Raw genomic sequence first — 57,671 nt, 5'->3', positions numbered from 1 at the left:
ATGTTTATATATCATAATTTGATAATTTTAGTTACCACCTTATACTATTGGTTCAAATTATCGCAGATTTTTAAACAAAATATTGTTTTCTAAATGTATATGTTGAAATAAGTCTAATTCAACTTCTTTTAACTTTTCATATGTTATTTTAAAAGAACCACATGCATCTTTTGGGACACTATAATGATCTGTCACTTCCCTTAATTCCGTTATAATATCTCCTGCTCCAGTATGCTCTTGTTCCAATTCATTAATAAGATTTAATAAGCGATTTTTATCATCAGCATTACCTTCTCTTTCATATTGCCTTATTTGAGGAAATATAAACTCTTCTTCTTTAACTAAATGCTCTTCAAGTTCAATTCTTAAATTGTTAAACAACTTATGAACTTTAAACAATTCTTTATGGGATTTACCATGAACCTTCAATATTTTGAAAACATATTCACTTATTCTAGGAAGTTCCTCTCTCAAATATGCATGGTGAGTATTCACTATATAATCTATTAACTTACCAGAGCTTTCTTTTGCCCAATCTACAAACTCATTGTTTTTTTCTGTGAATTCTTGATATTTGTTATTAAGATCTTCTAACAATTGACTCCCATCAAGCTTTTGTGCAAGTATTGCATCACTTAAAGGCCTATTTCCTCCACAGCAAAAATCAATATTATACTTATAGAAAATATCACTTGCATTAGGAAATTCCGTAACAATATCACCAATTTTATCATTCTCATTAAATTTTCTATTCATCTATAGCGCCACCTGCTTTCTTATTTTCACATTTTACTGCATAATTACTCTGTTAAGTATTATGTGCTTATGATTGATATTTTATCTATTACTATAAGGAGAATTCACTTACACTTTGACATATACATGCCTCCACCTCTACTAAAATAAAGAAAATAAAAAACCATATACTTTAAGCAATTTTACTGATTTTTTTATCAGCAATTACTTTTGTACATGGTCTCATTCCTTTTACATAAAATGTTAAATTTTATTTGTAAATTTACTCACTTCAAATTTTTTCATTTAAAAGTTTTATAATGTACCTATTTACATCTCTTCTATTTTTAAATATTATTATCTGCTTATCTTTATTTTTTTCAATTATATAATTATTTCTTCTACCTAACTTTTGAGGAAAATTCCAAATATATTTCATAAATTCAAAATCAAACTTTTCATTACACCCCTCTGACATATCTGGTCTTACCCTATTTAAATTTGTAATAACTCGTTTAAAATAATTAAGTATGCACGCTACCCTACTTAATTCAAAACAAATTACCGTATCAGCCTTTTCAAGACGAATATCCATAGTTCCACCATAATTACCATCAATTATCCATTCATCACCTGCTATCAAAAACTTTTGTTTTTTTACCCATTCATCTCTTGGTGTTTCAACCCATCCACTATTCCAAAACTCTTTATCAAGATGAATAAGTGGAATACCCGTTATATGTGAAAGTTTTCTTGAAAATGTACTTTTACCACTACCTGGTGAACCTATAACCATTATTCTTTTTCCTATATTATTCATTTATATCACCTTTAATTTTCCAACTTCCATATTGACTACATTTCCAATTGATGTTCCTTTTTAACATTTTCTTTTATGTATTTTAATAATTGCTTTTGACTTAGTTAACATTTATTTTAAAAATATTCGATGTTGTATGAGTATCATCCCATATTCCTTCTATTTTATAAATATAATTTCCTTTTTCTTTTGGTAATTGAATTGTTCTGCCTCATTTTATATCATTATTTCATAAGAATATTACGTATGGAATATTGAAATTGCTATTACTATAATCCAGAAAAATAATATACAAGATAAAATTATTTTTAAACCATTATATTTTGTATATGATTGAAATTTCTTACTTGATCTATAATCAAAAATCTGCAAAACAAATAAATCAATGATAATAAATGGCATTAATTTTTCATTATCTATCTTTCCTATAAAATGACACATAGCCAATACAGTTGCTGCTATTCCACACATAAATCTAATTACTAAATATTTGTTTTTCAAAATCACACCACCTTTAATTCGTTTTTAGTACTCCATAATATATTACTAATGTATGAAGGTAATGTTATCAGCAGAAATAATGAAGTCTACTAAGTCCATTTTTTTATTTTGAAGCAAACCGTGTAATTCATATTTATTGTTTATTTTATATATTTCATCATAAAGCCACCACGAATTTTTCAATAAAGCATCTTGTTTAATTATCTTATAATTTTCAAACTTTACTCCATATATATCTGTAAAACTACCTTTGTTATCAAATAATATCAGCACATATTGCTCCGTTTGCCTTACATCTATAATACTGCAATCATGAAAGTTTATATTTTCAACTATACTTCTATCAAATGATTTTGATGCCTTTTTGTAATATTTTTCATACTCTTTAATAGTTCTGTTTACTGACTTTTCATTATTCTTACAAAATAGAATTATGGCTTGTATTACTTTATGAGATGCTCTATCCAATGCACAAACCCGAATATCTGCTATTTGTTTTAATACTTCTTCTGGCAATATAGTTTTTATATACTCTTGTCTATGTATAAATTCTTGATAAAATTGTTGAGATAATTTTTTCTTATCAAATAACTCACACGAAGTACAATTTTCTTTTATTACTCCAAGCTGATCTTTATGTAAGGCGATTTCTTCCTGTAATATCAGCCATTCTGTCAATTCTTTTTTATATAATTGCTGAAAATATTCTTCCGAAAAAAATTCTGCCTCTTTCATTTCTTTAAAAGAAAAATGAATATTGGTCTTTTGACAAAGTTCATACCATTCTTTAGTAAAATAATTCATTGTCTTAATTTTCCCTTCATATATTCTACAATAAGTTCATCTAAAGCTTGGCTCATATCTAATATTTCATTATCTTTCCCTATTTTATCTGGCATTTCACACATTTTATTTAAATTGATTCTTAATTCATCAATTTTGTTTTCTAATGCTGATATTTTATCATGACTTATTTTGATAAAGTCACCTTCCATTTCTGTTTTAATATTTTTTATCTCTGTTTCATAAAAAATATTGAATAAATCTATTATTTCATCTGTAATAATTTTTTCATCATTATTTATTTCAAATATCTTCTCTCTTTTTCCTATACTTTTTAGCAGTTCAACAACATACTTATCTTTATTAATTATTATTGGAATTGCAATTAAAATAATAGGGTTGTTGTAATTATCTTCTATCTTAGCAAATACAACATCTTCATTATATGATTTACTTGAAATGCAATTACTGCAAACCATACCTTTTTTCCAATAGTCATAACATGATCCATTGAGCTTATCAATTTGGTCACCTTTAATACTTATTATTTCTTTATTATTAGGCTCAACTATTCTGATAGCATCATACATATTTTCTATTATAGCCAACCTCTTTTTTACATCTTCATATAGCCTTGGCATAATATCTCCCCCTATACTACTTAGCTGTAATATTTTTGTTTTTCAATTCATTCATAAACAATCTATTAAAAAGGTATAATTTCAATTTTATTTTCAACATCCCTTTATTTAATAATATCACCTTTAATTACATTTTTCACCATTTTCAGTTCAATATTATTTTTCTTTTAAGTTTGTCCGACACATTAAAGCATTTTTCCTTTTTTAATGCTATGTACCTTATATCTAACTTTCTTAATGCTAATATCTATATTTATAAAAGGAAAAAAGCATGAAGGGTTACAAGATTTTCTCTTGCATTTCCTTCACGCTCTTTAATCATTCATTTATTTAATCTCTATATATTTTTCATGAAATTTTTTATAAGTTTTGGATGGTTTGTTATTATATTGGTACTTTTATTTTAACTATACACAAATGTTCCCTAATAAAAAACACCCCCACACCCCTCATCACCTCTCCCCCTTCTCCAATCTATCCTCAGCCCTTCTCCCCATTTTTTCATCATAATAAAAATCCCCACACAAAAATCCTTATATTTTTCCACTTATCCACAGGTTAGGATTAATGTTAAAACACGAAATCATAATAAAGTTTTCCAAAAATCCAGACATAAAAACCACATACAAAATGAATTGTTTTTGCAATGTTATCTTCAAATATTCTATCAATCCATCATCCAGTAATACATCCGCACCCTAACGGGTTTCCTATGTTAAGCCTGCCTTATTCCAATCTTCTTACCAATCAATCACTCTATAATCAAAACTTAGCAAGATACGAAAAAAGGGAAAAGCATGAAGAGTTACAAGATTTTCTCTTGCATTTCCTTCATGCTCTTTAATTGTTCATTTATTTAATCTCTATATATTTTTTACGGAATTTTTTATGAGTTTTGGATGGTTTTTTATTATGTTGGAGACTTTATTTTAACTATACATAGATTAGGATTAAGGTTAAAAGTTAGTTAACTAAATCACATTTTAAATACACTTATTTCTTATTAAGTATTTTAATTATGTCCATTTTTGACTTACAATAATTTAATATTGATTCAAGTTCATTTTCTATGTTAATTAGTTCATCTAAATTGCTACATTGTTCTATCTCACCAATTATGGAATACTTATAGCTACATACATTAGATTTAGATATTGATTTTTCCTTAATATTATTAGTTACATTATCTTTATAATCCCAATATGCCATATTAAATACCCTATTCTTTACCTTATCAGTTTTATTGCTTTTTATTAAACAATATTTTTCACTTTTTTTCTCCTCGCAAATCTCATTTATGATATTAACAAAAGACTCTATATTATCTGTATTAATTTCAAACGACCCACTATCATATTCAAATCCTTTGCTTTTTAATTTACTTTCCAAAATAGGATATAATGAAGAATATCTACTACCTCTTGATCCTTTTTTATATTCACTTAATTTCAATTTATCGCCATCTTGATACAAGTATCCAATTCTATCTATTCCATCAAGATATTTGGCTTCTTCGTAATACAAGTGTACATTTTTATATTTTTTATTTTCAGCAGTTCCAGTTGAACCCAAACTTATTTTGGCTCTCATTTTAGATAACGCTTTAAAATATATTGGATCAATAGTTGATGATTCAGCAATTCTATCAGAATCTCCAGCATAACCCATAAACTTTATCTTACTTGGTGACCTATATATAATTGCTTGATCTGGTTTTAATAGCTCTTCATTATCTACACCATCTTGTGCATAGATTATGTTATTTTCATTAAGTATCATTAATTATACCCCTTTCTCAAATCATCAATTGTGTTCAAATAAAACGCATTTAGGCATTCTATTTGAACACTTTTCTTTTTTTATTTACATTAATATTACCTAAATCTATTATCTATTTGGATCATAGTCAACATTATCTAAAATAATATTTTCTTTATCTACCTTATTTAAATAATTTGTAATAATAGGAATATCAGCTTTTAGAATTTTTTTAGCCTTACTCTTTCTACCATTTTCATCAATAACCCATTCTGGTTCTGATGTTAAAAGTTCGTAAATATCTGGTATGCACTTATGTCCAATTACATATTTTGAATGATTGGCTCTCTTAAACCAATATAGTTCATGTGATTCATTTTCATACAGATGTCCAAAAACTACATCACAAGTGTTCTCTTTTTCTCTATTTTTTTTACATGGAACATTAACTTTATTTGAGCCTTTGTACCTTAAATGAACCCTTGATTCATGCTTCCCTGCACTTAAATAGTAATTATGTCTTTGACCATTTAATTTTGATAATAGTAGTTCTTTACACATAAAACTTCGCCTCCAAATTTTATAAATATTTAATTTTGCTAAGTAAACAAATTTTAAATATTTATTTTATCAATTTACTACAGTTTACCATACAGAACTGATTTTGTAAACAACATTATACATTTTGTATGTGTATTTTACTTCAAAAACTTAATAATTAAAGGTAACAAAATAAATTTTGTTACCTTTGGTACAGTTTGTTCTATTCAATAAATTATGAATTTAATTTTTGCTCCGTAAATTTTCGAGTAATAACCTATTTAAATTTTCTAAAACTATTTTGCCTAAATTATTAATTTCCAAAAAATTTTCTAATTTACAATATATATTCTTTAGTTTTTTAGGATTGGCTTGTGAACCATTAATCCTTGAAAATGGTCCATCTGTTTCAACTAATAATCTGTTCATTGGAATTTCCTTAATTATTGATTTTCCTTTTTCTGTTTCAATCATGGAGGAATTTACTGAAAAATAATATCCCAATCTTACTATTTCCTTTATTAAGTTTTTATCGCCATTATACCAATGGAATACAACATATTTTACTTGGTTCTTAACTATAATGTTCAAAACATCATGTTCAGATGCCCTTGAATGAACTGAAAGTATTTTATTATGTGCTGAAGCTACCTTAGTAATAAAATCAAATGCTTTTACTTGTTCATCTTTATTTTCCTTAAATTTAGAAGAATAATCTAATCCAACTTCCCCTATATACTTGGTTTTCTTAACATTTCTTTCAAAACATCTTTTGTTTAATTTCCTTTTTCTTATCTCTTGTGGATTATATCCCAATGCAAACTTTACATATTTAGTTTCTTCAAATTTATCAACACAAGCTTCATATATTTCAGGTAAATTAGTAACACATAAAGCATATATCTTTCTATCATTTAAATAATTATACCATTCATAATAATTTTTATAATAGTCTAAATGAAAGTGAAAATCAACTAAATTATTCATTCAATTGTTCACCCACAATACCTGTATATTTTAACAAATCATTGCCATTTTTTTCTGCTTCACTCTTTATCATATTTATTAACTCTTCTATTGAAAGTTTATACAGTCTTTTATACTTTTCTAATTCATCATTGCTTAACTTTCCTGATTTCAAAATTAACTTTTCAATCGACTTATCATCTTTATTATTTATATATCTATTTATACTATACAATACTGCTTTAAGGTCACTTGCTTTTCCTTCATATCTATTATTCTCATCAATAAATTGTTTGCTTATATTATTTTTAGGATTGTATACTTCGTTTAAAAAATTTATCTTATTCATAGAAGCCTTTCTTATCAAACAAGGATAACAATATCCACAATTCATTGGAGGTGTTTCACCATCATATCTTGCTTGACATGGATGTGAGCAAGATATAGTTAAATTAGCACCATTTTTGAAAGCTTTTGTATTGCAAACCTCTTGAACTATTTCCCCTTTAGTTTTAAAAGAATAAAAATTACTTATTGTATTCTTTATTCCTATTTTACTCAATATTTTATTAAAGTTTTTTATAAAATATGGGTGAGTTGTTCTTGTACTACAGCTCCCCTTTCTACTCATTGTCAATGGAACATTTAGACCTATAAATCCATTTTCAGGTATATATACTGGCACATTATCTCCTATTATTGATGCTACAGCCAATGCCCCTGATAAAAACAAAAATGATCTACTCCTACTTGTATTTTCTACTCCAAAATTGCTTTTACTATTATTTTTATCTAACAAAGAATATGGTGTTCCATTAAAGAGTATTAGTTCTTTTTTTATCTTTTCATACTCGCTATTTAAAATACTATATATTTGATTCTGTCTTCCCGCTAAAAGCCCATATTCTCTAAAACCTATAAAACAAACTTTTTTATTTTCTTCAAGTAATTTCACAGCTCCAGAAAATGAATCTAATCCACCTGAAAATAGACTTACACAATCAAATTCTTTATCCTTTATAACATTATAATTTTTATTTATTTTATTGTTTCTATATCTTTCATTAGATTTTCTAAAGTTTAATATCCATATATCACCACTTAAATAGCCTAATAATTTTTCAATGTCAACTTTAACATTATTCCATTTATCTATATCAATCACTGGAATGGAAACTTTTAACACCCTTGTCCATGAATCACTAAATAACTTTCTTGGAACTCTTTTGTCAACTGCAAAAATGCTTAATGCTATTATCAATAAGTCTTCATTTATGCTCTTAATTTCTTTTAATCCAAATCTCCTCCATAAATCTTGTATATTATTTTTTATATTAGATTTATTATTTTTATTATTCAGATCAAATATGTAGCTTTCTACAAATTCATGTGTCATTATTTCTTTTTTACACTTATTAATCCAAATATTCATACTATTCACCTCTCAATGTAATTAATATATCAAAAGCCTCATTACATCTATCTTTTACAAAGCTTAATCCTTCTTCAGCTTTCCAATTAATTTCACTCAATTCCAATGTTTTATAGTTATCCACTATAGATACCTCAATATACTCATTTACATCGTTTATTATCTGATTCATTTCATCAATATCATCTACTAATCCTTCTATTTTCTCAGAAAAGGATACTTGAAACCCAAATTGAATATACTTTATAATAAAATCTTTTAATAATTCATCTCCATCTATCTTGTCTAAATCATCTTTTCCTTCTAAATCCATGTTTTCAAGAATATCTGCCATACAATCCCTTACTATTGATTTATCTACTGTACTATTGTCACCACTAAAATAATCTAATAATCCCAAATACACTTCTATTGAATCCTTTCCAACAAGATTAGATAAACCTACTTCATCTAATGCTTTTTCGAAACCAAAATCATTAAATAATGAAATAAAATCCATTAACCTTGCTCCTGCTGAAACTATGACGCTATTATTCAAATTTGTTTTTGTATATGCTTGTCCGTAATCTGCAACTGCCTTACTTATAAAACTCTTATCCATTCTATTTTTTACCATATTGGTAACAGATAATTTTGCTTTTCTCCAATGTTCATCTTTCGGTGGTATATATCCTTTTGATGTCCCCATTACTTTTTACCTCCTTCTTTTATTAATTTAAACACTTTATCATTTATGATTCCATTTTTCATCATATATTCCAGCACTTCAATCATAAGTCCATTATCAATATCATATAATGATTTCAATTCGTGAATAATTGGCATTGTAATTTCTTTTTTTGTCAAATTTTTTATTTCATCTAAAATCTCATATCTAAACTCTTTAAATTCTTCATATACAATTGTTAGTAGATGTAGAACCACTCTTTTATTTTTGTACATTTGTATTAGGACTTTAATAATTTTATCAGAAGAATCTTTTGGTAAACTTAATAATGTTCTTATTTCTTCTCTTTGCTTTGGTTTAGAAGCTTTAAGAATATTCTGTAGTTTATCTCTTTCTAATTTATTTAATGCTGTTACTATTGATATGTTATCTCCGAGAGATTCCCTTGATAAATAAAAATAAGGTTTTAAGTTTTCTTGATAAAAGTTTATTGGTAATGTCATTATCCATTTTCTTATTCTTGGATTATCCCATTTACCATACTTTTGTGGTAATTCTTCCTCTTTTGAAACATATTCTTGCAATTCTTTTATTTGAATTATCTCTCCTTTTGAAACTTCCTGCCACTTATATAATTCATTAAATAATTCTACATCAATGTACTCTAACACCATCAATTTTGCTAAAATATTTAAGTCTAATTTTATCTTTTGTATTTCTGCCATATTCTTTCTTACTAAAAATGTATTTAAAAATCTTTTCGCCTGTCTTGGATTTCCTTTCAATATTCCTGCTATAGTATCACCAATCTGCTCAATAATTCCAATCATCATATTATAATCATCTAACTTATTCTCATCTTCTAAAATATCTTTTGCTTTTTCCTTAGATAAATTACTTTTCCTTTGTATTAGTGTTAAATTCAACATTTCTCCCTGAATAAAGAAGTTATCATTATACAATTTTTCTAATAAACTATTTAAAGATTTTTCATTAAAATAAAGCTCAGTTACTAAAAGTATCATGTAATTCTTTATCTCAAGTTCTGATAATTCTGGTATCTTAATTGGCAATTGAATAATCTTTTCTATATAATCTTTTGAAATATCTGTTGTATCATCATCTAAAGATGGATATTTCTGCTTAACTGAATATGTTATAATCCTTTCATCTACTGCAATAATAAAAGTAGTTCTTTCTACAGATAAAAATAACTTGATTGCCTCTAATGTATCAATAATTCTATCAGGAGTACACCTATCCAAATCATCAATCATTACGATAAGGTTATTAATATCAGCTTTAACTAACATTTTGGAAAATTCTTTTCTAAATGATCTTATATTCTCTATAAAGCTCTCTTTTTTTTCATCCTTAATATAATCTTTTTTTAACTTTTTAGCACTATCAACTAATTTCTCAACCTCATTACCTTCTCCTAATTTATTCAATAAATCAGATGATATGTTAAATACAAAAGGTAATGGATTGCCACTTGCTAAACTTAATGCCAATGGCACTCCCTTCTTGATAGAATTACCTGCAAGCCTTATCCAATCAACCCTTTTTATTAGTTTAACAACTTCTTCTTCACATTTACTAATGACATCATCATTATCCTTAATGGCTCTAAGTAAAGATTCCATTAATGCGGTTTTAGCTTCATCATATCCTTCAAACATCCAAGCATTTAAATTTATGCAAATAATTTTATTTTTAACATTTAAAGGCTTTATTTTTTCTTCAATTAATTTGATTAAAGTTGACTTACCACTACCCCAACTTCCAAATAAACCTACTGTTAATGGGTTCATTCTTTTATTATTAACTATTCCATATATCAACTCTGCATACGGTTTATACGCTAACATATCAATTTTTGATGCATTATCTATCCACATTTTCACGAACCTCCCCGAAGTTTGTAGTCTTATGTATAATTATATCACATATAACAGACAATGGTAATAAGTCATATATATGTAAATAATACCGAGAGTAATTATCGTGAAAAGGTGTTAAATTTATAAAAAATACATTTTTCATTATTGGTAAAAGTAAATGAGCAAAGATTTATGATGTTAGCTTTGTAATATAATAAAGAGCATAAAGAATCACAAGAAATTTTCTTGCATTTCATCCATGCTCTTTAAGCGTTCATATATTCAATTTCTATCTATTTTTATGAGTTTATAGATTGGTTTATTATACATTTAATTTTCCTAATAATACATAAATTATAAATAATTTCAAATAGATATCCTCTTTCTATTTAAAAAGCTTACCTAATTCATAAACTATACCTGATGCAATAAGACTACCTGTAATTCCTTCTAAAATATTCTTTACTGTATTTATTGATTTCTTTATAAGCTGATTATCCTTTTTTTCCTTTTTAAGTTCATCAGAAATATTTTGTAATAAAATATCTATAGTTTTTTTCTCTTGTTCTTTAAGTTCTATATCTTTTATATTTTCAGAAATCATTTCTATTAGAGATTGTAATTTTATTTCGTCAAATTCACTTGAGTTATAAATATTTATATTATTATCACCTACATTAATCATATTAGCTTCTATTTTATTTTTATTACTTATTCTAATCCTTGACATACAAATTCTCCTTCTATCTATAATTAAATGTATTAGTATTCCCGTCTCCAATATTAATCATATCAGCTTTTATTTCTCCATTAAAATTAGCTGTAACTAATATTCGATTACTTAATGCTTCTTCTAACTGTTTTTTTAATCTATTTATTTCATTAGACATATTTAATCCTTGTATTACTCTACCACTTAATTTGGCAGTCTCTATATTGTCTGGTGATAACTTTTCAGATTTTTCTACATATTCTTTTGCCATAAAAAATTCTTTTTTTTCTAAATATGAAATTGTAATTAAATTATACAAATCAACAATCATATCAAAGCTAAAACCTAATCCATCAATAGTCATCCCATTTTTAATTTTTTCATAAATTTCATATATGTATTCAAAATCACCTATTCTATTTAAAAATTTATTAGCCCACTTAATTGTATCATCATATTTATTAAGTTTTGAATAATCTATTGCTAATCCTATATAAGCAAATTCATAAAAGCTATCCATTTTACCACTACTATTATAACCAAGGTTGTCTAAAGAAAGATCATAATAAATTATGCTTTTTTCATATTTATTTTGTAATCTATAAATATCTCCTTTATACCTGTATAATTTTGTCATTGTATCATCTAATATAATAGCCTTATTTATCCATTTTTCTCCTTCTAAGTATAAATTCAATGCCTCACAACATTGGTATATCTTTATATAAATAAGTATTTTATCTTCATTATCTATATTTCCGTTCATTAGTCCTACTGCTTTAATTAAATTCTTATATGCAATCTTATATTGACCTAATAAAATATGAGAGTCTCCTAAAATATAATAATCTAATATATTTTTATTTTCTTCTTCTTTTACTAATCTAATTTTTTTCTTAGCTAATTCTTTAAAATTCCATGAAAAAACAAGTTTATCTTTATATATAAAACTGTAACTCGCTGAGCCAAAACCAACATCTGATTTATTATCCATTTGATATTGATCATTTCTGAAACAATAATCACACTTTGAACATTCTTTAGAATATTTTTTAAGAAAATTATTGTAATTACCAGAATATCTTTTCCACCCTTTAGTAACCTGTCCAATTTGAAACTTATCACAGCACCAATTACATATATTTATATTGCAAACATTACATTTAAACACTGCAATTCTCTTCTTGCATAAATCACAAACTTCCACCATTTTACTATTCTCCCACTTTATCAAATATATATTTTACTAATCATATTACAAATAAAAGAGTGATAATATTTTACTTATTATACCATATTATCTTTTAAATAACTATAAAACTAACTTCTTATTTTATGAGTTTTAGATTTAATTATATCTAAAATATGTGATAAAAACTATTTTATTTTACTCCTGCTTCTCGCCTTACAATCCATTCATTTTCTCCATTAGTAGTTACATTTTCTTTTACCCATTTTATTCTTCTATTTTGAAATTCTTTAACTGACTCAGCTTTTTCTTGTAAGTATTCCTTAGTCTTAGGCATTTTATCTAAGTATTTCCGTAATAAATAAACTTTTCCTATCTTTCTTCCAACTGCTCCAACAGTAATTCTCTCTGGCTTTTCTTTACTATTATACATAGCTTCTACAACCCTTTTAATCTCCTGCAATATTTCTTCATCTCTTTTCTCCCAATCAATCTTTTTACTATATCCATACGTCTTTTTTATAGGCGAATTTTCTTTTATCCAATTTTTATCGTGCCTATTTAACCATGTATAAGTTGCAATATCTAAATCTATAATAAAGCTCTTACTATTATTAGGATGCTTTTTCCTCAGCTCTAACCACTTTTGCCTATAAATGGCCTTTTCTTCATCTGTTTTATTAAAATAAGTTTTACCTTTCTTTACCTCTATGTAATTAGCATTAAATAGCTCATTAATATCAATATTTAAATATTCTATCATTAATAAATGCTGAATTGGATGAAAGCTCTTCCTATGTTTCCTGGTAATAGTAGTTACCCAGTTAAATTTATTATCAATATCAAAATTACAACCTAAAAGTTCTAAGTAATCATCTCCAAAGTAACTTTTAAAATCTCTTAGTAAATCTTGTTGATAAATTTTCATTCTACTTTCAGCCATCCCTTTATCAATTAATTCTTTTAGATAATGTTCTCTAAAAAAATTCATCTTTTTAAATCCAAAACCACCATTTATAATGTTATTAACATTCTTACAAAATTTCTTTTGATATTCTATAATCTTTGTATTCAAATGAGCTACTATCGTATCTTTATTACTTATACTTAACTCTAAATTTAAATATTCTTGTCTATTTTTCATTTCAATAGATTTTGTACATATACAAAGTTCAGAAAGATGTTTTTGACACATTAAGACACCTGGTACTTGATGTTCTACATGCCAAAATGCCTCTCCAAAATTATCTCTTTCACTATCAACACACACTTTGCAATATTTTAAAGACGAATCAATTTTCATATTGTTATTACACATACCTAACCCAGTAAATATTAAAGAGCCCTTTCCTTCTGCCATTAAATCATATATATAATTAGCTCTTTCACTTGTCAAAAATGCAGTATAATATTTATATAAAGTGTGATTTTTAATAATTTTATCAACTGTCAGTGTACATTTATCTGGCAAGTTATTTATCAATAAATTAATATTAGCAGGTAGTTCTCTACCTGCTGTTACTGACGTTGTATTAAATAAATCTCTCAATGTAGCTTTAGAATTTAAATTTCCACTCCAAATGTGATAGCGTGCAATCATACTATATAATGTTTCATCTGGATATGGCATAGGAAAGAATGTAACCATATTTAAACAACCTCCATTATCAAGCTATCGAACTCTTTAATATAATTGCTATTTTTTAATCCTTCATATATAGGTTTTTCTTCTTCTTTACACTTTTTAGCTATATATCTTATGTCATTTTTATCTTTAAGTACAATTTTACTTTTCTTAGATTTATTTTTTTCTGCACTACTGTTATTTCCTGTTTTCATTAGGAAACCCAACATTGTTCTTATAATTTTATTTACATCTGTTTCTCCAATATCAATAACTTGTTCTAAATACTTATTAATTTCTTCTTCTTTAAATCCCAAATCCAACAACTTAATTGCTACCTCACCTTTTAATTCAAATTTTCCCCTACTCTTCTTATTTTCTTTTACTTTTTTAAACTGTTCTATTGTACTATTTAAATTAATTTGATTTTGTTCATTATTTATAAAATTGGACACATCTAATACCATAATATCATTGTAAAGAGATAAGCCTTTACCTCCATTTTTTAATGCTTGTAGCATAGGTCTAACTAATTTTAAATTTTCATCAGCTACTCTTCTTATTAATTCAGGTGTAATTATCTCTTTTTTTGAAGATATAGCTCTTACCTGAGACATAAAGAATAACTTAATGCAAATATCTATTATACCTTGACACTGGTCAAACAATATATTACTTATTTCTTCTGTTAATGGTTGTGGATTTCTAACCCATTGGTAATCCCACAATCCTTCAATTAATAAGTCCCATTGCTTGTCTTTTTTTAACCTATCCCATACAAAATCTCCTTGTCCCCTTCGTGCTTGCCTAAATTCACCTTGTAAAATCGGCATAGCTTTGGGAGTTCCTACCAAAACAACTGGAAGCGATAGATTTATTAGTGAACAGAAATAATTTAACATCTTTTCAGAACCACCACTTTTAGCTAAACTTAAATTTTGAATTTCATCAATAACCAATAAGCCTAATCCTATATTTCTTGAAATTTGATTTATTATTGGAAGCATTGCATTGGCTGAAAGTCTTGCCATACTATATTTTTCAAAATAATTAGTCGATAAAATCCTATCTACACATGAGAAGTATTCTAAGCAAAGTGCTTTTAGTGAACCATCAAATGGACAATCAAGTTTTAAATAAGTTAATTGGGTCATGCAAAATGGTTTACCTTTATAATTTGAGTGTAAAATTACTTGTGGCATCGTATTTAATATCTTTGATATTACGGTGGATTTTCCCATTCCGCTAACCCCTATGAGTGAAAATCCACTCGAAGTTGTTACATAATTATCTCCATTACTCAAAGTTATTCTTTCATTTAATATATCTCTGTATCCATTATTTAATTCTCTAACATATTTAGGGGTAATCGGGTTTCTCATAGTATATCCCATTCTTAAAATTCTCGATATTCTACTTTCAAGTTCTAAATATATCGGCAAAGGTTGAAAATAGGTGAATAATCTCTGGATTAGGTGCAGACGAATATGAGCTTCATATTCTCTTTCTCTTACATCAAACTTAGGGTAAAATGCAATTTTATTTATAACATCCGTTTTATTAAATATTTCAGGAAGAGCCTCGATAAATGGATTCCCTCCATATTCTTTAACTAACTGTTTTTTATAATTAGCTTCTACTGCAAAATTATTATTCACTATACTTTTCCCCCTTTTGTTTTTTCTTTAGCAACAACATATCATCATCTTCTTCAAAATCTAATATTGGATATTTTACAATTTTCTCTGAATTCGTTAGTTCATCCTCCCCAATAACAAAAGCTTCTTCTTTTCTACTTATAATTTTTTCAGCCTGTCTATTTGCCCTTATTCCTTTGACATTAGAACTATTTAATTTAACTCCTTTAGCTTCCTCTGTTGCTTCTTTTACAACCTTCTCTATTTCATCCATTAAATTTATTCTTTTTTCTACCTCATCTCTTTCAATATTTTTCACCATTAAAAGCTCCTTTTGTCTAAGGTATTCAATTTCTTCAATAGTCTTATCTAAATATCTATACTCTTTTTTTAATAAAAAACATTTCTCATATTTTGTTCCACTTTTATCTATCCAATAAATATTGTTAAGATTTCGAGGATCATATGCTACATCTACTTTAAAATTACCCTTTGAACGAGCAGTCTCAAAAATTCTATCCTTTATCGCAGTTATAGAGCTATAAAATATCCCTTTGAACCGTATACCTTTTTCTGTAACAGTTGCTTTGTCCCTTGGCATAAGGCTTAACTTAATTAGTTCTTCTGGTGCTGTTCTCAACATTCCACTTTTATTTTTTATTCCCCACTTCCATAAGTTTATTGGGATTGGTTCAATTTCATCTTCGATCATACCTTTTTCTCTTTTATATCCCTTCAAAATATGATGGTTATTATGAAATAAAATTGATAATATTATTATCTTAGTAAACTGCTTAATATTCAGTTTTGAATCTAATCTATAATCTTTTGCTCCACGCTCTCTAAAATCAGGGTTAACCGCACCTGGCATTAAAGTCTTAGTTTTTATATTTAAAAGCCTGAATTGTTGCTCTACTATTGGTTTCCATTCTGGACGAAATGGCGGAGTATTTGACACTTTAATATCAAGGCTATTAACTAAATTGTCAGCATTAAATCCTTCTAATTCTCCTCTATCCCCCAATATAGAAAATGGTACATATCTTACTGGCCATTCTGCTTCACTAATTTCTATACCATACTCTTTACAAAACTCAACCTTATCAGTCATTGCGTTTGCTAAAGCACCCATAGCCCCACTCCACGAAGGTCCTTCTAAAGTAACATTTACTCCTGTAACTAAACGTGAGTATGTGTCTACTACTATGTAAATCACACCACGTCCGATAATCCATTCTTTATTAAATCTTGAAACCAAATACACATCACCTATAGTAGCGTCTATCTGATACTCCATTCCTGGACCTACTACTAAATCATTAACCGAATGAAGTACAGCTCTATGTTTTTGATAAAATATTCTCGCTCCTTTTCTACTTGAAATTTCTTTCTTTAAATCTCTTTCTTTATTAAACCAATATCTGAACTGAGCTAAAGATGGTATATTTTCTTTATCTTTTAAAATTAATTCTGTATTCCCTTTTTCATTTGTAACTTTTTTACTAAAATATTTTTTCAACATTAGATGATATGCTGTTACTAATGAATTTTTCTTTTGATTATTGTAAAACTTATTAATAGAAGTTCTGAATATCTTTTTAATGTTTTCATCAACATTGATTCCATTATTTACGTCATTTAATCTTGGTCGTCCCCTTTTTACTTCTCCTACTATTTTAGGTTTATTTTTTCCTCCACATTTATATGTATCTGGCAATAATGAGTTAGGGTTCATTCCTCGTTTCCAGTACCTTTTAATATAATCTTCAACAGTTCTTCTGCTAATACCACATTTTTTTATTACTTTGCTAATAAACTTATTACGTTCATGTGTTATAAATATATTAGGTTCATCTATATACTTGTAAAATTCCATAACTGCTTTAAAAGCTTTATCACGCTTATTCTTATCCTTTTCACTTAACTCACTTTCAACAATTAATCTATAATGTACTTCATTTGTAATAAATTGAACCATCTTCTCATTTATAAGTACAGTTAGTTCAGATAATTTAGCTTCATGCGGCCAAGATTTATCAAAAATATTTATCAGAAAAGCTATATTAATCTCCTCTGAAATCCATAAAACTCTTTCTATTTCTTTTTCATCTTCACCAACCTTTATTAAGCTATTTACAGTTAAGCTACAGCACATTTTTTCTCACCTCTTGATAATTAACAGTAAATTTTTCTGCTGACATATCAATGTTAATAGGAACATATAAATCTATAATAATTTCATTAGAAATTATCATTCTTTTCAATATAACTAAAGCTGTGCCTATAGGTAATGACAGTTCTTTATCAACATTATCTAATATTTCTTTTATGGAACATTTATTGTATGTAATTTTATTTGCCATAACTTCCTTAATATAAGCTTCTTCTTCGTATTTAATATCTATATCTCCTAAATATAGCCACTTAATATTGTTTACTTTAGCCATTGGTATATCTTTATTAGTAATAATAGACCAGTTAATTCCCTTTTCAGTCCAATATCTCCTTTCAACTTCAAGCTTTTCTAAAAGTAAATCTCTGTATAGCTCAGTTTCATTTCTAACAGATAAAGCTAAATATTTTTCTTCACCGTCACCCTTTAATGTAATTACAAATGTAGTTGTGAATATATACTCTTCACCAGTTTTTTTATTCTTAAACTTCTGTAATTTAATATCTGATAATTCCTCTACTACCTCATGCAAGTCTAATAATGGATAATGCTCTTTTATATCTGTTATTTTTTCTTCAAAATCCAGTAAACAGAACACATTTGTTTCTAAATCGCTTAAAAGGTGATGTACTCGATTTGTTGTTTTTCCTTTTATCCGAGATACACGACCTCTTGGGGCAAAATCTTGTATTTTTATTCCTGGAACGTAATCTTTATTATCACTTTTATATAAATCATTTGAACTAATCATTTTAGTTAACTCCTTTACATAACAAAAAGGCATTGACTTTGGGCAACCATTTATCTTTTTTTTATGGTCACTTTAAGTAATGCCTATATTGAAACATTTTATTTCTCTGTATTTCTTGGTTGATTTATTCTTTCATCTATCTTAGCGAAAGCTTCTTCACATTGTTTTGTTATAAAATCTTTTTCTTTAATATTTAGTTTAAACAACTCATTTAAATCATTTAAGAAAAATAGTTCATTATTATAATCTATTTGATTTCTTATAAGTTGCTTATCTAAACCTAATTCCATCATTATTAGAACTCTTAATCCTAATAAAATATACCTTGATATGTAAAATATTTGCTTAGCACTCATTGCCTTTCCTTTGTTACTTTCATCAAAATGAGTATAATAGTTTCTTGTGTCTTTTATCATATTAGCAAGTTTTTTCTTATTCTTACTACTTATATTTATTATAAAATCTAATTCTGTAAACAAATCTTTAATTCTGCTATTTAGATTTGGCTCATTAGAATATCTTAATCTTTCCTCTAACCAATTTCTATAATCAGCATTATCAATTCTACTCATAATATAATTGATTCTGTTTTTATGTTCGTCTGAATCTATTTTACAATTATTTCTCATTCTTCTTGAAAAAGCTTCAAACGCCTGTACTATTTTTAGAAATGACATTGGTATATAAAACACTCTTTGGTAAGCTTCTACAACATAATTTGTTATAGGCTTCAATTTTTCATTTTTGTCATACCAATTTTCTAAGCATTTCTGAAACTTATCTTGAACCAATGGATATGGAATAAATACATTCTGTAATGTTTTTTTAGTATTCTCTTTTAAAATGATACCATTCCAAGTTATTGAAATACGACTCCCCTTTTCTGTTATAGCTTCAATATCATACGGACTAACTTTTTCACCAATACACAGAGTTAAGAATTCCGAAAAATCATTGACTAAATCCAAAGTTAAATTAAATGTCTTTTCTTTCAGTTCTCCAAATCCTATTGATACTTTTTGATAAATTGCACATTCTTCTAAAGAATTTCCATTCATAGTAGCACTAAAATTTATCTTAATAGTTTTATCTTGTAATCTATATATTTTCTGCTTTGGTAACTTGTACCTCAAAACAAATTCTTTTTCTTCCTCTTTTATATCTCTCTCAAATGGAGCAATACTAATCCATTTACTTAAATGTGTATATCTCGAACTAACTGAATTAATTTTAATTTCATCAATACTATTAAAATGTTCTCCAATTATCATATATTGAGGCGTATAACTTTTACTTGGTATTCCATGCATTTTAAATTTAAAATCTGCAACATTACTATTTAATAAAGTAATCTTTTCCCCTTCTTTTGTAAAACCATTTATTACTTTTAGCTTTTCATAATTAAATTGCTCTTTTAATTCACCAAATACTCCGCATAAGTTTAATTTTAATTTATTATCTTCATCTATATTTAAAGTTCCATATATTTCATTTTCTCTGTTATCGGGCAAATACCAACATCCTATATATTCTTTCGTATTTTCCAAATTTTCTTCCCCCTTAATTTATAAATTTAAAGACAAATAAACATCATCTAAATCATCCTGAGTAATTCCCAAATACTTCCTACAATTAGCGATACTACTATGATTGAGAGCCTCCATTATTAAAGCTAACGAAACGCCTGACTTGTATGCCCAATATCCCCATGACTTTCTCATAGAGTGCGTTGATGTAGGTTCTTTAATTCCTACATAGTCGGCCGCATTGCTTATTATATAGGCCGCATGACTACGTGTGATTGGTTTTTTATTTCCCTTTCTTGATTGAAATACATAATCTTCTTGTTCTAAATCACATTCCTTCATATATAAAATTATTGCACGATTTAAGTTTTTTGTTATTGGGAATCTCTTAGACTTCCCTGTTTTCTTTTCATTAAGCATTATAAATTCCTGTGGCTTTTTTCCATTCCAAATATCTTTTATTTTTAATCTTAGAATATCTGAAATTCTTAAAGCACTGGAAATTCCTACCATAAACATAAGATAATCTCTGGTATCTCTTCCTTTTAAAAAACTTTTCATTGCTTCTAATTGTTTCTTATCTCTAATTGGATTTACTGTATTCACTAATTCACCTCTTATCTTACACAATGTTAATTATTCTATAGTTATGTCAGATTCAAAGTTTGATTTTTTACTCAAAACTCTGAAAGCCTCTAAATTAGCCATTCCCAATCTAACAAAACACTTTTGTGTCAGATTGAAAAATCCTAATAAATAATGCAGATACTTTTCAAAGTTATCTGCATTATTTTGCTAATAGCCATATGTAAATTATAACATTTTAAAATTAGCACATTCAATAGCTGAAGTATTGAAGATAGGCAACATCAATAAGGAATACTAAACATAAACTGTATCACTAATATAGAAATATTTGAAAATACATAGTAAAATATACTATATACATTAATTTAAATAAATAAAAATTTTATTATAGGAGAAATTCTATGGGAACTTCACACGAAACAATTATTACCACACATAATTTTTTGCATAGACAAGGTCTTCTTGTACTGAAAAACGATATTGAAAAAAACATTATAAATTTAAGTCTCTTATCCTCTAATATTCGTAATAAATTCGATTCATTATTAAATACTTTATTAAGTAAAAATGAAATTTTTATTAATCATGCAAATGACCCAGATAAATATGAGAATTTTGGAGTTATAGAGTTTAAGCTTGGAAAGGGTAGTAATAGATATATTAAAGGAATAAAAATTCCTTTTGTTCCAATGTATTCATTACACTTTTTTGATCCTCACACAGCTTCAAACTACATAGATAAAATTAAGACAAATCAGGGAATTTGGTTTAATGCAAATGAAATGTTTATATATCACGCTATTAATGCTGTAGAACATTTTGATAAAATACAATCAATTGATGATGAAATAATTATTGAGTTATCAAGAGCGTGCCACTATATAGAAGATATGAATGAAACACATCATGCTTCAAACAAAATAGCGTTTATAGCTTATAAAAGAAATATGATGAAATATTTACCTAACAAGTTTAAATCTTTAGTTTCAAATCATAAAGGATTTGAATTTTACGCATGTGATATCAAAGAAAAATATGCTATTTCATCAGCAAAGGATTTTTGTAATATAAATATATTTGAAAATGATGAAAAAAGTTATTGGAATAAATATGATTTTTATAATAAATATCGTTATGATCTAAAAAATAATATCGGGAAAATTGGATTTAGATTATTTTGTAGTGCAATTTCTGCACATTCCTGTTGTTTCGCTAAAGGCATGGATGATTATAATATGAAAAAAAATAGAAACATAAGTAATCTCACTGGTGTTAACTTCTACGCTAATAATCCAAACGGATGGGAAAGGTGGCAGTGGGCATTATCAGATAATAAAGATGATTGGGAAAAAAACCAAGAACAGACCTTAAAAATGGCACAAATTCAAGTAGCAATATTTATATATAACTTTATACTATTTTTATCGGACCCAAATACACCAGGACTTTAAAATTTATTTTCAATAGCACAATTAATAAAAACACTGCAAATAAATTTCCACTATAATGTTTTTTATTCACCTTGATTTTATAATCTATATTAGAAAAGCACCTTAATGGTGCTGTATTTTTGGATTCAGCTCTATGCTGATTTACTTTATCACATGCTCTACCACTGAGCTAACTCCCCGCAAACGCCACATAGAGCTATAGTTGTGAATATAATATTCATAACACACCACATCCTTCCGCATTTTTCCTTGCAAGTTGCAATTAAATTACCAACAGTAACTTTAATTGTAGCTTCACAAAGTTGCTTAATTGCACAAATACTTATGATGTTAAGCGTAGGGAGTGAAGGAATCGAACCTACGACCTGGGCAAACAAATTTAATTCTTGTAAATTATATCATAAGTGGACTAAAAAAGGAATACTCACACATTTTCTATTATATATTTAATTTAATCTATAACTTAATTATGTTGTACTCATTATTAATGTTCACCTGTAGTTATGTTTCATTGAACATAGACAATATTAAGCCTTACATTTATGTATAAAAAAGCACCCTAAAGGTGCCTTTTGATTATACTCTATATTAAATTACTTTATTATATTCTCTCCAATTTAACTAACTCATTGCATACATCATATATAGTTATTTCAAGTATAATGAATATAGAAATACTACAAATAGATAAATAAAATACATACTAAGAGAATAACTCTAACGCTTTTTCTGATAATGCATTATTAAATGGCTTCTTCTTCTTTGGCTTATAATAAAATTTTATAGTTTCATTATCTACTGCTCCTAATCCAATATTAAATTTTTTAAACATATCAATATTTTTCTTTGCAATATGTGCATATTCCATATCCAATACAACATATGTTTCATATGAAAAACTTTGATACCTATATGCTTGTTTCATCGCCTGTTTCCAATTTTTAAGTTTATATTCTATTGAAACAACTTTACCATTAAATATAATAACATCAGGAATTCCAAATAAACCTTTTGGTTCTTGAATGTAATCCAGTTTATTGTTTTCATTTCTAAACTCTTCTATGATTAATGGTAATGAAAATTTCACTAATTCTGCTTCTGAAACAAACACGATTATTCCCCTTTCAAATATTTATTATACTTATTAATGGCTGTAACCCATTTGTATAAATGTTCTCCGTTACTGTTACTATCAAATAGTACTCCTTCATTTTCTATTAACTCATTTAATTTTATAGCTTCTTTTAAATTGTTCAATATAAAATTATACCTTTTTTCATAGTCAAATGGAAGTGCTTTATATTGATTATACATCGACATCATATAATGCTTATATAATTCAGGATTCTTAAAATGCCAATTCTTTTCATTTGGAACATTAAAACTTACATATTTGTTATCTTCAAATAATTCAGCAAATATATCCAGCCCTTCTATCGCACCTATATAATCAAAATCAATCCATTGAAACAACTTATTACTATAAATTCTTCTATTAGGTCCATTAGGATGACTTCCATCAGTTTTCTCTTTAAAATCTTCCAAATTAAATTTTCTCACATTTTCAAATACGCCTATTGATACAGAATCTATATCTGATAATGAAAATATTATCCCTTCTATATCTATATATGCAAGATGAACATACATATCATTTTCTTTTAAATCCTTTATAAATGTTAACAAATTAAATATATAATCCATATCTTTTATCCTCTTGCTTACACTTTTACTTGAAGGAACTAAATAAACTCCCTGTATTTCTTCATAACCAGTTATTAAATTTAATAATTCATTCTTCAATTCTTCATTTGCCAGTTGAGTGTCCTTTATAACAACAGATAACAATACCTTTTTCCCTTTGATATTTTGCTTTGTGCACTCTTGTAAAAATGGCTCTATATATAAGCTTCTTAGAAGTTCAATATAGTTTTGAGGTGTTTCGTCATAAACAATAGTTGGAACTACTATAAACTTATAGTCCTGTGATACTTGAAATTCTACACATTTATTTGCTGATTCATAGCATAATTCTTCATAATTGGTTGTGCTATATCCTCCTGTAATAACATTGGGAAAAAAATCAATCTTTGAAAACTTCTTAACTGTACTTCTTGGATAATAAAATTGAGGATCAAAGAATGATTTACTTTTTATATCAAGATTTAATTTCTCTATTTTGTCATACTTAGCCATTTTAGGAGCAAATATAAATCCATCGCCTATATTATCTTTATTAAATATATCAAAATTCCAGACATCATTATGACCACATTGATGATAAACTTCTATTTTATTCATATTGTATCTCCTCTCTGTTACCTAAAATAAAATTTCATTTATTTTTTCTCTTAATTGCTTCACAGTCCTAACCCTTTGATAAGGCTCTTTTTGTAAAAGCTTGTCTATTAGTCTCTTTGCCTTATCTGAAATAATAATATCTCCATATTTAAGTTTGTACCTATTATTTAATAAATTTTCAAAGGTACTCATTCCTTGTCCAACAACTTTTGCAGAAAATGGGTGTTCTCCAAGTATCAATTCAGCTATAATTATTGCTAATGAGTAAAAATCACTTCTTATATCTATACTATTTTTTTTATTAGATATTTGCTCTGGAGAAGCATATACGGGCGTGCAAGGTCCATTTTGCTGAATTGTTAATGTAAGTGATTTTTCTTCCAACATTCTCGCTATACCTAAATCTATAATTACTGGTCTGCCATTCGATAATATTAGTATATTATCGGGCTTTAGGTCTCTATGAACTATTCTTTTATTCCAGATTATTTCTAAACCATTTATTATATTAATAGATAGATTAAATACCTTTTTTTCATCACCTTTAAATTCTTCCTTAAACTCTGATAAAGTCTTAGATTTTATATATTCTTCAAAAATTATAAATTCACCTGAACCAAAGTAATTAGCTTGATAGTTCTTAGGAAAATAAGCTGAATCTATCTCTCTTAATATACTTACTTCTCTTTTTATCCTTTCTAATGAAGTATTAGATAAGCATTTTCCTTTTTTCATAATACATTCTCCGAACTCAGGATGTATTATTCTAAAAACTTGCCTTTGACCACTTTCTTTATATTTCTCAACAACTGGATAACTAACATAGTTATTTTCCAAGTACATCCCCCACCTTCTATATAAATAAAATTTACATTCAAGTTACTTTGTATATATTAGCCAATATTAATTACTATTTTATCATATTTTTGCATTAATTGTCATGTACGTAAAAAAGTAGAGTTTACTATAAACATTTATTATTTGAAATATATTATTACTTTTCTAATTGAACAAATTAATTTTCTTGTTTATTTAATAAACGTTAATTTCTTATTAAAATAAAAAATACTCTGGATTATTCCAGAGCATAACTCATTATTTATTTTAATCTATTTCAATACCTGATTTACCTTTGCCTAATTTAAAATAGCTTTCTATTGTCTCCAATTCATCATTTTTTCTGCAAAGCTTTAAAATGTTATTTTGTATATCAACAATCTCCTGCAAGCATTTCCTAACTTCTGCAACTGATAATTCTGTAGCCCATGCTATATCATCTATACTAAGCTTATTTGCTAAACTCTTTATCACACCATTAAGCCTTTCCATGACTATTTTCTCTGTTCTTTTCTCTACTTCGCTATTAATTAAATCAGCGATCTGTTTCATAAATTCATCCATTATTTTACCACTCCCAAGTTAGGTTTAAGGTATTTTATCTATACAACCTTATCATCAAATTATTATATCATAATAATTTATAGAAGTTTTTTCTTTAATTTTAATATAACCAATTTAATTACTTAATGCTATCTTCTTTATTCCTAATATTATCCTATAAGCACCTTAACTTATAGTAGTTATTTTTTACAATAAGATTTTCAATATACCTTAAAAATCTCCTATAGCACTCCATCATTATTTTACCTTCCAACATAAAAATAATTAATTCATACTCAACCATCATTCTATATTCACAAATCGTGCAATATACATTATCATATATACTACTGAATTTTTCATACTTTTTCTTCTCAGCAGGTTCAATTATATCATCAACTTTACTTAAACCTTTTAATTTATCAATAATCTCCTCTGATTTCTTTTCATTAAAGTTCAATAATTTATACTGTTCCATTAAAAATTGAAGTAACTCCCTATTTTCTAACACTTCATCTTTTGATGAAAAAATGTATCCACTTTGAACTTACCTAATTTCATACAAATCTAATAATGTTTCTTTTCCTAATGCCTCTTTAATTTCTTCAAAATTACTCTATTTCATTTCCCTTTTGCTTACCTTTATTCTAAAACAAATTCCTACTTGTATATATTGTCTCATTTAAAATCATACACCTTTACTTAGTTTTAAATACTTTATCAAAAAAACATCTACGATAAAAAATTATTACTTTTCTTTTTGCTCATTTTTTACTCCCGCTTTCCTGAAAGTTCTACTGATATCATAGCTTTTTGTTTTATTATAAATAGGTTGATTTTGTTCACCTAAAAAAATTTCTCGCAAATAAACATCTCTTAGATTGTCGGTTTTTATAACATTTTTTAATTTTATATATCTATTTTTCGGATTTGTAGTAGTAAAAACTATATCATTTTTATCTAAAACCTCTAAAGCTCTTAGATTATGAGAGGTAAATATTAATTGTCCTTTTGCATTTTCCTTTAATACAGTTAATAATTCACCAAGTAAAAATTCAAAAATACCTGAGTCTAATTCATCAATTACTATACATACTCTTTCATTGTTATACATTGCTATACATCCACTAATAATAGATATTATTTTTTTTATACCATCTGACTCATATTTTAATGGTATCTTAATATCACTTCTTACTGAAAGTAATTCAAATAACTTTCCTGTCATTCCATTTTCCATAAATTCATCTTTTATTGTATTTATTTCTAAAGCTAATCCAGGTATAAGTGATGTTAATACAATATTTATTTTCCCAATTACTCTATTTAATATCTCAAATACTTCTAAGTTAACTATCATTGTATCAAATAGAGCAACCCTAAATTTCCCTCTTGTTAGCCAATCTTTGCTACCTATAATAAGATTAAAAGGCATAATAGAACTTAAATCAATATGCTCTAAATAATTATTCTTTATTACAAATATTTCGGCCGCATAGTTTTGAAGGGAACAAATTATTTTAAAATTTAATTCATATTCTCCTGTAAAAATCTTGTTGAATATATCCATACTGTCTTTATTAAAAATAAAAGAATTACCGTTTCCTTTAGCCATTTTTTTAGATACTATCAGGTCTGTTTTAATATCTTTGTTTATCTTTTTTATAAGATTATAATTTCTTACTGGTCCAAAGATATTTTCTGATTTTTCATCCATGTTAAATTCAATAATACTTTTAATAGAGCATATTCCCTTGTTTTCAATATCTATATCTGCATATTTAAGTGATTCTTGAAAAGCCTCTAATCTATCCTGTTCAATATTACATCTCAATTTAAAACTATAGTAAACCATATACTTTTTATTATTTACCTGCATGGTGAATGTGTATTTAAAAGCAGAGGAGTTCGTATTGTAAGATAATAAATATTTTGTATCTTTATCAAGCTTTTCTCCCGATAAAACTATTTTTAAAATATCAATTCCTTCAACTATAGTTGTTTTTCCAGAACCATTTTGCCCATACAAGCCTAATATATCCGCACTGTATGAATTTGAAAAAATCTCTTCTTTTTTGTAACTATGAAAAGCTACTTTACCGTATAATACATTTTTAAAATCTTTAACTTCGATTTGTTGTATTCTTAGTATATTTTCCACTTCATTTATTCTCCCAGTTTAATTTTCTTCATTCACCTCATAGATATGTCGTAAATATCATCAGATCCAAATCTTTCCTTAGCTTCATCCCTTGAGAATTCATTTATAAAATAAAATCACCATTAACACTCTGTTCTGTTATTCTAATATTACTAAAAATTTATATTTTTCATTCTACTACAATAACTTTAAGTTTCCTGTAATTTTATCTATTTCTTCTGATTTTGCAGGTCCTATAGCCAAACAAGTTATAGTTTTTACCCCTTTAAACATCGTTGCTCCACCATCAACTATTAGTGCAACTGGCAGTTTGCTTTGTTCTGCCTTATTGTAAATATCTAATAACTCATTTTCAGAATTAACATATAAACATATCTTTGTAAAACCATCTTTCAGCCATTCATCTAATTCTGAACCTTCATTTACTTCTAATGATAATTCGTATTTTCCGTTATCAATTTCAGGATGAAATTCATCTATACTTTTGTTGCTTCTAAACATTTTTAATATTACAGCCAAAGAAGCATGGCTTCCTTGTGCAACCATTTTACCTTTAGTCATTTGCAAATCTTTTCTCATTACAATTACTTGTTTTACCATTATTTCTCCATCCATTTCATATTTTAATATATACTAATATCTTTAAAGTCTCATTCTATTACAATTTTTTATAATTATTTATCTATATATCCTTTATTTTTTCTATTATTACACTGTTGTACATTCACCTCTATTTTATTGCTTACTTAATAAGCTATCAATAAACATCTCTGTCTCAAATGGAATAGCTTCATACCAACCAATCAAATTATTGAAATATACCATATCTTTATCATTACTATTAGACATTGCTTCATATTCTTCTTTTGTAGCTTCCAAAATAATTTTTAGTCTTCTAATTGAATCAGCATTAAATTGTTTATATCTAATATCATATTTTATAGGTTCTCGTTTTTCTAATAAAATCTTTATAAGGTTTTGGTATTCATCAAAAAAATCTTGACAACTATTAAATTTAAGTTCATTAAAATCTTTTTTAGCCATTATTATTAGCCAATTATAAAAACTATCCATAATTTCAGAAACAATATTCTGCTGTATGTACCATTCATCACACATTCTTCTTACCATTTATTCTCATTATCATTTAGCCATAAGATTTCAATAAACTCCTCTGAGCTTTCAGCAGTATCAAATTTTTCCTTTAAGCTTTCATATTTCATATTTTCTAAAGCTTTTTTAATCTTCTCTGACAAATCTCCATACCTTTCTGTAATACTATAAATTAAAAGCTTCATTTCAGCTTTTCTCTTTCCTTCATTCTTCCCTTTTTCATATTGACCTCTTAAATATTTGATATACTCTATCCATTTTTCTTCACCTAACCCCACAATCTTATATATTTCATCATCAGTCATATCAGTATTTACAAATAGATTACCAACTATTTTTCCTTTTAGCATAAGTCGCTCGTTAGCTCTTGCCATTTTTTCACCTTCTTGAAAACCTGCTTTGAAAGAGCTTTCTACAATATCTCTAAAATCCTTATTTATCAATTCATTAAACTTTTGGAGTTGAGTTTCTAAATTTACATCATTCAATTCCTTATAATATAAAGCATTAAAAATGTCTCCAGCTTCCATATTTATTCACTTTCCCCTTATATTTATTCACTTTCCCCTTATATTTATTGAACTTTTCTCCTAATAGTAGATTTGGTAATACCCTCTCATTAGTTTCAAAACCAGTTCAGTATTCTTTTGAGCCTCAGATTTGAAAATTCCTTCAGGACAAGTTGTTTTCTTTCTTTTTCCATTAGGAGTTAAATGCTTTTTAATTTTCGCCATTTAGTATTTCCCCTTTTTTCATCACTACCTATACTAAAATTTATATACATTTTTATTTTATATTTATATTTTGCCTTTATCATTGTATTTGTTACAATAACATAATTACGTAATTCCACAACAGCTTTATCCTGTTTAAGCTTGGAAAACCTGCTATCACTTAATACTTCTTCAAGAGATTCTATTTCGCTATCAGTATTGATTTTCCATAAAGGTACGTTATTCTCTACAACTAAACTATACATTCCTTGGATATAGTGAAATACCCTAATATGGGTATATTTTAAATCCAATTTACCAGAAATCTTATAGATATAATAAGTATTTCTTTCTATCTTTTGTTTAACTGTATCACTTCTACTAATTATGTTCACCTTCTCATAACAGTTCTTGAACTGCCATCAATTTTATAAATAATAAAAAGTAAAAACTACTACCTAATATAACTATTCATTTAATCCTTAATTCTAATACCCTTAATCCTAATCTCCTTCCCCCTAATTTTCCTACTCAAATTCCCCTCCACAATTTTTACAGAGTCCACTATAATCCAATTCATATGTTTCCTCCAAACAGCAATAACATATTCCCAATTCATTTCCTATAGATTCAAGTATTTCTCCATCGTTACAATCATATTCTCTGCCTATCTTATTAATTAGCTCTAAAGCAAATTTACGACTTTTCTCCTCGCCTATAGCCTCAAAAATACCCATCTCCTTTGCAATATATAGTACATCATTTAACATGTAGCTTCCAGAATGATTAGACATTCATAACACCTCTTTCTATTTTTCTTCTTTTATTTCTTTATCCAATTTATCTAAAAATACCTTAATATCTGGTTTGGGCATTTCACCGTCTCTCATAAGTTTCATTTCTTTCAGTGATTGCCTAAACGATTGTATTGGATTAGGAATCTTATTCTTATATTTTTCCTTAATCATTTCATTTGTCTTTATCACGCAAGAATAATAAGATTTAAGTCCTTTATTACTATAATTAATTTTTACCAAATCTTCGAGCATATCTATTTCATCATCAAAATCTATTGTAAAAATTGGGTCATGACGTAAAACAATTCTATGACACCAAGATTCTATATAACTAAATACCATATCATCTGGGTATTTTTTAGCTAACAACTCTGACTCTTTAAATATATACCCAATATTTCTTTCAATTTTTTGCCTTAATGTGTCCGCTCTACTCACCTCAATCATTTCCTCTCATCTTCAATGATTTTACAGCAATCTATTTTATTTTAAGTATTTTCCGATTTCACAAATTTCATTAATATTATCCCCCCTCCATCAAATATCTTAAAGCTCCTTTATTAAATTTTATTGCTATTATATATAATGTTTACTTCTTAACTTCATAAAATCACTATGATATTTAAAGTCTAAAAACTTTTTTATCCTATATAAATTATACCAAGAATTTGCGACTACTGTTGTTGCACATAGTCAACAAGCATTAGGTAAGGCGAAGTATTCCCCCTTCTTCGCCTTACCTAATGCGAAATACTGCGAATAATTACGAACATAAGTGCTTAATATATAGTAGTTAAAAATTAAACCCAATATACGGAGGATACAAATGAAAAATATTTTAATAAGTGTTGATACAGGAAAAAGCACAACCAAAGTTGTAACTAAAATAGTAAATAATATACAAAAATTTGCCTTTAGAACTAAAGTTCAAGAGGTTTCATGTTTAGGAGCTGACTTATCACACAATTCCTACAACGTTGATTTCCAAGGTAAATCATATCTTATAGGCGATATGGTTTCAGAAAGTTCATGCAACTTCCAAATAAACAAAAACACTATAGAACATCAATTATGTATTTATATTTCAATATGTAAGATTATTGAAAAACTAAATGCTATGTCAACTGGTGTTCCAAACATATGCCTCGCAATAAATGCACCATTAAACATTTACAAGAACAATTCCTTAAAGGAAGCGTATAGAAATTTCATACAGAACAACGGAAACATAATATCTATAAAAGTAAATAACAAGGTATATCTTTTCAAAATCACTTCAATTATTGTTTTACCAGAAGCAATAGGCCCAATATTCGTTAGAAGTGGTGATTTTCGAAACAAAAAAGTTACATTAATAGATATTGGCTCTTTAAACATAAATTATTGTACTTTCAATAAGTTAGTTCCAGAGCTTGATAGTATGAATATCGCAAACTTAGGCATAAATGTTTTAAGAGGTAAAATAGCAGAAAAGTTAACTGAACGTTATGGATTGCTTATATCAGACAGTGATGTTGAACAAATTTTAAGCAACGATCAATACTTATACATTGCAGGTGTAAAGCAAGCAGATAGTAAAGAAATTATAGACAAGCTAATTAATAATCATATATCTAATATATTTAATTACGGAAGAAGCAGGGGGCTGACATTCAACAATAGCAATTTAGTTTTTTGTGGTGGGGGAGCTTTATTGTTGAAAGAAAATCTACTGTCTCAATACCAACTTGCGATAATAGAGAAGGACCCTCAATTCTCAAATTGCTTATCTTTCTTTAATATCTTAGAGGTTAAATATGAAAACTAAAAAGCTATCCATAAGTTTCTGCGAACACTACCAAGACATTTATCAATATTTGAAAACTAAACCCAACATAAGTCTCTTTATATGTCAGCTTGTACGAAGTGAAATGAATGTTAAGGATACTCCATGTCAAGAATTAGAAGCTAAAGTTGAAGAGCTTATAAAAAAAGTGCTTAAAGAAAATAACTATTCATGCAATAGCAACTTCTCGCCCCCAACAAGCCAAAATATAATAAATTCTTTAAATGAAGATGATAAATCTCTAATAAAAGATCTGTTCTAAAAGACAAAAGATGGATAAGCTTAAATTCTTGCCCATCTTTTATATTTATATAAATTGATTAATTCCTTATCTGAGCATTATAACTTTTCTCTATAAATGCTCTTTATATCCTCTATAAGCTTAACATTTATATCATCTTTACTTCTACAAGTTACTATATTTTCATCATTATTTTTATATGGTCCCACAGTAATGTATCCCTGCTTTAATCTGATTGTTGCAATATTAGCTTTTGACCTTGGATTATTCTCATACATTCCTCTAACCTTTAATACTAAAGCTTTATCATTTCTTCTTATTATTACATAATCCAAATCACCTAATTTTTGTATTAAATCTTGTAGTAATTCCTGTACCTTAAAATCTAATTTATTATAAATTGTACTTTCAAAAAATTCATCTATTTTCATTTAATAATAACCTCCAAAAACATACTTAAAGCTTATGCTTTAAAGTAATATAAAGTTGAAATTTTTACTACCTTAGCCCTAATATCTATGCCTTTATTACAATACATGATTTTCTCAACATCTCTACATCATCACTTATCCCTACTCTTAGTAGTGTGGCCGCAATTAAATTATATGGATTTTCTGCTGTTACAGCATTAGCTTGTATAATATTAGGATATTTATTAATAAATGTTTTGACTGCAACTTCTGCATCACCTGAATGAGTTGTAGATTTAGAACTCTTAGATACAAATGCTTCCCATATGAATAGATTTAAGGGCTTCTTAATAAATTCATCCCAATCAAACGTAACACTTATCTCTGTTTTCACTAATTTCTTAACTCTACCCAATATCCATGCTGTTTCAGCAAAATGAATAAAAATCAAAAAATTTATTATTACAAACAATTATCTATTATATGCTTCCAAATCTTATCCCCATTTTCTTTTCCTATCCCAAACATTGTTTGCATAAATCTATAATCCACTTGTGTAATTTCTTTCACTTCTTTTGCTGTTAATGGTTCAGATAAAACTTTAAAATCTTCTAATTCTGTGTAATATTCTTCATTTACTTCTGTAGGTTTATCTTGATAATTCTTTTTATGAATAATTCCATTACCTTTTCCCATAGCTACAATTCCAGTTCCACTCCTGTATAGAAAAACCTTATCACCTTTTTGAACCTTATTAATTTTAAATTTCCATGGGTCATAAAAGGCTGAGGCTTTTTGATTTTTTATCATGTCTTTATCATCCTTGCTATCATTATTATAATTTGTATTCAATATATAGCAACCCTCTTCAAATTCTATTACATCTTCTTCTGGACTATAAGTTTCAAATTCTATCATTTTTTCATTCTTTGAAGATTCATATACACGATATATTATAGATTCTATTAAAAGACCTGTTTTTCTCCAATAATTTACTGCTTGCCTTGTTTCAAAATCAGTACCATCCGTTATTATTACAAAATGCTGTTTTTTATTAAAATCTTCTTTTCTAATTTCTTCGTCATTTCCTAAATTAAAATAGCTTTTATGTTCTTCTATAAGTTCCTTACTATTAGGTTTGTATTTATTATGTAACTCTGATAATAAATGATAATCATATTGTCCAAAAATCTGACCATATCTTAAAACTTGCAATAAATTTTCTTTATCTGATTCCCACCGTTTTAACTCAAATATATATAAATCTCCCTTTTTATCAACTGCTAATATATCAGGTTCTTCTTTTCCTCTTCTTTCTTGAAATACTGTCATCAAACTATCAGATGATATGATTTTTTCTATGTTATGCGAAATCAGATTTTCAAGGTCTTTTTCTTTCCAGTTTATAGAGGCTAAATTAGTTCTTTTAACTGTTTCTAATGTTTTCTTGTCATCACCATTTAAATAAAATAACATCCCCATCTCTCCCTTTTAAAGTTAAATTTTTGTGACACTATCTAACTTTTAGATATAGCAGTAATAAAACTATTATTAAAATTACCTTTAGTTTCTTGTTATTTTGATACTTAACAAATTTAAATACCAATAGAATAGATAAAACCACCAAAAACTTCATATTAAACCCCTTCTAACATAAAATCACTATAATTAAACTATTAATTATTTTCCCTATATACGAATGGGTATTAATATTTTTGTCCATCAAATACAAATAATCTAACATAATTCTCTGAATAATTTAATGTTTTATCTTAATAAATTCTCCTTATTCCTTATCACTTTATACATTTTTTCTGAAAGTAGTATAAACTTCTTCCATAAGATGTTGCATTATAGAATTCCTAAAACCACCATTCTCTAATATCTTCATAAAAAATTCCTTATTTTGTCCCATTCTATTAATTACAATATCCAAAAATGCTTTATCATAGCTAAACTTAAAGTTCTCCATTGTATTACTTTTAGCCTTTTGAGCCAAGTCATCATTATTAATTATATCTTCTTTAATTTGGTCTATAGATAGTCTATCTGTCTCAGTAAAATTAGTACCAAATTTATCATTTAATCTTTCAATAATAGATGAAAGTTTTTCTTTTGCTTCTTCTTTTTTTACTGATTTACCAAAGGCTGTTGGTTTTAATTCTACCTCACCTTCTTGGATTAGTGAAATACTTCCATCAAAGGTTTTTTCATTTCTATAGTATTCTAATGCTACATCATCAGCTAATTGGAAACCTTCTGTTCCAACTTTAGGCAGTTTCTTTAATAGATAATTTAAATATACATATAGTTTATGCAATTCAATATCTGCAAACGGACCTATTTGAAGAATAAAAGAATATGTTCTTATATATTTTACAGAAGCTCCCTTAAATTCTTCCTTCGTTTCATCTGACAATTCTTTCTTAAATCTATCTACAGCTTTATCAAGAATAGCATTAAGCTTCTCCTGCAATTTAGTAGATTTTTTCTTACTACTAAATTCTAACTTATTGACCTCGTTGATTTCTTCATCTGTATATACTTGGCAAGCGTTTATTTCTCTTTGTAAATCATATAAAATATTAGGATCAGTTACACTTTCAAGCCCTGTAACTTCAAAATATGGTTGAAAGGCCGCTTGAATTACATCTGCCTCATTAATAAAATCTAATACAAAAGTATCATTCTTACCTCTACAAGTCCTATTAAGTCTTGATAATGTTTGAACAGCTTTTATACCATCCAAAGGCTTATCTACATACATAGTATGTAGCAATGGTTCATCAAATCCAGTTTGATATTTCTCTGCTACGAGTAATATCTTATATTCATCTGTGTGAAACTTTTCTGGTAATTCCTTTTCTCCAAATCCGTTCATGTCTGGTTCAGTATGTGAAACTCCATTATCTTCTACTGTTCCCGAAAATGCTACTAAAGCCTTTAAATCATCGTATCCTTTTTCAGAAATATATTTATCAAAGGATTGCTTATATCTAACTGCATGTAGTCTGCTACTTGTAACTACCATAGCTTTAGCTCTACCACCTATTTTATGTCTTGTTACCTGTCTAAAATGTTCAATTATTATTTCAGTCTTTTGAGCTATATTATGAGGATGTAAAGAAACAAATCTACCAATAGCTTTTGACGCTTTCTTACTTGCTACTTCTGGATCATCCTCAATTTGTTTAGATATTTTATAGAAAGTTGTATATGTAGTATAATTCTTTAAAACATCTAAAATAAATCCTTCTTCAATTGCTTGTCTCATGCTATATACATGAAAAGCATGTGGTTTTCCATCATTACCCAAGTTACCAAACATTTCAAGTGTCTTGGGTTTAGGTGTAGCAGTAAACGCAAAGTAGGATATATTTTCCTGTTTTCCACTCTTGGTTATTGTTTCAAGTATTTTTTCCTCTGTATCATCCAAATTTTCTTCTAATTTATCAGCTTCCATAGCTTCTTCTAATGTTTTTGCTGATAAAGCTTCTTTTACAGCTCTTGCAGATTTTCCTGTTTGTGAGCTATGAGCTTCGTCTATAATTATTGCATACTTTCCCTTACTAAGAGTGCTTACCTTTTCCAATATAAATGGAAACTTTTGTAACGTTGTAATTATAATTCTTGTTCCTCCAATTAGTGCATTTGCTAATTGAGTTGAATCTTTATCAATTTTCTCTACCATTCCTGCTTTATGTTCTAACTGATAAATAGAATCTTGTAACTGCTTATCTAATACTCTTCTATCTGTTATTACTATTACACTATCAAATACAGCATTATTTTCATCATCATGCAGTTTTGCTAATCTATGTGCTAACCAAGATATACTATTTGTCTTTCCACTGCCTGCTGAATGCTGAATTAAATAACTACTACCTGCTCCATTATTTTTTGCATGAAATTCTAATTTACGCACTACATCTAATTGATGAAAACGTGGAAAAATTACTGTTTCCCTCTTGTCTACAATCTCACCTGTACTATCTTTAATTTCATCTACTTTTATAAACACAAACCTAAATAAAATATCTATTAAACTATCCTTTTGAAGTATTTGTTCCCATAAATAAGATGTTTTATAGTTATTCTCATTAGAAGGATTTCCCTTACCTCCATTATCACCTTTATTAAAAGGTAAGAAAAATGTGCTTTGTCCACTTAATCTTGTAGTCATATATACTTCATCTGGATCAACTGCAAAATACACAATAGTTCTTTTCTTAAATTCAAATAGTAGTTCCTTTGGGTCTCTATCATTTTTAAATTGTTCTTTAGCGTCATCAACGGTTTGTCCAGTTAATGGGTTTTTTAACTCTAAAACTGATATGGGCAATCCATTTATCATTATCAACATATCAATACTATTAGTATTCTTTGAACTGTAATACACCTGCCTACTAATAGTAAATATATTTTTGCTGTATAAATCTAAAAGTGTATAATTCAAATCACTTACAGGTTTACTATAAATCAACTTCAAAGTTTCGCCTCTATCTTTTACACCATGCCTTATACAATCAATAATTCCCCTACTACTAATTTCCTTTGTTATTCTTTCTAATATCTTTTCTTTATAATTGTCCTTGTAAACTTTTTTTAATTTTTCTATAGCTTTACTTTGACTATCTTCTAAAAATTGAAATAATATTTCAACATCTATTGCATATTTCTTAAAATCTTCTGAGGCTTTTCCTTCTATTTTTCTCTTTACATAACCTGATTCAATAAAATGTTCTTCAATATTTGTTTCAAACCCCTTTTCTGTATCATCTATCCCCACAAATATCCCACCTTACTTAATTTCATTTCTGTACTTCTCTAATCTTTCTTTACACATTTCTAACTCTTCATCTGTAAAAAGTTCTCTAAATTCATCTTGTTGAACCAATGATTCTATTGACAAATCAAGTCTTCCAAACTGCCAAAGTTTCAAAAATCCTTCTGTTCCGCCATCTTTAGATATTAATTTTTTAGCTGTTTTTACTCCACCTTTTTCTCCTAACATTTGAAGAAATCTTGTAGCTCTATATCCACATTCCTTGTCTGCTTTCCTATAAACCTCAATCATAGCATTGTGAAATTTTCTTTCTAAGTCAGTCATACTCCCCATCCCCTTAAATCTATTCCTCTATAAAATAATCACTGTCAATCTTCTTAATCTCATAAACAGTTTCAACAGATACTCCAACATTAAAATCAATCATATATTCAGCTAATTGTTGACCATCAATCAAGATTATTTTCTTATTAGATAACCTGTTTACATACTCAACAGCGTCATTTGAAAATGTAGATGTTGTTATAAAAATTCCTTTATTAGCTCCTGGTGTATCTAAAGCACCTGAAAACTTTTGAATTTCTGGTCTTCCAACAACTGTATCCTTCCATCTTTTAGCCTGAATATATACCCTATCAAGCCCTAATCTATCTTCATTTATAATTCCATCTATACCTTCATCGCCTGTTTTTTTAGTTGCTTTCTTGGCTTCTGCTCTTGAACCACCATAGCCCATCTTAATAAGTAAATCCAAGACAATATCTTCAAATCTAAAGAAGTCTACTTTCTTTAACTTTTCTAATAATTCATCTGCTAATGAAGATTTAATTTTCTTAAAAGATTCGTCAATACTTTCAAAAGGAGTTTTTTCTTCTTTATTTGGCACTCCTCTTTCTTCAATTTCGCTTACTACATTTGTCTTTCTACTTCTACCTAAATATTCATTAAACTCTTCATATCTCTCTAAATATTTAGAATCTAAACTGCTTATATTTTCTTTTAATAAACTTATACCCCTTTCAGTTATGTTAAACCGACCCCTTTTAGGAAATTCAATTAACCCTGCATTTTTAAGATAAGTCTTTGCCCAATTTAATCTATCATAAAATATTTTTTTACCACTTTGAAGTTTTTGGTTTATCTCTTCATCTGATAAGTTAAATTCTTTTGCTAATGCTTCTTCACATTGCTTATTATTATATAATTTCCCATCAGAAATATATTTTAAAAGAGGAAGCATGACTTCCTCATAGGTTGGAATAGCCATACTAAGCCTCCTTATAATAATCTCTTACATCAATCTTACCTGTAACTGCTTCCGATATGAGAGATTGACGATATTCTTTTAATTTTTCTATCTGTAGTACAGTGCTTTCAACTAAATCACTAATTTCTCCAATTTGTTCATCAATATATTTTACTATTTTAATCTGTTCTTTCATATTAGGTAACAAACATTCAATTTTACCAATTTCACTTGATGTAATTGCAGGATAACTCACTCCCGTAGATCTTCTTACTATTTCATCAATATATCTTGTTGATCTCATTAAATAAAATAGATACTTGGGATATATTGTATTTTTCGGAGATAAAACCGTAAACCCAGTTGAACATATTAAATTTTCTTCTACATCTTCAAACCAAGTAATTGCTTTTAAATATGTTCTTACAGTGGATACTATTGTATCTCCTTTACTTAGTATTCTTCTTGCTCTACTTGGGGAATTTTTAAATGTATAGTTTTCTATGTTAATTATTTCTCCATTTGAATTTACGCTACTTATATCAATGTATTTAATATCATAATCTTCATCTGTATTTTCACTCAATGTCTTTATATTTATATTAGTCTGATATTTTATTTTAGATAAATTCCACTGTTCAGGTATCTCTCCTATCCACTCAACTCCTGAATCTTTCATGCTTACATTAGAATTTAATCCTTTTGTAACTGCTTCTGTTATAATTGCCTGTCTTTTTTCTTCAAGTGATGTTATAAGCTTTTCCTTATATGCTATAAGTGAATCTATTTCAGAAATTTTTTTATCAAGAAATTTGGCAATTCTTGCTTGCTCCTCTTGTTGTTTAGGCAAGATTATATCCAGATTTCCTATTTGAGAAAAATTCAATCCTTCTCTGGAACTTCCATTTTGGTTCATTAAAATTTGATTTTTTATAAATTCTGATGATATTATCTTAGCTAACATAGAAGGAATAATATTATTTAAATTTGGCCTTATAATACATACATGCTGATTAACATTTGCTTTCGGAAATCCATTTGGGACTAAACTTGTTCTACCAATAGACGCACCTGTTATATTTAAAAGAACATCATTAGATTTTACCATTGTAGATTTCATTTCATTGTTAATATCTTCATTTATATATACAACGTCATCTAATCTTAATCCATCATCATAAACATTTTGACTTCTTATAAAAATTACACCTTCATCTGAGTAAATTTCTGCTCCACCTCTTGGCGTTTTGCCACTTCCAATAAACCTTGTCATATATTTTAATTTTTTTATTTGCCAGTTATTTGGAATTTCTCCTATACATTCAATCCCACTATCTTTATACTTTTCATACTTCTTATATTTAACCACTATTCCATCACCTTCTTTAACTTCTCCATTATACGCTCTTCAAGTTCCTTAACTTCTTTCATAATATCTTCTGAACTTCTAAGTGGAGTATATTTATAAAAATGTTTTGTAAATGGAATCTCATATCCTACCTTTGTCTTACTTTCATCTATCCAAGCGTCAGGTACATGAGGTTTAACTTCTCTTTCAAAGTATTCATATATATCTTCTTTTAATGGAACATTTTCAGTATCTCTTAAATCTGCATCTGGTTCTGGATTGCCTTTACTATCAACACATATATCAGCAGTTTCATCTTTTTCACCTAAAGCTGTTAAAATAGCTTTTAGGATTGGCTTTCCTATTAATATATCTTTATTCTTAAATACTTTTTTAACTAATTTACTAAATTCTTCTCTGTTCTTATATTCCTTATTATCTATCTCTCTTAAAGCTTCAATGATTTGTTCTTGTAGCTTTTTTCCTGCCTCTATTTCTAATAATTTTGCTTCACCTTTTTTCTTAGATACTGCAAGATTTTTAAATGCTGTTTGATTATATAATTCCTTTAATCTATCCTCTTCTACCTTAAAACTTAATCTTAATGGTCTCTCTACTACGATCTTTCTATAACCAAAATCTTCATTGTCAAATATTTTTGAGTTTTCACCTGGTTTGAAATCACCATATATTCTAACAATTTCATTTATATGTTCTGATGAAAGCTCATTTCTCTTATTTCCAAGGCTCTTTCTCATTTTTTGATAGAACCCTGATCCATCAACGAGCTGTATTTTACCCTTTCTTAGTGTGTTTTTGTTATTAGTTAATATCCATATGTAAGTTGAAATACCTGTATTATAGAATAACTGCTCAGGCATAGCTACAATAGCCTCTACCAAGTCATTTTCTATAACATATTTTCTAATTTGGCTTTCACCGCTACCTGCATCGCCTGTAAATAATGGACTTCCATTCATTATTATTGCTATTCTTGAACCTTTTTCATCTTCTGATATAGGCTTCATCTTAGAAACTAAGTGTTGTAAGAATAATAGCTGACCATCACTTATTCTTGGAAGTCCTGCTCCAAACCTACCATTAAAACCTTTTTCCTCATATTCCTTCTTAACTGCATTTTCAGCAGGTTTCCACTCAACTCCATAAGGTGGATTTGTTATCATATAATTAAATTTTTCATTAGGAAAATTATCATTTGATAGTGTATTTCCAAAAGTTATATTCTTAGCTTCTTGACCCTTTATTAATATGTCAGCCTTACAAATAGCATAAGATTCTTCATTTATTTCCTGTGCAAAAAACTCTAATTCAGCAGTAGGATTTAATTCTTTTAAATATTCCTGTGCAACAGAATCCATTCCACCAGTACCAACACAACAATCATATAATGTTTGTGTAATGCCTGGTTTAGTTAAAATATCGTCATCTTCCATAAATAAAAGATTTACCATAAGACGAATTACTTCACGAGGAGTATAGTGGTCTCCTGCTTCGCCATCCTCGCTAAAGCGTCTTATTAATTCTTCAAATATGTACCCCATTTCAACATTTGAAACTACTTCTGGGTGTAAATCTAATTCACTAAAATTTTTTACAACAAGATAAAGCAGGTCATTTCTATCCATCTTTTCAATCTGCTTGTCAAAATCAAAATATTCAATTATATCTCTTGCTGTCTTAGAAAAACCATTTATGTAATCTCTAAGATTATCTGCTATGTTATCAGCATCACTTAATAACTTTTTAAAATCAAATTTACTTACATTATTAAAGCTTTGTTTAGCTACTCTATTTAGAATTTCATCTCTTGCTTCCTGTGGAAGACTTTTATATTGTTCATATGATGTTAAAACTGCTTCTTTAGTTTCTTCTAATACACAATCAAACCTCCTTAATACTGCCATTGGAAGAACTACCTTCCCATAATCCTCTTTTTTGAAAGGTCCTCTTAATATTTCTGCAATGCTCCATATAAAACTCACTTTATCCTGAAAATTTATCATTTAAGCCACTCCTAATCTCTTATCCTTAATATTATTAATTTATTTTTTCATATCTAATATTCTGTTAATAACTTCTAATCTTCTCTTGCCACACACCTGCTGTATTATTGTAGTAAATTGCTCTCCTTTTTTTATTTTTCTTGGATTATTTACAAAAAGAGTTTGTATGTGCTGTATTAATTCATCTTCCTTAATATTATTATCCCAGTATTCATCAACTATTTGATTTAAAATACCTGCAAGTTCTCTTTGTTTTTTATAAAATAATTTTATCTCCAAACAGCACACCTCTTTATTAAAAACTTTTACCTAATTTCTATTTTATTCTTACTTTTTGTAAGAATCAATACAAATGGAAAAACTCTGTAATATCTTTAAATACTACAGAGTTGCTACTGCTCTACACTATTCTATTTAAAATCTAATTTATAAGTCCTCTATTACTTTAGCTTCATCGTAAAACTTGTTAGTATCTTCATAGATGTCATACCAATAATCTATTTTATTTTCTAACATTTCTATTTCATAATTTCTTGTAAATTCATCAATATCTTCTCCTAATACTTCAACAATAAATGCTTCATATTCGTCACTATAATATTCACTGTCAAATTCATAATCATATTGCCTTTCTATATCATCAACCCAATCTTGATATTGTTTTCTAAATTCTTCAAATTCATGGTATTCATTTATGATTGTTTCACTAATTGGACTAAAATCATAATATGGTTTATTATAGTAGATACTTCTGATTGTAGTAGTATCCCCAAGAGTATATCTTCCATCATCTATGAAAGCATATATTTCACCCGTTTCCAAATTTATTTCAATTTTATATCCATAATCATAAAGCGATTTATCAACTACAGTTTCAGCTAAATTGAAATTTCTAATAATTTTTATAGCTTCTTCTTGTGTAATAACCTCATATTCTTTTATATTATCTGTAAATTCCTCTACTCTTTCAACTAATATTTTCTTCATAACTATCGTCCTCCATCTTTTCATTTGCTTATTAGTAATAATTATTATATTTTTATCTTTTGCTTTAATAACTTTTTAAACTTCCAACTAAGCTTTAGAGTTAAATATTCCATTAAATCCCACTTTAACGTTTATTACATATTGCCATTTGGTCCAAAGAAAAAATCTCATAGATAATACTCACAATTACAAGGTATTGGAAACATTGTATTTAAACTACCTGAAAATCTATTAATCCTATACATTTATCTAATGTTCTCTTAACCTTAATTAATTCTTTGCTACTAAGCTTAGTTTCCTTATATGAACTAATAAAGTCCAATAACTTTTCAACTTTAATAACATTCAATTTGGTGTTCTGTAATCCCAAGAGCTTGCAATTCTTATTCGCCATTACAAGTATACTTACTATTTCATATTTATTATCCAAAGCTTCTTTTAATAACTGTTCATGTCTTTTAATTTGACCAACAGGATTGTCCAATAGTTCATATTTATTTTTATTGCTCTTAGACCAATTTTCATTCTTATCTATATAAATATCGCCAGAATAATTTTTTGTTTCTAAATGAAATATCCCATTTCTTCCAATAATCAAGTGATCAATTTGCTGAGACCTTCCATTAACTCTAATATTTATATTGTTGTATATGATATATTCATTCAAATTTAGGAAACTTAAATAATGAGAAACTTTATTTTCGCCTATTTTCCCTGCCTTTACAATTTCAGCTTTGCTATTATTACCACTTTCAACCATATGATTTTTATTTAATGTTTCTCGTTTTACAATTATCCTGTCAATTTCCGCCCAAACATCAAATAATTTTGTTGTCTTAAAATAATTTAGTATTGTTGTTGGACTTGGTAAACTTTTATTATTCTTTAATTCTTCTTTTGTTAAATGTCTTTTCATTTTATAATATTCATTTATTAGAAGTTCAGTAATTATCTCTTTACTATAGTGAAGCTTCTCTCCTGATACCGCTTCTTCATATCCTGCTAATTTCCTTAGATTATTAAATCCATTGAACCTCATAGTAAATACTCCTGAACTGAACGTACATAATGAATTTATATCTTTTTCCGAGGCAGGTTTGCCTATTTCACTACTTAATTTTTTGTATAGTTTTAACATCTCTGTTTTGCTTAAAGTAATTTTACTCTTGTATCTATTTGGTTTTAAACCACATTCTTTGATTGCCTTGTTATAAGAACCAAATATTCTATTTAATACCGCAGGACTATATCCATTATCAATAAATTCTTGTGCAGAGGGAGTATGTCCCAACTTACTACATAAGCTATTAATTATTTCTATATACTCCTCATTACTTCTACGAACAAAGTTTAAATTTTCTTCCGCTATACCTGCTTTAATTAGTATCTTATTAAAAGGTAGTCCAAACCTTTTTTTCAAGTATGGTAATGATGGAGATTTTATCCTTCTCTTGAAAAAGTCCCAACACCCTGTTGGTTCTATCTCTAAATATTCATCTCGGATTATTTCCAATATCTCGTCATCAGTTAGTGAATTAGGATTTATTTTATTTTTTGTCATCTCACATTCCTCCATTTGTCATAAGTTATTCATGAAACACTTTGCTGATACATACGTATCAACAAAGTAAATTCACATTTTTCTCTTCCTTAAAATCTACTACTATTCTGCAATTCCATTATTCTATTCCACATTAAAATTGACTTCTTGAATTTTATCTTATTAGTAATTTTCATCAAATAACTCCATTCATTATTTCAGCAACATACATACAAAAGGCCCTTCTTATTATCCGTGTCTCTATATCGACATCAAGTTCTATTAATCGAGTAAGATTATAAGCATGACGAATAAAAACATCTTCCTCTGCAATTAAGATAACATACTCATTCTTATTAATTTCATATGTATTATTTATTGAATACTTGTGCTTTAATACACTTGAAATATGTTTAAGCTTCTCGCAAGCCAAATCTTCCTTTAATTTTCTTCTTTCATTTATTTCATTAATTTTTTTCATAATTTGAACCACTCCTATCTTTATTTAAATACAAATCTTAATAACTTAGTCTGTCTTAATAGCAAATTTACAATAGTTACGCTCTTTATAATTAGTACAATCTAATTCAAACTTACATTTTTGTCTAATGTATGCGTTTCCTGAATATATGAGTATATAATCCCACTATTGGTAAGGTAATATATTTTATCATCTCTACCTAAATAAATAGATTCTAATATTTCATCAGCAATGAATATATCATATTCTTCCTGGCATATTTTTATTCCACAAGCTCCCCCAATACATTTAAGCATTGTTTCTAAATTTGATATGTCATTATCTTTTACTTGGTTTACAAATTGCAATGACGCAAATAATTCCAATCCATATTCGTCCACATCACTTAATTCTGTTTTTAGTAACTTGTTAGCTATTAAAAAATCGAAAGTTATATCTTCCTTTATAAATCTAAATCCATTTATATCAACTTTATTAACACTTGAAATTTTTTCTAACATTTTACGACACTCCAATCCCATTCTAATTTTCTTGTCTTTCTCTTCATATTGACTTATAATTATTTTGATTATTTATTTTATATTACGTGGAGTTATCATCACCAAATAATAACTTCCACATGTTTTTATTATGATTTGGTAGCTTGAGTTAATACTTCAATATTAACCCAATCTACTTTCTCATTATTTTATTCCAAAGATTTTTTTGAGCAATTCTTCTCCTCCCAAAATCCTATTTCTTTCCCAGAATTCAAAAGCCATTCTAATGACAGTAAAACACTCAAATGTATTTAATTTATGTAACTTTTCAAATAGCCTATCTTTATCCACAAAATAGCAATGATCTGGACTATGTTCAAATGTAATTGCATCTTCATTCCACGGAGTATAGACGACCCCATCAAGTCCACTTGTTATTAAATTAGCTTCTCCTAATGTAAACAATCCCTTTAGCCTATTTTTTTCGTACTGATATAAGCGATTAATTGATATAATCATTTCCTCGATTTTACATTCATCACCATAATCCCCATTCATCGGAAACTGTTTTAATGCCTCTTCTTTATCTGTTGCAATTACAAAGCTTTTATCATTTTTACAAATTTCTTCTATTATATTTCTTTTCAGTTTCCTTTTTTCTAACAATTCTTTTTCATTATTCATTAATATCTCCTCTACTTGTTATTATTTAGTCAACATTCTTGTTTTTAATTGACTATTTTATACTACACTTTTAGTATACTCAACTTTTTTATATTTGTCAACTGTATTTTAAATTTTATTTATTTATTGACTATATGTAATGAATAAATAATAAAAAATGACACAACTTATTTAGTTGTATCATCAATTAAACTATCTGCTAACTTTCGCCTGCTCTTTCTATAATCATCTAAATCACTTAACAATTTCTTTACTACATACATGGTATTTTCTTCATTGGTTGTTCCAAATTCAAAAACATTTCTTATAATACTAATTAATATTTCAGTTTGCATAGAAGTTAATGGTTTATTATATTCCTTATTTCCTAATCTAACAGGTGCTTCAAAATCATTAATCCTGATCATTCTCTCAATACTCTCAAACTTATTGTTTTGAGGCAAAACATCATCATACCCAAAACTTTTAAATACTTCATAGACATCCAGGTTGAACTCTTTCATAAGCAAATATACCATATACAGAGATAGGTTATTCCTTCCTTCGTTCTCTATTCTGTTTAGATATGACGCTGTAATTTGTGGTTTATCTATCTCTACTTCTTTTCCATCTTGTATTATTTTTTCTTTTTTAGTTAGATCTTTTTCTACATCCTTCAAAGATTTGTCCAACTTTATACGTTCTCGCTGAACCATCTTACCAAAAGATAATTTAACATTATTATCAATGTCTTCTATTTTATTATTTTCCATGGCTATCTCTCTCCCTTACAATAAAATAATAGCATTTTTATTACATATTGTCAATGTAAATCATTTTTCATAAACCACAGGAAATTAAAATTTTTATGAATATATCTTTTAGACTGTTTTTATATTGTTGCTTTCTCAATCCCAAACATATTTTGTATTTGGAAAATGCTATCTGTTTTATTAAATTATTATTATTTTTAGATATTTTTTAAATACTATTTTATTATATACTTTATTTTTTAATAATTCATTAAAAAATATAACTTTTGTTGTTGTTGTATTGATAACTTTATATTAGTTTTTTTATTGTTGTGTACTTTTAATATTTATACTACAAAAATCAAAAAAATCACGTCCTAAATATTGATTTATCTTAATTTCTTGTTGTTATCTTTTCAACTTCAATATATAAATACTAATAATGATGAACTACTAACAGCAATAAAAGCAGGGTAATCCCTGCTTACTTTATGCCACTGCAACTCTCTTAATATACACTATAATTAATTTTTTGATTTCTTCAAGCATGTAATCTAAAATTCTATGTTCTTCTTCGGAAATATATTTCTTAATTTTCATTATATCTAACCATGCCTGTACCTCAACTGCTGAGGCAAGAGCAATCGAATAGAAGTTCGCCACCACTAATTTATACGGTTGCCTTGCGTTACCCTCCGCCAAATTCGCCATAATACTCTCGGCCGCTCTCTGTGTTTGGGAAAAAACTGAATACTGCTCATAGAAAGGTAACCTTTCTAATACAGCAAATAACCTTGTGTAGAAGATAATCATTTTTTCGTATGCCTTTAATGTTCTACTATCCTTTAATCCATCTACCATTTCCTGTATTTTATTTATATCTAATTTATCTCCAACTTCAACTTTTTTCATTTTTATATTTTTCCTTTCTCTTAATTGCTTTCTGTATGTTCTTAATAACTTTATGATTTCCTCAATTATTGAATTACAGCCTTTAAAATCTTCGTATTGAGTTTCTGCAAGTAACTTCGACAGACTATATGTTTGTCCTATAGCAACTTTGTAATGGAAGTCTTTTCTTTCAACAGAAAGAATACTACCAATTGCTAATGCAATTTCTGTAGCAACTTTTGTTGTATTTTTTAGTATATTTGCCTTTTCTTTCGTATCACATACTCCTATTATTCCACTTACCTTTTCAATTAAATTTACTGCCTTCTCATAAGCATACTTTTTCCTAAAATCCTCAAAATAGATTTTATCATATGTATTCATTTATTTTCTCCTCTTTTGTTTTATGTATTTCTTTATTAATTTCTATCTATGTTAACTACTCATACCTACTAATCTCTCTGCTAACAATGAATTTCTTTCTCTGATTACCCTTTTTACACATTTATTAAAAGCTTCCTTACTTCCTATTAATATTACCCGTTTAACTCCACGTGTTATTCCAACATACAACAGCTCTCTATTTAACATCATTTCATGTGCCTTATCCACTACCAAAATAGCTACTGGAATTTCGCTTCCCTGCATTTTATGAAAAGTTGAAGCATATGAAAGTTCTATTCCTTCAATTTCATTTTTATTAAAGATTACTTCTCTTCCAAAAAAGTCTGCTGTAATAAGCTCTGTTCCATTTATAATGTCATTATTAACCCTTGTAATTAATCCTCGTTGCCCATTGTATATTTGCTTTGCATAATTATTGTTTCCTACCATAATAGGGTCAACTACTGCAAATTTATAAATATCTCTTTCTGGAATATAATTAAACCTGTCAGCAATTTCTCTATTTAATTCTTCAATCCCATTAATGCCTTTTCTAAGTGGGGACATCACTTGAATATTATAGATACTTGTACCACTTTTTAGTAACTTATCTATTACTCCTAATACTTTTTCTTTAATGCTCTCACCATCAATTTCAATAAATTCAAACTCATTTTTTTTTATTCTTACTCCTGATTTTTTTCCATCTATTATATTCCCTTCAATTATTTTGCGAGCATTAGAAACGATTATGCTTTTCTCTTCTTGCCTAACAATCTCTTTTAAACAAACTACAGGTACTAATCCACTTTTTATTAAGTCTTTTAGTACACTTCCAGGAGCAATTGATTGTAGTTGGAATTCATCTCCTACAATCACAATCTTTATATTCTTATTATCCTTTACGCTATCTAATAGCATTTTAAAAAGTTCTATTCCTATCATACCTGCTTCATCAACAATTAATACATCTGCATTAACACTGCTCACATTATTTGTACCATCTATTCCTATTCCTAATAACCTATGTATTGTTGATCCTTGAATCCCTGTAACAGAAGTCATTCTTTCCACAGCTCTGCCTGTAAATGAAACCAATTGAACATTTCCTTGATTTAAGTATTTGAAGCCTTCTACAACAGCCTTAATAGCTGTCGTTTTACCACTTCCTGCTACCCCTGTGATAATACTTATCCTACTAATAAGAGCCATTCTGAGAGCTTCGTTTTGTGCTTTATTTAACTCATTACATTCTGGTTTATAACTTTCCATAAATTCAGCAATCTTTGTTATATCACAACAGTAATTTTTATTTGCTTCTGCAAAATGAGTTATTAATTTAGCAAGTTCCACTTCTTCCTTGTATAACTCACTAAGATAAATACATTCTCTTCTCTCTTTATTTTTATCCCTTATAATCTTATTATCATTTTCTAACAGCTCTAATGCCTCTCCTAATTTTGTCTTATCCACTACTTCATCCAAATCCTTAATCTTATCTTCCAATTCACTTTTATAGCAAAATACCTGCCCTTCAAATTTAACCATAGACTCTATAATATAAATTATTGCGGCCGCAACTATATTCCTATTTTTGTAATCTTCATTCTTATCTGCACTACATTTTTCAATTATCTGTTTTACGTCTTCTAAAGGCATTAAATAACGACTTAATATATAAGGCTTATCTGTAATAATATCTACTATATCTGCACCATAATCCACAACCAATTTTTCAGCTACTTCTTTACTTATGTTAAATTCTGTTATAAGCTTTTCCTTAATTCCAAATTCCTTATCTTTATTAACTTTCTTCATCTGTTTGTAAATTCTCCTTTTTCTTTAGTTACAAGTTAATTTTCTCACATCGTCAATAACTTTTATACAGATAAACTGCTCTATACTGTTCGAGGTTCTTTGCAACAAAAAAAGCAAGAAACATTAACTTGCTCTTGCCTTTGTGACTTTATCCTTAAATATTGAGTTTGCAATTTCTTGTCCAAATTTTTCTATACAATTCTTATACGAAAAAGAACTTGCAGTAATACGCTCACCATTATAAAGTAGTATCATTGCTAATTGTTCAGCTTTTTGAAATAGCTCATTATTATATTCTGGAATGTAATAATACGTTATATCATTATTGCTCCCTTTCCCATATATACCACTTCTAACATCTGGCTTTCGCAATAATCCCAGTAGAGCAAAGATATTAACTATCGGATTTATTGTACTTTTACCTTTTCCCATAATATCGGCAAGATATTGCATTGACGCTGAAAATACCATGCCTTCTTTACTTTCCACGTGATAGTATAATTTATCTATTCCTTCTTCTAATATTGTTTCCAATTTATGAATATGCTCACCTATAAGTTCAAATAGTATTGGAAATTTATCTTTAGTTAAATTATTCCTAACAAAGCTTTTACATCTCTCATACCTATCTCTAACCTCCTCAAATTCCTTAATCCTTATTCCTAACAATTCGCATAGTCCTTGTATTGCCTTATTAATATCACATTTCATAAAAATTTCGTATAGATCAAATATATCAAAAGAAATAATACTATGCTGATTGTCCTTATTTTTACTGCCAACCACATATAGATATTTCTTCCTTGTAAGGCTGTAGGTTATCCATGCTTCTGTTGGTTCTCCCCTTACTATAAGTTCCTTAACATACATACCAAATCTCTCATATCCTAATATGCTTGTTTCTTTACCATGATACTTCTCCATTTCTTTCTCTACCTCTACATTAGCTTTTTCCTCTGTGGTAAATGCTAAAGAAACCCTGAGTTCATTATTGATAAATTCACAAGCAAATGGTTTTTCTATTAATACATCTAATCCGAAAATATATCTAAAATCCACTTGATGAATTAGATTGATAGCTTCCTCTGTGGTGTTAACCTCCTTGTTAACTGCTAATAATTCCTTTATATGTTCGCTATTATTAAGAAAGTATTCTTTATATTCATTATCTTCTCCAAGAGCCTCTTGTGCTTTGGTAATATTGGATTTAATTGTACTATTTAATGCTTTATTTGCTTTACTAACTGCTCGTCTGTCATCTTCTGCAATAGCTAATTCTCTTTTGTCCAATATATCCTTAATGCTTTCAACTCTATCCATAAATTTCCTCCTGATTTTACTAAACCGAACGATTACCTATAAGAAAGTTAGTTGTCAAATATTTTTCAATTTTTACTTAAAACTTATTTTCTATTCCCTACAGGTTAGCGTATTAGAAATATTTTAAAATAAGTCTACAAAATAATTTCTGCAAATTCTATAGTTAAGTTGTTCAACTCAGTCTAACTATATTTAAAGATATTTAAGGCAATGAACAAAGAATAATTCAAAATTGAAGTTATTAATTTTAGAAAACAAGTATACTTTGATTGCAATGAATTTAAATATCTATTATGTAATAAAAAATTCTACTAATGGTTTAATTAAACTATATTCTACAATCAAAAAAGACACTCTGAACTAAGATGTCAGCAGTGTCTTTTATCTATTTATTTCATAATTCCTTTTTTTAGTAACTCATTAAAGTCTTTAGCACTATTATTAAGTAATAGTTCTCTTCCATCATGTATTTTATAATTGCTATATTCCTTATTTATATTACTAAATGAATTGTTGCCAGCATTATCGTTATCTACGCATACAGTAATTAAATTCACACCATTATATTGTCTTAAATACGTACCAATTTTTTTAATTTTTGTACATCCACCCAAAGACAGAAGTATTGTATCTTTTAATTGGTTTTTAAATAATTGGTAATAACTCACCAAATCAGCGGCCGCTTCAAAGACTTTAAGTTCTTTTATGCTATTATTATTTCCTATTACTATTGTAAATCCATAATTTTCGTTTGAATTTTTAGCTACTCCACTAAATGGTTTATCACTGCAAGTACCTTTTAGCTCTCCACCGACAGTTTTGCCATTTTCATCTATATACTTAAAAACAATGTTATTTTTTGAATCTTGAACAATCTTATTCTGCTTTATTAATTGATTTACTACATCCTTATCAATTCCTCTCGTCTTAGTTAAATATGCGAATAGTCTCCTCATATCACTGCTAAGGTCAATTTTGAAATTACCTCTAAGAATATTTTTCTTATTTTCATTGCTATAACTTTCTTCAATACTATAAGAACCGATATTACGATTTAGTATATATGCTACTGCTTCTCTAAAGTTTCCGCCTGTTATATTATTTTGCACGAAAGTTATTATATTGCCCTTCTCCCTTTTTGAATACCAATTATACCATAGGCAATCTCCAGCTCTATTAAGAACAAGTGAATTATGCTCTACACATACATATGTTTTTCCCCGTTTTTTAAAGCGAAAGCCTTCATTTTCTAAAAACTCCTTAAAATCTTTGCCTCTTGCTTCTTCTATTTCCTTATCCGTTAACCTTGCCATATTTAAAATTTCTCCTTTATCTTTTGTATTTTTGTACATTCTACCAATTAGTTATAAAGAAGAAAACCATTTTTAAGTTCTACCAGGTTCGAGTATAATTAAACAATGGTTATAGCTTATGTTGCAACCATTGTTAGTATTTCGTACAGCAATGCTGTTAGTTGACATTACAGTTACTCATATTTACACTGGTTGCTATTTTATATCCGAAAGTTGATAACTTTTGCTATAAATTTATATATACTTGTAAGTCTTTAATAACAATTTGTAGCTACTTCATACTCATAACAACAATGTTAATTAACTTATCTCTCTTTTCCTATATCATGTATAATTATTTAAATTTATTTCTTACTAAGTTTATACTATTTATTATTATAACTTCTAAAATATTTATAGCCTATCCATCTAATACAAAGATAATTAAACCTATTACAATCACTTTATTGATATGCTTTTGTTCGTTAGAACAACATTATTTTTGCTTACCAAGATTTTAAATTTTTTACGTATATATAGGGTTATGATTCGGGAGTAGTTATGAATATTCTGATATTTCATTTTTATACCTAATTTTTCTAATATTTATACATGGCAATTTCTCTGTTTGGCTAATAAAAAAAGCCATGATTTAATAATTAACATGTTATCTAAAACACATTAATTACCAAATCATAGCTTCTATCAATATTTTTGGACTTTACAATTAACTTTTCATACACTGTAAGTGTGATACTGAAACTCCTGTAATATTTGAAATAACATTATCATCCAATAACCCTATAAGCTGATAAGCAATTCTTATTTGTTCTCCCATTATTGCAAAAACTGCTTCTTCTTTAGCTTTTTCTACAAATTCTCTTTTTAATGTCTCTTTCTCAATATACGCCTCAGTTTTAACCTGGTTCAATTCATCATACATTAATTGCTTAATATCCATTATTGCCTCTCCCCCCTATTTTAAATCCATAATTCCACCTTGTTTATTCCTATCTTACTTGTTTTTTAAATACATTAGTTCTTCAATATTCAGCCCCGTTTCCAACAGAACCATTTCTAACATTTCCAATGCCTTAAACCCAATTTCTACTGCCATGTTATACCTTCCAGACGCTTCTCCCTGTAAAATAGCATTTTGTACTTCTACGCCTTCATGTGTATACTGACCTGTTCTATCTTCAACTTCTGTTATTACAATATTATTATTCATTATCTTATTTTCTTTGCTACATCCCACAAAACTCACCCCAATATAACAATCGAATTCATACTATTATTTTACAGCATGCAAACATAAGTTTCTATAAAATTGACTATCTGCAACAAATGATTTTATATTTAGTATATTGCTATACTAAAACATTGTAGGACACTTAAAGTATTATCAAACTATTGATTTTTAAATATAATTAGAATATAAATACTGATTTTAAGGAGTACCTAAATAATGACTGATAGTTTATATCTAATACAAGACAAACTCAATAAAAAACTACTAAACTTAAAAATTGAAGACTTTGATAAGCATAAATATAATTCACTTATAAGGGACATTGTATATGAAATTAACACAATTATACCTGCACTCGACATTAGAGAAGATAATATAACTACAGAATTTACTAAAACGTATCTGTTTATTAAAATCATTGGCTCTCTCAATTCTCTTAACAATTGCTTTTGCTTATACTTAGAAATAGAAAATGATATTTTTAGAAATATAGAAGTCTCTATTCTCTTATAAAACTTATGTAAATTTCAGTGCTTATTACTTATATCGCTTATTTCTTCTGGCTCAATTATCATGTCCACAAGCTGTTCTATAGAAGCGTGCATAACCAATTCTGGTGCTATTTCAATCGAATGATCTATTCCTGATTGATTCACAATTTCTTTAGCAACATTTCTATCTATTCCATATATTTTAACAATTCCATTTATCGCTTCTATAATAATTAGCTCTTTCATATTATTTACATCCATACTACCTCCTTAATTTTACCATTACCAATATTCTATTTTTCTCTGTTTATAGTTTTTAATATTGCTCTTATTATATAAATTCCAAATGTAGTTATACATCCTATTCCAAATAATGTTATTATAACTGTGGCTGTCATTTCAGTCATTCCTATCCCTCCCTTCAATATAAACATTTTTATGTTTTGTTGCCTAAAGTAAACTATAAAATAAAACTGCACCTGTATTGCTACAAGTGCAGTTTTAATAATATATTTATTTGTAAAATAAGATTATTATTATCCAACATTTACATCACCTTATTATATTTTTCTTTTATAAATTCACTTTATTGAGGAGTTTCTTCACTTTTATAATATCATTATATAATCTGTAGGTATAAATATCAATAATCCTTACGACTATTTCTTAATTCCTTAGAATTACTCAAATCTATTTATAATATTAATAATCTAAAAACTCTTTTAAGCTCTTCACTTTTAAATTATAATCCTTGGTCCACGTTTTATGAGATTGTTCCTCTAAAAACTCTTTCATTATTCCAATTTTATGATCTTTTTTATAAAAAAATCCATTGCTAAATAATATTTCTCTTTATCCATATAGAATATATTAATCGGTGGAAGGTGATTAGCTACAAGAATATAGTTAAGTAATATTCTAACCACTCTGCCATCGCAATTACTTATTTCTTGAAAATAACAAACAAAATAGCTAACTGCCTCTAAAGCATTGTCATCATTTATTTCTATACTATTAATGTCTTTAACTAACTTTTCTATGCTTACATACAAATTCCTTTCCAATTTGTTTCCTGTTATAACATAGTAAACCTGCTCAATTACTCCTATTGAGAGTTTTAATTTAACATCTCCCTTGCTCAAGTTAAAAATATTCTCACAAAGCTTCTTTTGACTTTCTATCTCTTTAATTATTTTTTTATTCCCTTTAAAAGAATCAATCTTTTCACCATTAAATATTCCCTCAACACAGCTAAATGTTATCTCATAATTTTTGATCTTATTGGAGCAATAAATAAATTTCACCAAAAACTTATTTAATAAATCTTCCCTATTTTTTTCTCTCCATATTTTAATAGCTTCATTATACATTATATACAACTCCTATAAAAAACATCTAAATACCTATCTTTCAAATTAATTTTACCACATCATCACTTACAAAAACATAAAAGCCAGTGGGCTTACCACCAGCTTTTAGTTATATACTCGTTATATTTTTAATTTCCTCTATTATAAATTTATGCAACCCATAAATGTATTTTCGGACAATCCTGCAAAAATATTTTAACATTCTATCCCTATCCTTATAGCTTAGAGGATTAATGTATGTAAACACCTTACAAGGACTATCATTCCAAGCCAGCATGTAATCCATATAATCATCAATATCTTCTTTTCTTTTCCGTAACCTGTAATAGACTTCTCTGCCTTTACTATTAGAAAAGGAAACCTCACAAATCAATCTATTTCTTTTATCACATCTTATATTATATGTAACTTCTCCCATACCTGCTCCTATTGTAAATGAATTTCTATCAAGCTTTTTATATTTATAGAGATTTATATGCGGACTATCAGCTCTCAACCTTTTTAAAACGTCAGCCAATAGAAGTTTCTTATAATCATAGTGATATTCAGAATCTATATTCTTTGAACTTATAGTTTTATTACTGTTATAATTTTTAATTCCTCTTACTACTTTAAAATATTTATCAAAGCAATTGAAATTATTTAACTGTTCTATCTGTTCCAAACAATCTAATCTGTTTATATTCTCTAAAGTTGGGATTATTTTTTCACTAATTTCCAAGAAAATCAATTCTATATTAATATCTTTAGAAACTACTCCTTCTATTAATTCACCTATATAACTCTCATTTCTAAAAGAAGTAGCTCCTGCTACAATTAAACTTTTCTCTTCTTTAGAAACTATAGATATTAAATCCCTGATTTGAGTATAGTGTTCCTTGTCAAAGTTTTTTAAACACCAATCTATCAATATTTTTCTTCCACTCTTATCTGTACCACTTATATCAACCCTTCGTTCTCCATGCCACATTTCAAGAGCAATACTATCAAATTTAATTTTTAATGCTTCTTCTAATCTCTTAGGATTTAACATTGTTGAATATAAACTAAATAAATACTCTTTATTGCTTCCATTCTTACTCAATACTAATCTCCTCCCCTAAAAAAATAAACATAAATATAAATTTTTATATCTATGCTTACTTTATAATTAAACCTATTTTTAATATTTATCTTTTAACCGATCTATTTCATTTAACAGCTTGGCCTCAGATTCTCTTGTTTTGCAT

At 27.4% G+C, this 57,671-nt stretch carries 60 protein-coding genes (1 of these 60 only partly in view); 3 read left to right on the top strand and 57 right to left on the bottom strand.

Translation table 11 applies throughout. From position 1 onward, the window contains the following. Window positions 1–57 precede the first annotated feature (57 nt). From ric to Q6H37_RS05035, 19 genes are all read right to left on the bottom strand, one after another. The gene (gene ric / locus Q6H37_RS05125; protein WP_318739688.1) at window positions 58–756 is read right to left on the bottom strand and encodes an iron-sulfur cluster repair di-iron protein; all 699 of its coding nucleotides are present in this window, start codon (window positions 754–756) and stop codon (window positions 58–60) included. A 271-nt stretch (window positions 757–1,027) separates the two neighbouring features. Then, window positions 1,028–1,555 (bottom strand): DNA topology modulation protein, encoded by a 528-nt coding sequence (locus tag Q6H37_RS05120; protein WP_318739686.1) that lies wholly within the window; start codon window positions 1,553–1,555, stop codon window positions 1,028–1,030. Between the two features lie 240 nt (window positions 1,556–1,795). Next, window positions 1,796–2,056: a hypothetical protein gene (locus Q6H37_RS05115; RefSeq protein WP_318739684.1), complete on the bottom strand. Its 261-nt coding sequence runs from the start codon at window positions 2,054–2,056 to the stop codon at window positions 1,796–1,798. Window positions 2,057–2,101: 45 nt separating this feature from the next. Next, window positions 2,102–2,860 (bottom strand): DUF4085 family protein, encoded by a 759-nt coding sequence (locus tag Q6H37_RS05110; RefSeq protein ID WP_318739682.1) that lies wholly within the window; start codon window positions 2,858–2,860, stop codon window positions 2,102–2,104. Then, a complete protein-coding gene (locus Q6H37_RS05105; protein ID WP_318739681.1) occupies window positions 2,857–3,480 on the bottom strand; it encodes an aspartyl-phosphate phosphatase Spo0E family protein in 624 nt (207 codons plus the stop codon). The genes Q6H37_RS05110 and Q6H37_RS05105 overlap by 4 nt, the downstream gene beginning before the upstream one ends. A 993-nt stretch (window positions 3,481–4,473) precedes the next feature. Continuing rightward, the gene (locus Q6H37_RS05100; protein ID WP_318739679.1) at window positions 4,474–5,259 is read right to left on the bottom strand and encodes a hypothetical protein; all 786 of its coding nucleotides are present in this window, start codon (window positions 5,257–5,259) and stop codon (window positions 4,474–4,476) included. 108 nt (window positions 5,260–5,367) lie between these two features. Next, complete coding sequence (locus Q6H37_RS05095; protein WP_318739677.1) at window positions 5,368–5,799, bottom strand: hypothetical protein; 432 nt, start codon at window positions 5,797–5,799, stop codon at window positions 5,368–5,370. A gap of 222 nt (window positions 5,800–6,021) precedes the next feature. After that, entirely contained in the window at window positions 6,022–6,765 is a 744-nt protein-coding gene (locus tag Q6H37_RS05090) for a TatD family hydrolase (protein ID WP_318739675.1), read from the bottom strand. Further along, the gene (gene qatC / locus Q6H37_RS05085; protein ID WP_318739673.1) at window positions 6,758–8,176 is read right to left on the bottom strand and encodes a Qat anti-phage system QueC-like protein QatC; all 1,419 of its coding nucleotides are present in this window, start codon (window positions 8,174–8,176) and stop codon (window positions 6,758–6,760) included. The genes Q6H37_RS05090 and qatC overlap by 8 nt, the downstream gene beginning before the upstream one ends. 1 nt (window position 8,177) lies before the next feature. Then, entirely contained in the window at window positions 8,178–8,864 is a 687-nt protein-coding gene (locus Q6H37_RS05080) for a hypothetical protein (protein ID WP_318739671.1), read from the bottom strand. Continuing rightward, window positions 8,864–10,744, bottom strand: coding sequence for a P-loop NTPase fold protein (locus Q6H37_RS05075; RefSeq protein WP_318739670.1), 1,881 nt, complete (start codon window positions 10,742–10,744; stop codon window positions 8,864–8,866). Before Q6H37_RS05075 ends, Q6H37_RS05080 begins: the two co-directional genes overlap by 1 nt. A gap of 367 nt (window positions 10,745–11,111) precedes the next feature. Continuing rightward, entirely contained in the window at window positions 11,112–11,456 is a 345-nt protein-coding gene (locus tag Q6H37_RS05070; protein WP_318739668.1) for a hypothetical protein, read from the bottom strand. A gap of 13 nt (window positions 11,457–11,469) precedes the next feature. After that, window positions 11,470–12,648 carry a hypothetical protein gene (locus Q6H37_RS05065; protein WP_318739666.1) on the bottom strand — a complete coding sequence of 393 codons (1,179 nt, stop codon included), beginning with the start codon at window positions 12,646–12,648 and terminating at the stop codon, window positions 11,470–11,472. A 172-nt stretch (window positions 12,649–12,820) separates the two neighbouring features. Next, entirely contained in the window at window positions 12,821–14,275 is a 1,455-nt protein-coding gene (locus Q6H37_RS05060) for a TnsD family Tn7-like transposition protein (protein WP_318739665.1), read from the bottom strand. Between the two features lie 2 nt (window positions 14,276–14,277). Further along, on the bottom strand, window positions 14,278–15,909 hold the full coding sequence (locus tag Q6H37_RS05055; RefSeq protein WP_318739663.1) for an ATP-binding protein: 1,632 nt from the start codon (window positions 15,907–15,909) through the stop codon (window positions 14,278–14,280). After that, the gene (locus Q6H37_RS05050; protein ID WP_318739661.1) at window positions 15,902–18,043 is read right to left on the bottom strand and encodes a Mu transposase C-terminal domain-containing protein; all 2,142 of its coding nucleotides are present in this window, start codon (window positions 18,041–18,043) and stop codon (window positions 15,902–15,904) included. Before Q6H37_RS05050 ends, Q6H37_RS05055 begins: the two co-directional genes overlap by 8 nt. Continuing rightward, window positions 18,033–18,812 (bottom strand): TnsA endonuclease C-terminal domain-containing protein, encoded by a 780-nt coding sequence (locus Q6H37_RS05045; protein WP_318739659.1) that lies wholly within the window; start codon window positions 18,810–18,812, stop codon window positions 18,033–18,035. The genes Q6H37_RS05050 and Q6H37_RS05045 overlap by 11 nt, the downstream gene beginning before the upstream one ends. Window positions 18,813–18,910: 98 nt before the next feature. After that, entirely contained in the window at window positions 18,911–20,359 is a 1,449-nt protein-coding gene (locus Q6H37_RS05040) for a HEPN domain-containing protein (RefSeq protein WP_318739657.1), read from the bottom strand. Between the two features lie 18 nt (window positions 20,360–20,377). Continuing rightward, window positions 20,378–20,944 (bottom strand): site-specific integrase, encoded by a 567-nt coding sequence (locus Q6H37_RS05035; protein ID WP_318739655.1) that lies wholly within the window; start codon window positions 20,942–20,944, stop codon window positions 20,378–20,380. A 383-nt stretch (window positions 20,945–21,327) separates the two neighbouring features. Here Q6H37_RS05035 and Q6H37_RS05030 point away from each other — a divergent pair, with 383 nt between their 5' ends. Next, a complete protein-coding gene (locus Q6H37_RS05030) occupies window positions 21,328–22,377 on the top strand; it encodes a hypothetical protein (RefSeq protein WP_318739653.1) in 1,050 nt (349 codons plus the stop codon). Window positions 22,378–23,080: 703 nt separating this feature from the next. Here the strand turns inward: Q6H37_RS05030 and Q6H37_RS05025 are convergent. The 13 genes from Q6H37_RS05025 to Q6H37_RS04965 form a co-directional block, all read right to left on the bottom strand. Then, on the bottom strand, window positions 23,081–23,488 hold the full coding sequence (locus Q6H37_RS05025) for a hypothetical protein (protein WP_318739651.1): 408 nt from the start codon (window positions 23,486–23,488) through the stop codon (window positions 23,081–23,083). Between the two features lie 2 nt (window positions 23,489–23,490). Continuing rightward, window positions 23,491–24,678, bottom strand: coding sequence for a hypothetical protein (locus tag Q6H37_RS05020; protein ID WP_318739649.1), 1,188 nt, complete (start codon window positions 24,676–24,678; stop codon window positions 23,491–23,493). A 21-nt stretch (window positions 24,679–24,699) separates the two neighbouring features. Then, complete coding sequence (locus Q6H37_RS05015; RefSeq protein WP_318739647.1) at window positions 24,700–25,515, bottom strand: serine/threonine-protein kinase; 816 nt, start codon at window positions 25,513–25,515, stop codon at window positions 24,700–24,702. Between the two features lie 267 nt (window positions 25,516–25,782). Next, entirely contained in the window at window positions 25,783–26,079 is a 297-nt protein-coding gene (locus tag Q6H37_RS05010; protein ID WP_318739646.1) for a hypothetical protein, read from the bottom strand. Window positions 26,080–26,233: 154 nt separating this feature from the next. Continuing rightward, complete coding sequence (locus Q6H37_RS05005; protein ID WP_318739644.1) at window positions 26,234–26,536, bottom strand: hypothetical protein; 303 nt, start codon at window positions 26,534–26,536, stop codon at window positions 26,234–26,236. 270 nt (window positions 26,537–26,806) lie between these two features. After that, window positions 26,807–28,219: an AAA family ATPase gene (locus Q6H37_RS05000; protein WP_318739642.1), complete on the bottom strand. Its 1,413-nt coding sequence runs from the start codon at window positions 28,217–28,219 to the stop codon at window positions 26,807–26,809. A gap of 177 nt (window positions 28,220–28,396) precedes the next feature. After that, window positions 28,397–28,819, bottom strand: coding sequence for an aminoacyl-tRNA hydrolase (pth2, locus tag Q6H37_RS04995; RefSeq protein ID WP_318739640.1), 423 nt, complete (start codon window positions 28,817–28,819; stop codon window positions 28,397–28,399). A gap of 135 nt (window positions 28,820–28,954) precedes the next feature. Further along, a complete protein-coding gene (locus Q6H37_RS04990) occupies window positions 28,955–29,350 on the bottom strand; it encodes a hypothetical protein (RefSeq protein WP_318739638.1) in 396 nt (131 codons plus the stop codon). Further along, a complete protein-coding gene (locus Q6H37_RS04985; protein ID WP_318739636.1) occupies window positions 29,344–29,862 on the bottom strand; it encodes a hypothetical protein in 519 nt (172 codons plus the stop codon). The genes Q6H37_RS04990 and Q6H37_RS04985 overlap by 7 nt, the downstream gene beginning before the upstream one ends. A gap of 60 nt (window positions 29,863–29,922) precedes the next feature. After that, window positions 29,923–30,066, bottom strand: coding sequence for a hypothetical protein (locus Q6H37_RS04980; RefSeq protein WP_318739634.1), 144 nt, complete (start codon window positions 30,064–30,066; stop codon window positions 29,923–29,925). Continuing rightward, on the bottom strand, window positions 30,042–30,440 hold the full coding sequence (locus Q6H37_RS04975; protein WP_318739632.1) for a hypothetical protein: 399 nt from the start codon (window positions 30,438–30,440) through the stop codon (window positions 30,042–30,044). Before Q6H37_RS04975 ends, Q6H37_RS04980 begins: the two co-directional genes overlap by 25 nt. A 132-nt stretch (window positions 30,441–30,572) precedes the next feature. After that, window positions 30,573–30,839: a hypothetical protein gene (locus tag Q6H37_RS04970; RefSeq protein ID WP_318739630.1), complete on the bottom strand. Its 267-nt coding sequence runs from the start codon at window positions 30,837–30,839 to the stop codon at window positions 30,573–30,575. 15 nt (window positions 30,840–30,854) lie between these two features. Further along, window positions 30,855–31,280 carry a hypothetical protein gene (locus Q6H37_RS04965; RefSeq protein WP_318739628.1) on the bottom strand — a complete coding sequence of 142 codons (426 nt, stop codon included), beginning with the start codon at window positions 31,278–31,280 and terminating at the stop codon, window positions 30,855–30,857. A 388-nt stretch (window positions 31,281–31,668) separates the two neighbouring features. Here Q6H37_RS04965 and Q6H37_RS04960 point away from each other — a divergent pair, with 388 nt between their 5' ends. Next, window positions 31,669–32,649 carry a ParM/StbA family protein gene (locus tag Q6H37_RS04960; protein ID WP_318739626.1) on the top strand — a complete coding sequence of 327 codons (981 nt, stop codon included), beginning with the start codon at window positions 31,669–31,671 and terminating at the stop codon, window positions 32,647–32,649. A 103-nt stretch (window positions 32,650–32,752) separates the two neighbouring features. Continuing rightward, window positions 32,753–32,929, top strand: coding sequence for a hypothetical protein (locus Q6H37_RS04955; protein ID WP_318739624.1), 177 nt, complete (start codon window positions 32,753–32,755; stop codon window positions 32,927–32,929). A gap of 77 nt (window positions 32,930–33,006) precedes the next feature. Here the strand turns inward: Q6H37_RS04955 and Q6H37_RS04950 are convergent, their stop codons facing one another. The 25 genes from Q6H37_RS04950 to Q6H37_RS04830 all read right to left on the bottom strand — a co-directional run. Then, the gene (locus Q6H37_RS04950; RefSeq protein WP_318739622.1) at window positions 33,007–33,339 is read right to left on the bottom strand and encodes a hypothetical protein; all 333 of its coding nucleotides are present in this window, start codon (window positions 33,337–33,339) and stop codon (window positions 33,007–33,009) included. A gap of 85 nt (window positions 33,340–33,424) precedes the next feature. Beyond that, window positions 33,425–33,790 carry a hypothetical protein gene (locus Q6H37_RS04945; RefSeq protein WP_318739620.1) on the bottom strand — a complete coding sequence of 122 codons (366 nt, stop codon included), beginning with the start codon at window positions 33,788–33,790 and terminating at the stop codon, window positions 33,425–33,427. After that, on the bottom strand, window positions 33,781–34,794 hold the full coding sequence (locus Q6H37_RS04940) for a hypothetical protein (RefSeq protein ID WP_318739618.1): 1,014 nt from the start codon (window positions 34,792–34,794) through the stop codon (window positions 33,781–33,783). Before Q6H37_RS04940 ends, Q6H37_RS04945 begins: the two co-directional genes overlap by 10 nt. Window positions 34,795–35,119: 325 nt before the next feature. Then, the gene (locus Q6H37_RS04935; RefSeq protein ID WP_318739616.1) at window positions 35,120–38,107 is read right to left on the bottom strand and encodes a type I restriction endonuclease subunit R; all 2,988 of its coding nucleotides are present in this window, start codon (window positions 38,105–38,107) and stop codon (window positions 35,120–35,122) included. A 12-nt stretch (window positions 38,108–38,119) separates the two neighbouring features. Continuing rightward, a complete protein-coding gene (locus tag Q6H37_RS04930) occupies window positions 38,120–38,428 on the bottom strand; it encodes a hypothetical protein (RefSeq protein ID WP_318739614.1) in 309 nt (102 codons plus the stop codon). A 19-nt stretch (window positions 38,429–38,447) separates the two neighbouring features. Then, window positions 38,448–39,371, bottom strand: a complete 924-nt coding sequence (locus Q6H37_RS04925; RefSeq protein WP_318739612.1) for a restriction endonuclease — start codon at window positions 39,369–39,371, stop codon at window positions 38,448–38,450. A 1-nt stretch (window position 39,372) separates the two neighbouring features. Beyond that, window positions 39,373–40,719 carry a restriction endonuclease subunit S gene (locus Q6H37_RS04920; protein ID WP_318739610.1) on the bottom strand — a complete coding sequence of 449 codons (1,347 nt, stop codon included), beginning with the start codon at window positions 40,717–40,719 and terminating at the stop codon, window positions 39,373–39,375. Beyond that, window positions 40,719–42,722, bottom strand: coding sequence for a class I SAM-dependent DNA methyltransferase (locus Q6H37_RS04915; RefSeq protein WP_318739608.1), 2,004 nt, complete (start codon window positions 42,720–42,722; stop codon window positions 40,719–40,721). Before Q6H37_RS04915 ends, Q6H37_RS04920 begins: the two co-directional genes overlap by 1 nt. A gap of 39 nt (window positions 42,723–42,761) precedes the next feature. Then, on the bottom strand, window positions 42,762–43,001 hold the full coding sequence (locus Q6H37_RS04910) for a TIGR04540 family protein (protein WP_318739606.1): 240 nt from the start codon (window positions 42,999–43,001) through the stop codon (window positions 42,762–42,764). A 147-nt stretch (window positions 43,002–43,148) separates the two neighbouring features. After that, a complete protein-coding gene (locus Q6H37_RS04905) occupies window positions 43,149–43,709 on the bottom strand; it encodes a hypothetical protein (RefSeq protein ID WP_318739605.1) in 561 nt (186 codons plus the stop codon). 211 nt (window positions 43,710–43,920) lie between these two features. Beyond that, window positions 43,921–45,270: an NERD domain-containing protein gene (locus Q6H37_RS04900; protein WP_318739602.1), complete on the bottom strand. Its 1,350-nt coding sequence runs from the start codon at window positions 45,268–45,270 to the stop codon at window positions 43,921–43,923. A 175-nt stretch (window positions 45,271–45,445) separates the two neighbouring features. Further along, window positions 45,446–45,730 carry a hypothetical protein gene (locus Q6H37_RS04895; protein WP_318739600.1) on the bottom strand — a complete coding sequence of 95 codons (285 nt, stop codon included), beginning with the start codon at window positions 45,728–45,730 and terminating at the stop codon, window positions 45,446–45,448. A 101-nt stretch (window positions 45,731–45,831) separates the two neighbouring features. Further along, a complete protein-coding gene (locus Q6H37_RS04890) occupies window positions 45,832–46,230 on the bottom strand; it encodes a hypothetical protein (protein ID WP_318739598.1) in 399 nt (132 codons plus the stop codon). A 183-nt stretch (window positions 46,231–46,413) separates the two neighbouring features. Next, on the bottom strand, window positions 46,414–46,893 hold the full coding sequence (locus Q6H37_RS04885) for a hypothetical protein (RefSeq protein WP_318739595.1): 480 nt from the start codon (window positions 46,891–46,893) through the stop codon (window positions 46,414–46,416). A gap of 167 nt (window positions 46,894–47,060) precedes the next feature. Further along, complete coding sequence (locus tag Q6H37_RS04880) at window positions 47,061–47,645, bottom strand: hypothetical protein (protein ID WP_318739593.1); 585 nt, start codon at window positions 47,643–47,645, stop codon at window positions 47,061–47,063. A gap of 468 nt (window positions 47,646–48,113) precedes the next feature. Continuing rightward, window positions 48,114–48,899, bottom strand: a complete 786-nt coding sequence (locus Q6H37_RS04875; RefSeq protein WP_318739591.1) for a four helix bundle protein — start codon at window positions 48,897–48,899, stop codon at window positions 48,114–48,116. A gap of 51 nt (window positions 48,900–48,950) precedes the next feature. Continuing rightward, window positions 48,951–50,717, bottom strand: a complete 1,767-nt coding sequence (locus Q6H37_RS04870) for an ATP-dependent RecD-like DNA helicase (RefSeq protein ID WP_318739589.1) — start codon at window positions 50,715–50,717, stop codon at window positions 48,951–48,953. A gap of 123 nt (window positions 50,718–50,840) precedes the next feature. After that, window positions 50,841–52,037 carry a hypothetical protein gene (locus Q6H37_RS04865; RefSeq protein WP_318739587.1) on the bottom strand — a complete coding sequence of 399 codons (1,197 nt, stop codon included), beginning with the start codon at window positions 52,035–52,037 and terminating at the stop codon, window positions 50,841–50,843. Between the two features lie 389 nt (window positions 52,038–52,426). Further along, entirely contained in the window at window positions 52,427–53,350 is a 924-nt protein-coding gene (locus Q6H37_RS04860) for a DUF3991 and TOPRIM domain-containing protein (RefSeq protein WP_318739585.1), read from the bottom strand. A gap of 706 nt (window positions 53,351–54,056) precedes the next feature. Continuing rightward, window positions 54,057–54,290: a hypothetical protein gene (locus tag Q6H37_RS04855; RefSeq protein WP_318739583.1), complete on the bottom strand. Its 234-nt coding sequence runs from the start codon at window positions 54,288–54,290 to the stop codon at window positions 54,057–54,059. A gap of 54 nt (window positions 54,291–54,344) precedes the next feature. Continuing rightward, window positions 54,345–54,587 carry a hypothetical protein gene (locus tag Q6H37_RS04850; RefSeq protein WP_318739581.1) on the bottom strand — a complete coding sequence of 81 codons (243 nt, stop codon included), beginning with the start codon at window positions 54,585–54,587 and terminating at the stop codon, window positions 54,345–54,347. A 521-nt stretch (window positions 54,588–55,108) separates the two neighbouring features. Beyond that, window positions 55,109–55,333: a hypothetical protein gene (locus Q6H37_RS04845; RefSeq protein WP_318739579.1), complete on the bottom strand. Its 225-nt coding sequence runs from the start codon at window positions 55,331–55,333 to the stop codon at window positions 55,109–55,111. Window positions 55,334–55,866: 533 nt separating this feature from the next. Beyond that, the gene (locus tag Q6H37_RS04840) at window positions 55,867–56,442 is read right to left on the bottom strand and encodes a Fic family protein (RefSeq protein WP_318739577.1); all 576 of its coding nucleotides are present in this window, start codon (window positions 56,440–56,442) and stop codon (window positions 55,867–55,869) included. Between the two features lie 109 nt (window positions 56,443–56,551). Next, window positions 56,552–57,526: a hypothetical protein gene (locus Q6H37_RS04835; protein ID WP_318739575.1), complete on the bottom strand. Its 975-nt coding sequence runs from the start codon at window positions 57,524–57,526 to the stop codon at window positions 56,552–56,554. A gap of 78 nt (window positions 57,527–57,604) precedes the next feature. Beyond that, window positions 57,605–57,671, bottom strand: partial view of a helix-turn-helix transcriptional regulator gene (locus Q6H37_RS04830; protein WP_318739573.1) — the final stretch only. The gene runs 359 nt beyond the window's last position; only the last 67 of its 426 coding nucleotides appear in the window; its start codon lies off the right edge, out of view; its stop codon occupies window positions 57,605–57,607.

The sequence above is a fragment of the Clostridium sp. JS66 genome (assembly GCF_033561535.1).
Classification (GTDB): domain Bacteria; phylum Bacillota; class Clostridia; order Clostridiales; family Clostridiaceae; genus Clostridium_AM; species Clostridium_AM carboxidivorans.
Note: the sequence above shows the minus strand (reverse complement) of the source record. Positions and strands in the feature narration are given on the sequence as shown.

What these genes read in the sequence shown, in the direction of transcription:
- ric (WP_318739688.1), bottom strand. Translation starts at nt 756, where the DNA reads ATGAATAGAAAATTTAATGAGAATGATAAAATTGGTGATATTGTTACG.
- Q6H37_RS05120 (WP_318739686.1), bottom strand. Translation starts at nt 1,555, where the DNA reads ATGAATAATATAGGAAAAAGAATAATGGTTATAGGTTCACCAGGTAGT.
- Q6H37_RS05110 (WP_318739682.1), bottom strand. Translation starts at nt 2,860, where the DNA reads ATGAATTATTTTACTAAAGAATGGTATGAACTTTGTCAAAAGACCAAT.
- Q6H37_RS05105 (WP_318739681.1), bottom strand. Translation starts at nt 3,480, where the DNA reads ATGCCAAGGCTATATGAAGATGTAAAAAAGAGGTTGGCTATAATAGAA.
- Q6H37_RS05100 (WP_318739679.1), bottom strand. Translation starts at nt 5,259, where the DNA reads ATGATACTTAATGAAAATAACATAATCTATGCACAAGATGGTGTAGAT.
- Q6H37_RS05095 (WP_318739677.1), bottom strand. Translation starts at nt 5,799, where the DNA reads ATGTGTAAAGAACTACTATTATCAAAATTAAATGGTCAAAGACATAAT.
- Q6H37_RS05090 (WP_318739675.1), bottom strand. Translation starts at nt 6,765, where the DNA reads ATGAATAATTTAGTTGATTTTCACTTTCATTTAGACTATTATAAAAAT.
- qatC (WP_318739673.1), bottom strand. Translation starts at nt 8,176, where the DNA reads ATGAATATTTGGATTAATAAGTGTAAAAAAGAAATAATGACACATGAA.
- Q6H37_RS05080 (WP_318739671.1), bottom strand. Translation starts at nt 8,864, where the DNA reads ATGGGGACATCAAAAGGATATATACCACCGAAAGATGAACATTGGAGA.
- Q6H37_RS05075 (WP_318739670.1), bottom strand. Translation starts at nt 10,744, where the DNA reads ATGTGGATAGATAATGCATCAAAAATTGATATGTTAGCGTATAAACCG.
- Q6H37_RS05070 (WP_318739668.1), bottom strand. Translation starts at nt 11,456, where the DNA reads ATGTCAAGGATTAGAATAAGTAATAAAAATAAAATAGAAGCTAATATG.
- Q6H37_RS05065 (WP_318739666.1), bottom strand. Translation starts at nt 12,648, where the DNA reads ATGGTGGAAGTTTGTGATTTATGCAAGAAGAGAATTGCAGTGTTTAAA.
- Q6H37_RS05060 (WP_318739665.1), bottom strand. Translation starts at nt 14,275, where the DNA reads ATGGTTACATTCTTTCCTATGCCATATCCAGATGAAACATTATATAGT.
- Q6H37_RS05050 (WP_318739661.1), bottom strand. Translation starts at nt 18,043, where the DNA reads ATGTGCTGTAGCTTAACTGTAAATAGCTTAATAAAGGTTGGTGAAGAT.
- Q6H37_RS05045 (WP_318739659.1), bottom strand. Translation starts at nt 18,812, where the DNA reads ATGATTAGTTCAAATGATTTATATAAAAGTGATAATAAAGATTACGTT.
- Q6H37_RS05030 (WP_318739653.1), top strand. Translation starts at nt 21,328, where the DNA reads ATGGGAACTTCACACGAAACAATTATTACCACACATAATTTTTTGCAT.
- Q6H37_RS05020 (WP_318739649.1), bottom strand. Translation starts at nt 24,678, where the DNA reads ATGAATAAAATAGAAGTTTATCATCAATGTGGTCATAATGATGTCTGG.
- Q6H37_RS05010 (WP_318739646.1), bottom strand. Translation starts at nt 26,079, where the DNA reads ATGGATGAATTTATGAAACAGATCGCTGATTTAATTAATAGCGAAGTA.
- Q6H37_RS05005 (WP_318739644.1), bottom strand. Translation starts at nt 26,536, where the DNA reads ATGGAACAGTATAAATTATTGAACTTTAATGAAAAGAAATCAGAGGAG.
- pth2 (WP_318739640.1), bottom strand. Translation starts at nt 28,819, where the DNA reads ATGGTAAAACAAGTAATTGTAATGAGAAAAGATTTGCAAATGACTAAA.
- Q6H37_RS04990 (WP_318739638.1), bottom strand. Translation starts at nt 29,350, where the DNA reads ATGGTAAGAAGAATGTGTGATGAATGGTACATACAGCAGAATATTGTT.
- Q6H37_RS04985 (WP_318739636.1), bottom strand. Translation starts at nt 29,862, where the DNA reads ATGGAAGCTGGAGACATTTTTAATGCTTTATATTATAAGGAATTGAAT.
- Q6H37_RS04980 (WP_318739634.1), bottom strand. Translation starts at nt 30,066, where the DNA reads ATGGCGAAAATTAAAAAGCATTTAACTCCTAATGGAAAAAGAAAGAAA.
- Q6H37_RS04970 (WP_318739630.1), bottom strand. Translation starts at nt 30,839, where the DNA reads ATGTCTAATCATTCTGGAAGCTACATGTTAAATGATGTACTATATATT.
- Q6H37_RS04960 (WP_318739626.1), top strand. Translation starts at nt 31,669, where the DNA reads ATGAAAAATATTTTAATAAGTGTTGATACAGGAAAAAGCACAACCAAA.
- Q6H37_RS04955 (WP_318739624.1), top strand. Translation starts at nt 32,753, where the DNA reads ATGAATGTTAAGGATACTCCATGTCAAGAATTAGAAGCTAAAGTTGAA.
- Q6H37_RS04950 (WP_318739622.1), bottom strand. Translation starts at nt 33,339, where the DNA reads ATGAAAATAGATGAATTTTTTGAAAGTACAATTTATAATAAATTAGAT.
- Q6H37_RS04940 (WP_318739618.1), bottom strand. Translation starts at nt 34,794, where the DNA reads ATGTTATTTTATTTAAATGGTGATGACAAGAAAACATTAGAAACAGTT.
- Q6H37_RS04930 (WP_318739614.1), bottom strand. Translation starts at nt 38,428, where the DNA reads ATGACTGACTTAGAAAGAAAATTTCACAATGCTATGATTGAGGTTTAT.
- Q6H37_RS04925 (WP_318739612.1), bottom strand. Translation starts at nt 39,371, where the DNA reads ATGGCTATTCCAACCTATGAGGAAGTCATGCTTCCTCTTTTAAAATAT.
- Q6H37_RS04915 (WP_318739608.1), bottom strand. Translation starts at nt 42,722, where the DNA reads ATGATAAATTTTCAGGATAAAGTGAGTTTTATATGGAGCATTGCAGAA.
- Q6H37_RS04905 (WP_318739605.1), bottom strand. Translation starts at nt 43,709, where the DNA reads ATGAAGAAAATATTAGTTGAAAGAGTAGAGGAATTTACAGATAATATA.
- Q6H37_RS04900 (WP_318739602.1), bottom strand. Translation starts at nt 45,270, where the DNA reads ATGACAAAAAATAAAATAAATCCTAATTCACTAACTGATGACGAGATA.
- Q6H37_RS04895 (WP_318739600.1), bottom strand. Translation starts at nt 45,730, where the DNA reads ATGAAAAAAATTAATGAAATAAATGAAAGAAGAAAATTAAAGGAAGAT.
- Q6H37_RS04890 (WP_318739598.1), bottom strand. Translation starts at nt 46,230, where the DNA reads ATGTTAGAAAAAATTTCAAGTGTTAATAAAGTTGATATAAATGGATTT.
- Q6H37_RS04885 (WP_318739595.1), bottom strand. Translation starts at nt 46,893, where the DNA reads ATGAATAATGAAAAAGAATTGTTAGAAAAAAGGAAACTGAAAAGAAAT.
- Q6H37_RS04880 (WP_318739593.1), bottom strand. Translation starts at nt 47,645, where the DNA reads ATGGAAAATAATAAAATAGAAGACATTGATAATAATGTTAAATTATCT.
- Q6H37_RS04875 (WP_318739591.1), bottom strand. Translation starts at nt 48,899, where the DNA reads ATGAATACATATGATAAAATCTATTTTGAGGATTTTAGGAAAAAGTAT.
- Q6H37_RS04870 (WP_318739589.1), bottom strand. Translation starts at nt 50,717, where the DNA reads ATGAAGAAAGTTAATAAAGATAAGGAATTTGGAATTAAGGAAAAGCTT.
- Q6H37_RS04865 (WP_318739587.1), bottom strand. Translation starts at nt 52,037, where the DNA reads ATGGATAGAGTTGAAAGCATTAAGGATATATTGGACAAAAGAGAATTA.
- Q6H37_RS04860 (WP_318739585.1), bottom strand. Translation starts at nt 53,350, where the DNA reads ATGGCAAGGTTAACGGATAAGGAAATAGAAGAAGCAAGAGGCAAAGAT.
- Q6H37_RS04855 (WP_318739583.1), bottom strand. Translation starts at nt 54,290, where the DNA reads ATGGATATTAAGCAATTAATGTATGATGAATTGAACCAGGTTAAAACT.
- Q6H37_RS04845 (WP_318739579.1), bottom strand. Translation starts at nt 55,333, where the DNA reads ATGGATGTAAATAATATGAAAGAGCTAATTATTATAGAAGCGATAAAT.
- Q6H37_RS04840 (WP_318739577.1), bottom strand. Translation starts at nt 56,442, where the DNA reads ATGTATAATGAAGCTATTAAAATATGGAGAGAAAAAAATAGGGAAGAT.